The following is a 56,233-nucleotide window of genomic DNA, read 5'->3' as shown; positions in this document are numbered from 1 at the left end:
GCGATGGTGGCCGACTGGTCCGACGACGACATCTGGCGCCTGAACCGCGGCGGCCACGATCCGCACAAGATCTACGCCGCCTACAAGGCCGCCAGCGAGCACAAGGGCCAGCCCACGCTGATCCTGGCCAAGACCATCAAGGGCTATGGCATGGGCGACGCCGGCCAGGCCATGAACGTGGCCCACCAGCAGAAGAAGATGCCGGTGGACGCGATCCGCAAGTTCCGCGACCAGTTCAATCTTCCCGTTGCCGACGACCAGCTCGAAGAGGTGCCGTACATCACCTTCCCGGAAGGTTCGAAGGAACTGGAATACATGCGCCAGGCGCGGCAGAACCTGGGCGGCTACCTGCCGGCCCGCCGCCAGAAGGCCGAAGCGCTGCCGGTCCCGCAGCTGTCCGCGTTCGACGCGCTGCTCAAGGCCACCGGCGAAGGCCGCGAAGTGTCCACCACCATGGCCTTCGTGCGGATCCTGAACACGCTGCTGAAAGACAAGCAGATCGGCAAGCACGTGGTGCCCATCGTGCCGGACGAGTCGCGCACCTTCGGCATGGAAGGCCTGTTCCGCCAGGTCGGCATCTGGAACCAGGAAGGCCAGAAGTACGTGCCGGAAGACCATGACCAGCTGATGTTCTACAAGGAATCGCAGACTGGCCAGGTGCTGCAGGAGGGCATCAACGAAGCCGGCGCCATGTGCGACTGGATCGCGGCCGCCACGTCGTACTCGACGCACGGCGTGCAGATGATCCCGTTCTACATCTACTACTCGATGTTCGGCATCCAGCGTATCGGCGACCTGTGCTGGGCCGCTGCCGACATGCGCTCGCGCGGCTTCCTGCTGGGCGGCACCGCCGGCCGCACCACGCTGAACGGCGAAGGCCTGCAGCATGAAGACGGCCACTCGCACGTGTTCCACGCCGCGATCCCGAACTGCATCTCGTACGACCCGACCTTCCAGTACGAACTGGCGGTGGTCATGCAGGACGGCCTGCGCCGCATGTACGCCGAGCAGGAAGACGTCTACTACTACCTGACGGTGATGAACGAGAACTACGAGCATCCGGAAATGCCGGCTGGCGTGGAGCAGGACATCGTCAAGGGCATGTACCAGTTCCGCAAGGGTGTCGAGAACAGCAACGCGCCGCGCGTGCAGCTGCTGGGCTCGGGCACGATCTTCCGCGAGGTGATCGCCGCTGCCGACCTGCTCAAGAAGGACTGGGGCGTGGAGTCGGACCTGTGGGGCTGCCCGAGCTTCACCGAACTGGCCCGCGAAGGCCACGACGTCGAGCGCTTCAACCTGCTGCACCCGACCGAGACCCCGCGCGAATCGCACGTGGCCAAGAGCCTGAAGTCGGCCCGCGGCCCGGTGATCGCCTCCACCGACTACGTGCGTGCGTTTGCCGAGCAGATCCGTCCGTTCGTGCCGCGCCGCTACGTGGTGCTGGGCACCGACGGCTTCGGCCGCTCGGACACGCGCGAGAAGCTGCGCCACTTCTTTGAAGTGGACCGCTACTGGGTCACGCTGGCCGCGCTCAAGGCGCTGGCCGACGAGGGTGCGATCGGCCGCGACAAGGTTGCCGAGGCCATCAAGAAGTACAACCTCGACCCGAACAAGCCCAACCCGATGTCGGTCTGATCCGGCAGCCAGCACCAACCCCCGCAGTACGGCAACGCCGTGCCGCGGGCGCCCCGGCCAGAGCCCGGACGGCGCCTTGCGGCATGGCGGCGTGACAGAAGCGGGCGGCGAAGGTAATCTCGCCGCTTGCGGATGTCGCGCGTGCCGGCCTGCCCAGGAGACACTGAATGAGTCAAGCGATTGAAATCAAGGTGCCGGATATCGGCGACTATGACGCCGTTCCCGTCATCGAAGTGCATGTGAAACCCGGCGACAGCATCAACGCGGAAGACGCGCTGGTGACGCTGGAATCGGACAAGGCCACCATGGACGTGCCCTCGCCGCAGGCCGGCGTGGTCAAGGACGTCCGCATCAAGGTGGGCGACAACGTGTCCGAAGGCTCGGTGCTGGTGATGCTGGAGGCGGCCAACGAGCCCGCCGCCGCCGCACCTGCCCCTGCTGCCGCAGCACCGGCGCCGGCGCCGGCCGCCGCAGCCCCCGCACCGGCTCCTGCCCCCGCAGCAGCCCCAGCCGCGGCCCCGGCCGCTGGCGGTGGCGGCACCATCGAAGTCAAGGTGCCCGATATCGGCGACTACGACGCCGTGCCGGTCATCGAAGTCCACGTCAAGGCGGGCGACACCATCAACGCCGAAGACGCCGTGGTGACGCTGGAGTCCGACAAGGCCACCATGGACGTGCCGTCGCCGCAAGGCGGCGTGGTCAAGGAAGTCAAGGTCAAGGTCGGTGACAACGTCGCCGAAGGCACGCTGCTGCTGATCCTGGAAGGCGCCGCCGCAGCAGCCGCCCCGGCAGCTGCCGCCGCGGCACCGGCTCCGGCTGCCAGCGCGCCCGCACCGGCACCGGCACCGGCCCCCGCAGCCGCCGCCCCGGCACCGGCCGCAGCACCTGCTGCCGCGCCGGCCGCCGCTGGCGTAACCGGCAAGGCCGCCCACGCCAGCCCCTCGGTGCGCAAGTTCGCACGCGAGCTGGGCGTGGACGTGTCGCGCGTGCCGGGCACCGGCCCCAAGGGCCGTATCACCCAGGAAGACGTGCAGGGCTACGTCAAGGGCGTGATGAGCGGCCAGGCCGCCGCGCCCGCACAGGCCGCCGCGGCTGGCGCCGGTGGTGGCGAGCTCGGCCTGCTGCCGTGGCCGAAGGTCGATTTCACCCGCTTCGGCGAGGTCGAAAGCAAGGCCCTGTCGCGCATCAAGAAGATCTCGGGTGCCAACCTGCACCGCAACTGGGTCATGATCCCGCACGTCACCAACCATGACGAAGCGGACATCACCGAGCTGGAAGCCTTCCGCCTGCAGCTGAACAAGGAAAACGAGAAGTCCGGCATCAAGGTGACGATGCTGGCGTTCATGATCAAGGCCACGGTGGCGGCGCTGAAGAAGTTCCCGAACTTCAACGCGTCGCTCGATGGTGACAACCTGGTGCTGAAGAAGTACTTCAACATCGGTTTTGCCGCCGACACCCCGAACGGCCTGGTCGTGCCGGTGATCAAGGACGCCGACAAGAAGGGCGTGCTGGAGATCAGCCAGGAAATGACCGAGCTCGCCAAGCTGGCCCGCGACGGCAAGCTCAAGCCGGACCAGATGCAGGGCGGCTGCTTCTCGATCTCTTCGCTGGGCGGCCTCGGCGGCACATACTTCACGCCGATCATCAACGCGCCGGAAGTGGCCATCATGGGCGTGTGCAAGTCGTACCAGAAGCCGGTGTGGGACGGCAAGCAGTTCGCCCCGCGCCTGACGCTGCCGCTGTCGCTGTCGTGGGACCACCGCGTCATCGACGGTGCCGAAGCGGCGCGCTTCAACACGTACTTCGGGCAACTGCTGGCGGATTTCCGCCGCATCCTGCTGTAAGCGGGGTTGCGCCGGGCGGGCAGGCCGACGGCCTGGCCTGCCCGGCGCACCACGCGCAACCGGGAGCGAGCCATGACTACCTGCGTGGTCGTCAGGAAGGGCGCCGAGGTGGCCATCGCGGCAGACGCGCTGGTCACCTTTGGCGACACGCGCCTGTCGCGCGCCTACGAGCGCAACCAGAAGGTGTTCCCGGTAGGCGACGGCTTCATCGCGCTGGCCGGGACCACCGCGCACTTCCCGGTCATGCGCACGCTGCTGGCGGGGCTGGGCGAAGAGTGCCGGCTGGGCTCGCGTGATGACGTGTTCCGCACCTTCCTGAAGGTGCATGAGAAGCTGAAGTCGGACTACTTCGTCAACACCAAGGAAGACGAGGACGATCCCTACGAGTCGTCGCAGATCGTATGCCTGATCGCCAATCCGGCGGGCATCTTCGGCGTCTACTCGTACCGCGAGGTGTTTTCGTTCGACCGCTTCTGGGGTATCGGCTCGGGCCGCAACTACGCGCTGGGCGCGATGCATGCGGTCTATGACCGGCCGGACCTGGATGCGGGCGAGATCGCGCGCATCGGCGTCGATGCGGGCGTGGAGTTCGACAAGAGTTCGGCGGGGCCGATCGAGGTGCACACCGTGCGGCTGCACGAGGGTGACGCCGCACCGGCGCCGGCGGCTGGCGGTGCCTCGGGCGGCAATCCGGCAACCGGCAGTACGGCACCCGACAGCGCGGCAACCAACAACGACGGCGCGCCCTGAAGCCGAGAGGCGGGCGCGCATAGAGGAGCAAACATGAGTGTGATCGAAGTCAAGGTGCCGGATATCGGCGATTTCGACGCGGTGGAAGTGATCGAGGTGCTGGTCAAGGCCGGCGACACGGTCGAGGTGGAACAGTCCCTGATCGTGCTGGAATCCGACAAGGCCAGCATGGACGTGCCGTCGTCGGCCGCCGGCAAGGTGGTTGAGGTCAAGGTCAAGGTCGGCGACAAGGTCGGCCAGGGCGCGGTGATCTGCACCATCGAGGCCCAGCAGGCCGCGGCCGCCCCGGCGCCCGCGCAAGCTCCGGCACCGGCGCAAGCTCCGGCACCGGCGCAGGCTCCGGCACCCGCGGCGGCGGCTCCGGCACCGGCTCCTGCTGCCGCCAGCCACAGCGGTGGCGCCGATATCCAGTGCGAGATGCTGGTGCTGGGCGCCGGCCCCGGCGGCTACTCGGCCGCCTTCCGTGCCGCAGACCTGGGCATGAATACCGTGCTGGTGGAGCGCTACAGCACGCTTGGCGGCGTCTGCCTGAACGTGGGCTGCATCCCGTCCAAGGCGCTGCTGCACAACGCCGCCGTGATCGACGAAGCCAAGGCGCTGGCCGCCCACGGCATCCTGTTCGGCGAAGCCAAGATCGACCTGGACGGCCTGCGCCACTACAAGAACCAGGTGGTCGGCAAGCTCACCGGCGGCCTGGCCGGCATGGCCAAGGCGCGCAAGGTGCAGGTGGTGCGCGGCATCGGCAACTTCCTCGACCCGCATCACATGGAGGTCGAGCTGACCGAAGGCGAGGGCAAGCGCAGCACCGGCAAGAAGACCGTGATCCGCTTCGAGAAGGCCATCATCGCTGCCGGCAGCCAGGCGGTGAAACTGCCGTTCATCCCGGAAGATCCGCGCATCGTCGACTCGACCGGCGCGCTGGAGCTGCCCGAAGTGCCCAACAAGATGCTGGTCATCGGCGGCGGCATCATCGGCCTGGAAATGGCCACGGTGTACAGCACGCTGGGTGCCGACATCGATGTCGTGGAAATGCTCGACGGCCTGATGAACGGTGCTGACCGCGACCTGGTCAAGGTCTGGGAAAAGAAGAACAAGGACCGCTTCGGCAAGGTCATGCTGAAGACCAAAACCGTCGGCGTGGAAGCCAAACCGGACGGCATCTACGTCAAGTTCGAAGGCGAGGCCGCGCCGGCCGAGCCACAGCGCTACGACCTGGTGCTGGTGTCGGTGGGCCGCTCGCCCAACGGCAAGCGCATCAGCGCAGAGAAGGCCGGCGTGGCCGTGAGCGAGCGCGGCTTTATCAACGTCGACAAGCAGATGCGCACCAATGTGCCGCATATCTTTGCGATCGGCGATATCGTCGGCCAGCCGATGCTGGCGCACAAGGCGGTGCATGAAGCCCACGTTGCCGCTGAGGCCGCGCATGGCGAGAAGGCTTACTTCGATGCCAAGCAGATCCCGTCGGTGGCCTTCACCGATCCGGAAGTGGCCTGGGCCGGCCTGACCGAAGACGAGTGCAAGGAGAAGGGGATCAAGTACAGCAAGGGCGTGTTCCCCTGGGCGGCATCGGGCCGCGCCATTGCCAACGGCCGCGACGAAGGCTTCACCAAGCTGATCTTCGACGAGGAAACCCATCGCGTGATCGGCGGCGGCATCGTCGGCACGCATGCAGGCGACCTGATCAGCGAGGTCTGCCTGGCGATCGAGATGGGCGCCGATGCGGTGGATATCGGCAAGACCATCCATCCGCACCCGACGCTGGGTGAATCGATCGGCATGGCGGCGGAGATCTATGAAGGCACGTGTACTGACGTGCCGCCGCCGCGCAAGCGCTGAGCGCCGTTCGCTGCAAGCGAGAAAGCCCGCCCGCCCAGGCGGGCTTTTTTATTGCCAATTATGCAATTAACCGCCGGAATTTGCCGGCGTCCGCGAGGTCTGCCTGCCAGTACCGCTCGCGTCGGCAGCCAATGTGCAGATTGCGACAGGAGCGGTGCAAGACCTTCGCTGCCTATACTGAATTCAGCCGCCATGCACCCCAAGGCGACCGAGGCCGGCGCTGCATATTCGCGCGCGGGCGATCGCTGCCGGATGTCTGCTGGCGGGATCCGGTGGCCCCCGGTGGCTACCGTTCAGCTGACAAGGAGGCACGACGTGTTCAGGCATCTTCTTGTTGCGGTAGATGGCTCCGCTCTGGCCGAAGCGGCCTTTCGCAAGGCACTGGAGTTCGCGCAGGAGACGCAGGCCAGCATTACGGCGCTGCGCGCCTGCCCGGATTTCCACGTCACGACTTACCACACCGAAATGCTCACCGACACGCGAGAGCAGTTCGAAGAGGCTGTCCTCGAGGACGCATCGAAATACCTCGACGGCATCGCGCGAGAGGCCGCCGCGGCAGGCGTGCCCTGCGACACCAGCAGCGTGGTCGACGATCATCCCTACGATGCCATCATCAAGGCTGCAGAAGAAAACGATTGTGACCTGATTGTCATGGCGTCTCATGGGCGCCGGGGTGTGAAGGCGCTGTTGATCGGCAGCGAAACCCTGAAGGTACTGACCCACAGCAAGATTCCGGTGCTGGTCTATCGCTAGACGTCGCATGAATGGGGTCGCCGGCATTGATGACACCGGATACGTTCGTGATGCCACCATGGTTGCCTGTCATGGGCGCCATAAAGGATCTGCCATGAGCACTCGCCGCTATGTCGTGATGATCGACCAGCCCAGGGACGTTGCCGACGAGCAGATGGCAGAGTACATCAAGCATGCCATCGCCGGATGGGGCGCCGGATTGCCCCCGCCTCCGGCTGACAGCCCGTTCTTCGACCTGGATGTATTGTCGGTAACCGTGATCAGCAAGCCGCACAAGGACCACTCATGAAGGATGTGCCCGGTTCAGGGAGCTATGCCGGCCGCTACTGGCATTTCCTGGATGACGGCCGCATGCAATGCGACCTGTGCCCGCGCCACTGCCGCCTGCATGGCGAGCAGCGAGGCGCTTGCTTCGTGCGCCAGCGGGTCGGCGATCGGATGGTGCTGACCGCCTATGGCCGCTCGTCGGGCTTCTGCATCGACCCGATCGAAAAGAAGCCGCTCAACCACTTCTACCCGGGCTCTGCCGTCCTGTCGTTCGGCACAGCCGGCTGCAATCTGGCCTGCAAGTTCTGCCAGAACTGGGATATCAGTAAATCGCGCGAGATGGAGACCCTGGCCGATGCGGCCATGCCCGAAGCGATCGCCGCATCGGCGGCGGCGCACGGTTGCAAAAGCGTGGCCTTCACCTACAACGACCCGGTGATCTTCGCCGAGTACGCCATGGACGTAGCCGATGCCTGCCACCAACTGGGCATCAGGACGGTGGCGGTGACCGCAGGATATATGGGCGCCGAGGCGCGGCGTGATTTCTACGCCAGGATGGATGCGGCAAACGTCGACCTGAAAGGCTTCAGCGACGCGTTCTATGTTGCCTTCACCGGGGCGCACCTGCAGCCGGTACTGGAGACGCTCCAGTACCTGAAGCACGAAACCGATGTCTGGCTCGAGATCACGACGCTGCTCATTCCCGGCAAGAACGACAGCGATGACGAGATTCGCGCCGAGGCCCGGTGGATCGCCAGGGAGCTTGGTCCCGACGTGCCGCTGCACTTCACCGCATTCCATCCGGACTACAAGATGCGCGACGTGCCGCCGACACCATGTTCCACCCTTGCGCGCGCCCGCAAGCATGCGCTGGCGGAGGGACTGCATTACGTCTACACCGGCAACGTGCACGACACCGCCGGTGCCACCACCCATTGCCCCGCTTGCCGCGCGCAGCTCATCGTGCGCGACTGGCACGCGATCGAAAGCTATCGCCTGACTCCCACGGGAACTTGCCCGGACTGCTTTGCACAGATTGCGGGACGTTTCGGGAATTTTGAGCGTCAGTTCGGGCGGCGGCGAATTCCTGTGCGCATCGGAGAATAGGCCGGCATGCATGCTCGGGGCCCACGGCCGCTGTTCACCGGGACCAACCTGATGGAAAGGTGAAGAGCAAAAAAAACCACGCCGAGAGGAAGCATGGCGCTTCCCCGGGGCGTGGCAGCACGCAGCCTTTCAGTGGTTGTATTCGACGCTGTGGTTGAAAGACAGGTCGAAGGCGTCCGACCACGTCACGTTGACGAACGACGAGTCGTTTGTGCCGGTTGCCGCGGCAACGGAGGGGAAGGCCGTGCCCTGGTCGCCCCGCACGTCCAGCGTGACTGTCGTGCCCGGGGCCACCGGCCTGGCCTGTGCCGACCCGCTGACGAAGACCGTAGGCGTGGCGCCGACGGTGGAGCGGACCTGCACGTTGCTCCGCTTGACGAAGGGCACGCCCGAGGCGGAAGTCCAGCTGACCGGGAAGGTCGGGCCGCCCGTGAATGCGGTGGCGGAGGTCGGCGTGATCAAGTCGCGCACGCTCTGGCTGACCTGTTGCCACGCATACTGGCGCAGCGATTCCGGCGCCGGCGGCGGGGTGCGCAACCTGACCTGGTACGTGTACGCCGGCGTGGTGGTATTGCCGCCCTGGTAGATGTCAAAGGTGTAGACACTGAACGGCGTGATCGCGGCAATTTCCGCGCTGCTCAGTTGCGGGCTGGCCCAGGCCGCGTTGCCGACCGGCCAGGCGAGCTGCGCTTGCGCCGCCACGTCCTGTGCCACGCCCGTGAGCCGGTAGCTGCTGCGGCAGGAGGTCAGGCGGCCAAGCGATGCGGCCTGGGTCGGCGTCTGCGAGGCGCCGAGCTGTGCGCGGATGTTCAGCGTATCGCAGACCCCGCCTTGGGCCACCGGCTGCAGGAAGATGCCGTTGCGCAAGCCCGGCCCCTTCACGATGGCGAAATCGACCGGCACCCCTTGGTTGTCGACGTTGGCGACTTGCAGGCTCAGCGAACTCACAAAGGCGTTGGTGCCCGCGGTCGCCTTTGCCGGATTCAGCCAGTCCCATTTCTGGGCAAGGGCGCCGACGCGGGTCAGCACCTTGCGCTGGTTGCCGACCATGCGCCAGCCGTTGTCGTCGTTGGTGCGGGCGCTGTCTTGCAGCGCCACCTGCACGATCGCCTGGGTGCCGTCGCGCAGGCCGTCGGTGCGGGTCCACGACAGCTTGATCCAGAGCTTGTCTGTTGCCTGCACGCGGATGACTTCCGGCAGGCTGAAGGCGGCGCCGTTCATCATGTCGTCGGCGAAGATACCGGGCGCGCTGCCGCCCTGCGCGAACTCCCTCTCGGCACTCGCGCCGTTGTTCAGGTAGGCCGAGGGCACGCCGGCTTGCCGCACGCCGGAATCCACGTCATCGACGAAGATCTTGCCGCACGCGGCTACCTCGCCATTCAGGCGGGCGGTGGCCGTCGAGCTGCCACCGAAGCATTGGTTGAAGGCGGCTTGCAGCGCTGCCAGGTTGCTGGCCGCCGGGAGGGCGGATACGGGTACCGGTACCCCGCCGATGGTAGCGACGCTCGGCAGGCTCGCAGCATCGCTGGCTGTCGGCGCCACGCCGGGTGCCAGCTGGAGCAGGGCAGGCGTATCGCTGGAGGCGCCGGGCACCGATGAGAGCTGCACGGCACCGTCCGGCAGCACGTTGACCTTCAACTGGTCGAGCAGGCGGTCCAGGCCGGGCGCTCCCGCCGTCAGCGGGCCGGAGATGAGGTCCACGCCGGCGTTGCCGGTGGCGCTCAGCAGGTCGGCTAGCGCATCCGAGTAGGCTTTCACGGTGGTGCTGATCGCCGACGCGGTGATCTTCGACTGCAGCAGGCCGGTATCGGCAAGCAGCTTGGTCGGGTTGTCGCCGACGATGGTTGCCGCAATCGCGTTGGTCAGCGGCGTGATGTTGATGGTCTGTGTGCCCGCGGTGGCGCTCAGGCTGATCAGCGTGGCCTGCGAATCCGCGACATTGCCGGTGGCCGCCAGCACAAAGGGCGCGGCGAGTCCCGTCACATCACACTGGAACGAGCCGGTAGTGGCGTCCGCCGGGCAACTGACGGACTTGCCGGCGGCGTCGGTCAGGGTCACGGTGGCGCCCTGCATGGCTGCGCCGGTGGCCGCGACGCCAGTGACGGTCTGCTTGGTGGGTGTCGACGTGACAGGCGGCGTCGTGGTGGTAGCGGTGGTGCCGGCGCCGCTGTCGGACGAGTCGCCGCCGCCGCAAGCCGACAATGCGAACACGGCGATGCCGAGCGCAACAGGTGTGAGCTTCATGATTTCCCCGGTTATTGCTGTGATGGACTGCAAACCATCAGGCAGGTCGAAGACCGATGCCGCCTGATTGGCCAGGAAATTCAGGAAAAGCGCCCAATGCAATACAACAGTTGATTCCCGTTTATCCCCAAACCTCGGGCGAGCTTTCTTGTGCTGCGGGCCGATTTCAATTCGCCTGGCTGGCGGGATTTTCCGGAATCGCCCGGGCGCGCCGCATCATTCATTTAGATGAAACTTTGAAATACCCCCAATGCGAGGGGCACTCATTCGGTCGCGCTTTATGCAAAGCTGATGCCGGTCCGTAAGAGACTGTCGGCGCCGCAGAACATCAATTAAGCGCCTGATTAATAATGCCCTTGGGGAGCGGGTAATTGAAGACGGAAAAGGAACACCTTATCGGGGACCTCTATGAGGCTGCGCTGCGGCAGGAGGGCTTCCTGGACGTTTTTCAAAGCGTCGCCGAAAGCGTGGGCGCCAATGTATTCCACATGTTCAGCTGGGATGTATTGCGCAATGCGCCCCACCTTTCCATCTATACGCCCGATGTCGATTTGGATACGGTGGTGCAGCGCTACGACCAGTATTACGGCGCACTCGATCCGCGTCGCAGTTTTGTCGAAAAGGCCGGCATTGGCGAGTTGGTCTGCTGTCAGGATTACCTCAGTGAGCAGGATATTGCTCGCAGCGAGTTTTTCCAGGATTACCAGTTGCCATCGGGCTTGCGTTACCTGATGGGCCTGCGGCTGGCCCGGCCCGGCAGCGACGATATCCTGCTGGGGTTGATCAGGGCCAATGGCCGGCCGCCCTACACCATGCAGGAACGCGTCGCCGCGGCCGGCATGGCCGGACACCTGCAGCGTGCCATCAACCTCTGGCAGGACGCCCGGGTCCTGCATCGCGATGCCGCCGTGGGCACCGAACTGATGGCGCAACTCGGCCTGGCCGTGTTCGCGCTCGACCGGCGTGCGCGGGTGATGTTTGCCAACCACGCTGGCGAAGCCATATTGCGCGCCACCACTTGCCTGCGGCTCGAGCATGGCCGGCTCGCGGCTAGCAGCGCCGCGGAGAACGAAGGCATGAAAGCCGCCATGGCCCGCGTGGAAAAGACACGCAAGGCGGAGAGCCTGGCGCTGCGGACCACGGCGGGCGCGCCGCCCGAAATCTTCGTCTGTATCGCGTGCCTGCCGGGGCACGATACGCGCGCGGCATTTGGTGAGGCAACGCTGCTGCTGACTGCCAGGCGGCGTGGCTCGGCGCCGATGGTCGCCGCGAAGGCGCTGCAGCAGGCGTTCAGGCTGTCGGTTGCCGAGGCGGCAGTGGCCGAAGCGTTGATCAGCGGCAAAACCCCCGACGAGTACGCAGCCCTTGCCGGAGTTTCCCTGGCCACCGTGCGCACGCAGCTGCGGGCCATCTTCGACAAGACCTGCGCGCGATCCCAGGCCGAGGCCGTCGGAACCATGCTATGGGTCCTGTCGCAGCACGAGCGGGACCGCTAGCGTTTGCCGATGCCGCGCAAAGCGGCAAAAAGCCAAGGTGAAGAACAAAAAAAAGCCCGACCTGTAGAGGTCGGGTTTAACGATACCTTTGGACAAGGAGACCGCGGTACCGAGGAGACATCGGCGGACAAGGCAGCACCGATGCAACTCAGTCAGGGCACTACCTTCATCGTTGGCAAAACACACCGCAAACGCCAGGCGTCGATATGCTTTGCCAACGGACCGGCCGCAGCCGGTCCATCTTCAACGCAGGCAGCTATCAGGCAGCCGTCGTCTTCTTTGCCGTGGCCGTACGGGCCGTGGCGCTGGCTTGCTGGGCAGCCTTGGTGGCAGCCGTAGCCGCAGCCTGGAAGTTGGTTTCAGCGATTTCGACCGCTTGCTTGGTCGCCTTCTGCACCGACTCGTAGGCGTTGTTGGCAGCGGAGATCGCCGACTTCACGATGGCCACGGTCGATTCCGAACCGGCCGGGGCGTTCTTGGCGAGGTTCTCGACCAGCGCTTGCACGTTCTTCGAGCCTTCGGCCAGTTGAGCCTCGGCTACCTTGGTGAACTCGCTCTGGGTTTCCGAAGCGATTTCATACAGGTGGCGGGTGTAGGCCAGGGTCTTTTCGGCAACCGGCTGCACGGCTGCGGCCTGGATGGCCAGCAGTTCCTGTGCGTCCTTGGCCGACAGCGCCTTCTTGGCGTTGTCAACGCCTTCTGCGAACGAAGTCTTGACGACCTGCAGGTTCAGCTCGACGAGCTTTTCGACGCCTTCAAACGCCTTGGTGGTCAGGCCGAACAGCGTTTCGAGGTTGGCCTTTTGCGCTGCTGCAACTTGTTCCGGGGTGAGGATCATTGCTGGTCTCCAGTGGTGAACTTCAAGGTCTAGCAAATTAAGCCGCCTAGATGTCAGGGCCGTGACGGTGTTGTGCCCGATTCGGCCAGCCCAGGCGTGTGGGTGGGTCAAGGCGCATTTCTTATTTGGTGCGCCGCAACAATTCCTATTTTAGGGGCGCCAGATCCAATGTCAAGTGGATTTTGTGCAATGCACAAACAACGTTGCTGGCGATACACGGGAGCGGCTGTGACGCCACTCCGGGGCGCTCCGGCGAGGGCCATGCAGGGGTGCTACCATCGCGGATTGCCCGCGCCCGCACGGATGGCCGCGCCGGGAACCAACAAAGACGTGAACAGAACCGCCCAGGCCACTTCCATGCTCGCTTTCTATGCCGACCATTTTGTGCTGCCACTGCCACCCGGGCACCGTTTCCCGATGCGCAAGTACAGCATGCTGCGCGATGCCGTCGCGGCGCAGGTGCCGGGGCTGCGCCTGGTTGAGGCGCCGCGCGCGGGCGACGATGCCTTGTTGCTGGCGCACACACCCGGGTACGTGCAGGCCGCGTCAGCGGGCACGCTCGACGCGGCGCGCCAGCGCGAGATCGGCTTCCCGTGGTCCGAGGCCATGGTGGAACGCTCGCGGCGCTCCGCAGGCGCCACCATCGAGGCCTGCCGGACGGCGCTGCGCGAAGGCATTGCCGTGAACCTGGCGGGCGGCACCCACCATGCGTATGCCGACAAGGGCGGCGGCTTCTGCGTGTTCAACGATGCCGCGATTGCGGCGCGCGTGCTGCAGCGCGATGGCGCCGTGCGCCGCGTGGCCGTGGTCGACCTGGATGTGCACCAGGGCAACGGCACCGCGTCGATCCTGCAAGGCGATCCGTCCGTGTTCACGTTGTCGCTGCATGGCGAGAAGAACTATCCGTTCCGCAAAGAGGCCAGCGACCTGGACGTCGGCCTGCCGGACGGCTGCGACGACGATACCTATGCGCAGGCGCTGCAGGCGGCGCTGGACACGCTGTTCAGCCGCTTCGATCCCGAGCTGATCATCTACCTGGCCGGCGCCGATCCGCATGAGGGCGATCGCCTCGGGCGGCTCAGGCTGACCCTGGCGGGCCTGGCACGGCGCGACCGGCTGGTGTTCGATGCCGCGCATGCACGCCAGTTGCCGGTGGCGGTGGCGATGGCGGGCGGCTACGGCAACCAGATCGAGGACACGGTTGCGGTCCACGCGCAGACCGTAAGCCTGGCCGCACAATATCACGCGCGCCATGCACAGGCGCTGCTGGCCACATGAGCGGCGTGATGGAGCAAGGCGGCGCAGCAGCGTCAAGCGCCCGCGCCACGCTGTGGGTGGCGTCGATGCCGTGGCTGTTCGTTCTGATCTGGAGCACCGGCTTTATCGTTGCCAAATACGGCATGCCGTACGCGGAGCCGATGACCTTCCTGTTCCTGCGCTTTGCCGGCGTGGTGGTGCTGATGGTGCCATTCGTGCTGCTGGCGCGCGTGCCGCTGCCGCGCCTGCCGGGCAAGGCGCAAACGGACTGGTCCGCGGTCGGCCATATCGCCGTAGCGGGGCTGTTGCTGCAGACGGGCTACCTGGGTGGCGTCTGGGCTGCGATCAAGCTTGGCATGCCTGCCGGCGTATCGGCGCTGATCGTCGGCATGCAGCCGATCCTGACCGCGCTGATCGCCACGCGCATGGGTGAGCGCATCGGCGCGCGCGCGTGGCTGGGCCTGCTGTTCGGCATCGCCGGCGTGGCGCTGGTGGTGGCCAACAAGCTGGGTGCCAGCGGACTCACGCCGGCAAGCCTGGCACTGGCGGGTGGCGCCTTGCTCAGCATCACCGTCGGCACGGTCTACCAGAAGCACTTCTGCCCGGTGTTCGACCTGCGCATGGGCTCGGTGATCCAGTTCGCCGCGGCGGCACTTGCGTGCGTGCCGTTCATGTTCCTGTTCGAGACCCGCGCGGTGCAGTGGAGTGCCGCGATGCTTGGTGCCATGGCGTGGTCGGTGGTGGCGCTGTCGATCGGCGCCATCTCGCTGCTCTTCCTGCTGATCCGGCGGGGCGCGGCCACCAAGGTGTCGAGCCTGATGTACCTGACGCCGCCCACTACCGCGGTGATGGCGTGGCTGCTCTTCGGTGAGCGCTTTCCGCCGCTGGCCGCTGCCGGCATGGTGCTCGCGGCGCTTGGTGTCGCACTTGTCATCCGCCGGTAGTGTCGCGTATGCGGCTACTTCAGGAATATTCCTATCCCATCCTGTCCCGTCCACGTCTCATGAAACCGCAAGCCGAGTCGCGCAGTGCCTATCCGTACTTCCAGCCGATCACCACGCGTTGGATGGATAACGATGTCTATGGCCACGTTAACAACGTTGTCTACTACAGTTACTTTGATACCGTGGTGAATACCTACCTGATCCGGCAGGGCGTGCTCGATGTCACGTCGGGCGACACGATCGGGCTGGTGATCGAGACGCAGTGCAACTACTTCTCGTCGCTGAGCTTTCCCGAGACCGTGGTGGCCGGCCTGCGCGTGGCAAGACTGGGCACGTCGAGCGTGCGCTATGAGGTCGGGCTGTTCAGCGGCGACAACGAGACTGCCGCCGCGCAGGGGCATTTCATCCACGTCTATGTCGATCGCGCCACGCGCCGGCCGGTGCCGTTGCCGGAGCCGCTGCGCGAGGCGCTGCTGCCGTTGGTGATGGCCGACGCGGTGACGGGCGGGCAAGGGTAAGAACGGGGCAACAGGAGATGAACAAGATGTCCCACGAGGTGCAATTCGGTTCGCAGGATGCCGTGGACTGCGTGGATCGCGCGATCCTGACGCGGCGTTCGGTGCGGGCCTTTCTCGATACGCAGGTGCCGCGCCGGACCGTCGAGGAAATCCTGGCCGTAGCCAGCCGTGCGCCGTCGGGCACCAATACGCAGCCGTGGCGCGTCTATGTGCTGTCCGGCGAGGCGAAGGCCAAGCTGTGCGCCGATGTGCTGGGCGCCTACGAAGACCCCGAGCGCGACAGCAAGTACCTGGAAGAGTATCCGTACTACCCGCGCGAGTGGGCCGACCCCTACTTGTCGCGGCGGCGCAAGGTGGGCTGGGACCTGTACGGGCTGCTTGAGATCAGCCGCGAAGACAAGGCGCGCATGCATGAGCAGCACGCGCGCAATTTCCGTTTCTTCGATGCGCCGGTGGGGATGATCTTCACCATCGACCGCATCATGGAGCAGGGCAGCTGGCTGGACTACGGCATGTTCCTGCAAAGCATCATGGTCGCCGCCCGGGCGCGCGGGCTTGATACCTGTCCGCAGGCGGCGTTCACGCAGTTCCACAAGATTATTGGCAGCCACCTGCGGCTGCCACCGGAGGAAATGGTGGTATGCGGCATGTCACTGGGTTTTGCCGACCCGGAAGCGATCGAGAACCAGCTGACCACGGAACGTGAGCCGGTCAGCGGGTTCGCGCGTTTCCTCTCATAGCAAAGTTTGAGAAAAGTTTGTATCAATGTGTAACGATGAGTGCCGATATACAAGACGACGTCCGTGTATTGGCTGGGAGTGTTCCAAGGGGCAGCAAGGTGAACCCGGGTACGCCTGGGGCAAGCCAGAGGCGGTTCGCATGCAAACGTGACCTTTTGGTTGCTTTTTCCGCAATGTGGAAATGTTTGCAAATCGAACTTTAAGGAGCGTCTGTAAGTCTTTAATCTTGCTAACAATTTCTTTCTTTCCTACACTAGCGCCATTCCTATGCGCTGAACGAATCATGTTCCGGTCTGATTCCATTTTTTCCAGATTCTTCGGCTCCGCACCCCTGTCCGCTGTTGCCACCGCGGTCCTGGTATCGGTGTCGATGGTCGCGGCACCTGTGGCCGAAGCGGCCACCAAGCCCGCAACTACCCAAAAAACGTCGAAAAAGCAGGCAAAATCGGTTAACGCCGAGAAAAAGAGTGCTTCGAAGATTGTTGCCAAGAGCTCGCGTAGCGGCAAGGTCGCCAAGCGCGAAGCAAGCAGCACACGCAAAGTGGTGGTGCTGAAAAATGGCAAGCGCCATACCGTCGTAGCCCAGCGTGCCGCACCCGTGCGCGCCGCCTTCACCCCGGCCAAGCCGTCGCTGGGCGAAGCCATGGGCTTGCGTGACACTGACGACGCGCTGGCACTGCGCTCCAGCGTGGCACTGGTGATGGACCAGAATTCCAACGAGGTGCTGTTCCAGAAGAACGCCAGTGCGGTGCTGCCGATCGCTTCGATCACCAAGCTGATGACCGCGCTGGTGGTGATGGACGCCCGCCTGCCGATGGACGAAGTGCTGACCATCTCCGAGGAAGACCGCGACACCGAAAAGCACAGCGGCTCGCGCCTGCGCTTTGGTACGCAGCTGACGCGCCAGGAATTGCTGCTGCTGGCGCTGATGTCGTCCGAGAACCGCGCCGCGTCGGCGCTGGGCCGCAACTACCCGGGCGGCCTGCCGGCCTTTGTCCAGGCGATGAACCGCAAGGCCCGCGAGCTGGGCATGAACGACAGCCACTTCGTCGATTCCAGCGGGCTGTCGAGCAGCAATGTGTCGAGCGCGACGGACCTGGTGCGCATGGTCAACGCGGCGTATCGCAACCCGACCATCCGCGAGTTCTCGACGCAGACCGAGCATGAGGTCAACGTGCTGGGCCGCACCCAGCACTACGTCAGCACTAACCGCCTGGTGCGCGGCGGCAACTGGGAGATCGGCCTGCAGAAGACCGGCTTTATCTCCGAGGCCGGCCAGTGCCTGGTGATGCAGGCCAAGGTCCAGGGCCGCAACGTGGTGATGGTGTTCCTGGACTCGGCCGGCAAGCTGTCGCGCTTTGCCGATGCCAACCGCGTCAAGGACTGGCTGGAGCATGCGCCGTCGCCATCGTCGCCGCAGCGTGGTTTCCCGTCGTCGCCGAACCTGACGCAGGCTCCGGGCGGCGCGCACGCGATCCTGGCCTCGCAACAGTCGCGCGGCATCTGATACGGAACGCCTGACCGGGAAAAAACGCGCCGTGCCACGGCGCGTTTTTCGTTCTGGCGGCCGCGGCCGTCAGAGCAGCTTGCCTGGGTTCATGATCCCGGCCGGGTCGAACACGGCCTTGATCTCGCGCATCAGCCGCAGTTCCAGCGGGTCCTTCATGGTCAGGAAGGCATGGCGCTTGAGCTGGCCGATGCCATGCTCGGCGCTGATGCTGCCGCCGTAGCGCATCACTTCGTCCAGCACCGCGTCGGTCACCGCATCGCCTTGCGTGGCCGCCCAGTCCTTGGGCGCGCCGGCCGGGCGCGACAGGTTGTAGTGCAGGTTGCCGTCGCCGAAGTGCCCGAAGATAAAGGGCCGGATGGCGGGATCGAGCCCACGCAGCCGCGTTTCCATCGAGGTCATGAAGGCCGGAATCTGCTCGATCGGGAGCGAGATGTCATGCTTCAGGTGCGGGCCGTCGGCGCGCTGCGCCTCGGAGATTTCCTCGCGCAGTTTCCACAGCGCCTGCAATTGTGCGAGCGAGGCAGACACGGCTGCATCGAGGCACAGCTCGCGCTCCAGCGCTTCGCCGATAACGCGTTCGAGCAGCGCGTTCAGCGCATCTTCGTCCGTGGTGTCGGCCAGTTCCACCAATACGTAGGCGGGGTAGCGTTGCGCGAACGGCTCCTGCACGCCCTCTGCGTGCGTGAGCACCAAGTCCAGGCAATCGCCGGTAAAGAATTCGAACGCCTGCAGGCGCGCGCCGCATTGTTCAAACAGCAGTTCATAGAGTGCCAGCGACTGCGCCGGCGAGGCCACCGCCGCCAGCACCACACTGCGCGTGTCGGTACGCGGGAACAGCCGCAGCGCGGCCGCGGTGATTACGCCGAGCGTACCTTCGGAGCCGACCAGCAGCTGCTTCAGGTCATAGCCGGTATTGTCCTTGCGCAGCGTGCGCAGGCCATGGAAGACCTCGCCGTTGGGCAGCACCGCTTCCACGCCCAGCACCAGTTCGCGCGCCATGCCATAGCGCACCACGTTCACGCCGCCGGCATTGGTCGCAAGGTTGCCGCCGATCTGGCATGAGTCTTCGGCGGCCAGCGACAGCGGCAGCAGCCGGTTGGCGTCTTGCGCCGCGCGGCGCAGGTTGCCGAGGATGCAGCCGGCCTCTGCAACCATGGTGTTGGCGATGGTGTCGAGCGAGCGCACCGCGTTCATGCGGTCCAGGCTCAGCACCACGTTCTGCGCCTGCGCATCGGGCGTGGCGCCGCCGCACAGGCCGGTATTGCCGCCGCGCGGCACCACCGGCACCGCGGCCTGCTGGCACAGCGCCAGGGCGCGCGAGACTTCGTCCACGGTGCGCGGCCGCAGCACGGCCTGGGCCTGGCCGCGGTAGATGCCGCGCCAGTCGGACAGCCACGGGGCGATGTCGTCGGGGTTGGTCAGGACGATGTCGGCGCCGAGGGCCTCGGTGAGCCGCTGGGCGAATTGGCCGGTTTGCATGATGGTGGTGTCGTCTCAGGAAAGGGAAGGGGAGCTGGCTACGCGCGCTGTCGACGCTTCATCGGCGCGCGTGCGCAGCACCAAGCCAAGCCGGCGCGCCGCGCATTGCAGGTGCGTCACCGCGGCCGCGCGGGCTGCCGCGGCATCGCCACGGCGGATGGCATCGACGATCGCTTCATGCTCGGCATGCACGGTCTCGGCCAGGCCTGCCTGGCGCAGCGTATTGGCGCGCGCGGTGGCCACGGCCTGGTGCAGCTGCAGGTTCAGGTACTGCAGCAGCTGGCGGTAGTAGGGGTTGTGCGTGGCGGCGGCAATGCCGATATGGAAGGCGGCGTCGATATCGGCGGCCGGCTGCGGGTCATAGAGATGAGCGCGCAGCCGCTGCAGCAGTGCACTCAGTGCGGCCACGTCCTCATCGGTGCGGCGCACGGCGGCCAGCGCCGCGGCGGCGCCTTCCAGGTCGATGCGCAGGTCGTACAGGTCGGCCAGCCCGCTGGCGTCGATATCGGGTTCGCGCGGCAGCTGGAATCCCGCCGAGCCGGTACGCGAGCGCACCGTGCAGCCGACGCCCTGGCGTGACTCGACGAAGCCCTGCGAACGCAGGTGCTCGGTGACTTCGCGGATCACCGCGGCGCTGACGCCGTACTGCTCGGACAGCTGCCTGCCGGTCGGCAACCGGCTGCCGACCGGGTAGGCGCCGCTTTCGATATCGGCGCGCAGCTGGCGGGTGACCTGTTCGGTGAGGGTGACGGCACGGGTTCGCATGGGTGCCAATTATATGGTTTTCTGGTTATCTGAAAACTAAGGGTAAACCATGGGATTGAGACGACCGCAGTCCCAAAGCAAAACGCGCGGACTGCCATGATGGCAGCCCGCGCGTTGGCGGCGGCTGGCGATTCGGCCTTCAGGCGGCGGCTTCGGTCACGTAGCCCATGCCGCGCGAGATCTGCAGCGCCGTGTCCTTCAGGTTTTGCAGCCAGCTGTCCTGCAGCCGGTCGGCCGGTGCCGACAGCGACAGCCCGGCCACCAGCCGGCGCGAGTCGTCATAGATGCCGGCGGCAATGCAGCGCACGCCCAGTTCCAGCTCTTCGTTGTCGCGCGCATAGCCGTTGGAGCGCACCCAGCTGAGCTCCCGCTCGAGCTTGGTCAGGTCGGTGATCGAGGTGCGGGTATGTCCGGCCAGCCCGGTGCGGGTGGCGTAGTTGCGTACGCGCGCGGCTTCGTCCGCTGCCAGGAACAGCTTGCCGACCGAGGTCAGGTGCAGCGGCGCGCGGCCGCCGATGGCGCGCACCACCTGCATGCCCGAGCGCTCGCTGTAGGCGCGCTCGATGTAGACGATCTCGTCGCCCTGGCGCACCGACAGGTTCACGGTCTGGCCGGTGACGCGGTGCAGCGCGCGCATCGGCGCCAGCGCCGCGTCGCGCACGGACAGGCGTGCCTTGACCAGGTTGCCCAGTTCCAGCAGCCGCATGCCGAGCCGGTAGCTGCCGGGATCGGAACGGTCGACAAAGCGGCAGGCCACCATGTCGTTGAGGATGCGGTGGGCGGTGGAGGGATGCAGCCCCGTGGCCAGTGACAGCTCTTTCAGGCTGACCGGGTCAGCGTGCTGCGCGAGCGCGTCCAGCAGGGTCATCATGCGCTCGATGACCTGGATGGACGTCTTGCCGGGTGACTTGTCTGCGTCGGACATAGATGGAAAAAAGAGAAATGTTGCTTGCGGCATTTTTAAGCGTCTGCCCGATTCTATCTCGCATTGTGAAAATTTCAATAGGTGAAATGACATTACCGTAAGAAACGGCTGGTGATGTTGCTCACCGGAAGTGATGTGCATTGCACCGGATTCACGCCCTTGCTGAACGGTTTGTGCGCCACGCGCGACGCAAACGCGCATAATTGCGGGGTTTCGGGGTCTGGAGAAGTCGACAATGCGAGTTGGTCTGTTCGCCACCTGTCTGGTGGACCTGATGCGTCCGGAAATCGGGTTTTCGGTGCTCAAGCTGCTGGAAGCCGCCGGCTACGAGGTCATGGTGCCCGAGGCGCAGACCTGCTGCGGCCAGCCGGCCTACAACTCGGGCGAGCGCGCGGTGTCGCGCGACCTGGCGGAGAAATTCCTGCGCGAGTTCGAGATGTTCGACTACATCGTGGTGCCGTCGGGCAGCTGCGGCGGCATGATCCGCCAGCACTACGGCGACCTGCTGCACAACGATCCCGAACTCAACGGCCGCTACGAGCGCCTGCGCGAACGCGTGTTCGAGCTGACCGATTTCCTGGTCAACGTGGCCAGGGTGCAGACGCTGCCGTCGTCGTTCTCGGGCCATGTCACCTATCACGACTCCTGTTCCGGCCTGCGCGAGCTGGGCGTCAAGCAGCAGCCGCGCGAGCTGCTGTCGCGGCTGCCGGGCGTGCAGCTGACCGAAATGAAGGATTGCGAAGCCTGCTGCGGTTTTGGCGGCACCTTCTCGGTCAAGTACGGCAATATCTCGACCGCGATCGTCGACGAGAAGTGCGCCAACATCAAGGCCAGCGGCGCCGATACGGTGGTGCTGGGCGACCTGGGCTGCATCCTCAATATCGAAGGCCGCCTGCGCCGCACCGGCGACAGCAGCACGCGCGTGCTGCATATCGCCCAGGTGCTGGCGGGCGACGCCTGACATCCGCTGAAATCCGGGGAATCGCCACGATGCAAGTCCACAGCATGGAATTCAAGGCGCGCGCCGGCCAGAAGCTGGCCGACCAGCGCCTGCAGCAGAACCTGAAGAAGCTTTCGACCAAGTTCGTCACGGCCCGCGCCGACGCGATCCGCGATATCGACTTCGACGCCACGCGCGAGGCCCTGAAAGAGCGCCGCAACCGCGCGCTGGAAAACCTCGACGTCTGGCTCGCCACCTTCGAAGAGAACGCGCGCAAGCGCGGTGCGACCGTGCTGTTTGCCGAGACCACCGCCGACGCTGCACGCCTTGTCGCCGAGATCGCGCAGAAGCACGGCGTGAAGAAGGTCATCAAGAGCAAGTCCATGGTGACCGAGGAAATGCGCCTGAACCAGGTGCTGGGCGAGATGGGCGTGCAGAGCATCGAGACCGACCTGGGCGAATACATCCTGCAGATCAACGACTCGGAACCGCCGTCGCACATCATTGCGCCGGTGGTGCACAAGGACAAGGACGAGATCGCCGACCTGTTCGCCCGCGTCCACCACAAGCCGCGGCTGACCGAGATCCCGGAGATGACGCGCGAGGCGCGCGAAGTGCTGCGGCCCGAGTTCCTGAGCGCCGACATGGGCGTCACCGGCGGCAACTTCATCATTGCCGAGACCGGCTCGGTGGCGGTGGTCACCAATGAGGGCAACGAAGGCATGTGCACGGTGATGCCGCGCGTGCACGTGGCCGTGACCGGCATCGAAAAGGTGCTGCCGACGCTGGAAGACCTGGCCACCGTGATGCGCCTGCTGCCGCGCTCGGCCACCGGCCAGGCCATCTCGAACTACTTCTCGCTGCTGACCGGCCCGCGCGCCGAGGGCGAGCGCGACGGCCCCGAGCATATGTACTTCGTGCTGGTCGATGGCGGCCGCACCGGGCTGATCGGCGGCGACTTCCAGGAGATGCTGCGCTGCATCCGCTGCGGCGCCTGCATGAATCATTGCCCGGTGTACCAGAAGATCGGCGGCCATGCCTATGGCTGGGTCTATCCGGGCCCGATGGGCAGCGTGCTGACGCCCAGCTACGTCGGCCTGGCCAATGCGATCGACCTGCCGCAGGCGGCGACCATGTGCGGCGAGTGCAACCGCGTGTGCCCGGCATCGATCCCGCTGTCGGACCTGCTGCGCAAGCTGCGCGAGAAGCAGATGGAGCGCGGGCTGCGCCCATGGCAGGAGCGCTTCGCGCTGCAGGCGTGGGGCTACGTCGCCAAACGCCCGGAGCTGTATGCCTTTGCCACCCGCATCGGCGCCTGGCTGCTGGGCCGCATGGGTGGCAGCAACAAGCTGATTGCCAGCCTGCCGATGGCGGGCAAGGGCTGGACCGAAACCCGCGACATGCCGGCCCCGTCGGGCCGCACGTTCCGCGAACTGTACAAGGAAAGGAGGGCACGTTTATGAGCGCCACCAACAACGAAGCACTGGCGCGCATGCGTGCCGCACTGGACCAGCACCTGGCCGGATCGATGCCCGCTGGCGACCTGGTGCGCGCATGGCGCGAAGCCGGTACCGGGCTGGCGCTGCCGCCGGTCTACGGGCAGGCGATGGAAGAGCTGCTGCGCCGGCTCGAGATGTCGGCAGTGTTCGCGCAGGATAGCTGCTCGTTTTCGAGTTCGGCGGTGACGGACCAGCTGACGCGCTGGCTGGACAAGGCGGCAACGGTCTGAGGCTTCAGTAAAGAACCACTAGCCCTTCATCATCCCCGTCAGCGTATCCACGAATTCCAGCGACAGCCGCGACAGCGGTTCGGTCTGCACATGGAAGATCTGCACCGAGGCATTGACCTTGGTGCGTATCGGCACCGCAACGATATTGGGCCAGCTCTGGCCGAACACGGTCATGGCATCGACCAGCGCGATGCCGGCGCCGGCCTGCGCCAGCGCGCGCGCCACGTGCGCCTGCTCCACCTGCACCCGCATATCGGGCTGGTTGCCCTCGCTGCCGAACATCTCGCGGACCAGCAATCCGAACGGGACGTCCGGTCCGTAGCCGATCAGGTCTTCTCCGACCAGCTCGGCCGGGCGCACCCAAGTCCGCGTGGCCAGCCGGTGATCCACCGGCACCAGTGCCACGATCGCGTTCTTTACCAGCAGGCGCGCCTCCAGGTTGGGGTGCACCAGCGGCATGTTCGACACGGCCAGGTCCACCTGTCCCGACAGTAACGCGCGCAGCATATTGCCGGGGATCTGCGTTCGCACCACCACGCGCACCGCCGGGTGCGCGGCGCGAAAGCTCGCGATGGCGCGCGGCAGCACGGTCTGGCCCAGGTTGGGGCTGCATGTGAGGCGCAGGCTGCCGGTGCGGTTGGCCGCGAGGTCCTCGGCGATCTCGTTGACGCGCTCGATCCCTTCGTAGACCGCATTCACCTCGCCCAGCAGGCGCCGCGCTTCCGGCGTAGGGTAGAGGCGCCCCTTGGTGCGGCGGAATAACTCCAGGCCGAGGCGTTGCTCGGTGTGCGACATCAGCCGGCTGATGGCCGGCTGCGACACGTACAGCAGCTTGGACGCACCGCTGATCGAGCCGGTCAGCATGACCGCGCGGAACACCTCGATCTGGCGCAGGTTCATTTTCATGGCATTAACCTGATGTTAAGGCTGGCGGACATATAAGCATATGACAGTCAATGGCGCCATACCTACACTGAACTCCATCGACACACGCCGCGCGCCGCAGGGCACGCACCAGCGATGTGCAGGGTTTTCCATCCCGGAGGCAGGAGACTGTATGAGCGACATCCATCTCACCTACATCAACGGCAAGGACATCGCGCGCCTGGAAATGACCGACGCCGAGATCCTCGACGCGGTCGAGCAGGCGCTGGTGGCGCAGGGCAACGGCCAGACCGTGATCGAGCCACGCGTGCACCTGATTCCCGACCCCGCCTTCAACGGCCACTTCAACGTGTTGCGCGGCTATGTGGCGCCGCTGGGGCTGGCAGGCGTCAAGATCGTCGGCGACTTCGTCGACAACTACAAGCTCGGGCTGCCATCGGAAATGGCGATGCTCAATCTGTTCGATCCGCGCACCGGCATGCCGGTGGCGATGATCGATGCCACCTTCATTACCGATGCCCGCACCGGCGCGCTGACCGCGCTCGGCGCCAAGCATCTGGCGCGCCGCAACAGCAAGGTGCTGGGCCATATCGGCGCGCGCGGCACCTCCTACTGGAATGTGCGCCTGCTCGACAGCCTGTTCGACTTCGACGAGATCCGCGTGCACTCGCGCCGCCCCGAAAGCCGCAATGCCTTCGCCGCGAGGCTGGAGCGCGATCTCGGCAAGAAGATCGTCGTCACCGAAGACTGGGAGTCGTGCGTGCGCGGTGCCGATATCGTGATCGAGGCTTCGCGCCTGGAGCGGCCGACGCCGATGCTGAAGACCGAGTGGATCAAGCCCGGCGCCTTTGTCGTGCCGTACGGCACCATGAGCGCGGTCGAGCTGTCGCTGACCGACATCATGACCAGGATGGTGGTGGATGACTGGGGCCAGTGCAAGGGCGGCATGTTCGGCTCGCTGCGCGCGCATGTGGAAGCCGGCAAGCTGTCGGAACAGACGCTCTATGCCGAGCTGGGCGAGATCGTCGCCGGGCGCAAGCCGGGCCGCCAGAGCGACGACGAGACCAACCTGTTCTGGCACCGCGGCCTGTCGCTGAGCGATATCGCGCTGGGCCACGCCATCCTGAAGAAGGCCGAGAGCCGCGGCCTGGGCCAGAGGTTGCTCTACGCATGATCGCCAACGCCCGCATGTACTCGGTCAGCGCGCCGGTGGAGCAGGCGTGGCGAGCGCTGTTGGTGCACGTGGCCGACCGCGCAGGCGTGGACCTGCCGTATGTCGAACATCCCGCGCCGGCCCCGGTCAACGCGTTGTGGGCGCGGCCGGACTGCGGCTGCGTATTCATGTGCGGCTATCCCTATGCCAGCGCGCCGGTAACGCCGCAATTGCTGGCCGCGCCGGTGCCGGCGCTGGCGCGCTACGGCGGGCGCCCGGTCTACTTCAGCGAATTCATCGTGCGTGCTGACGCGCCGGTGCAGGCGCTGGCGCAGACCTTCGGCGCTCGGCTGGCATGCATGCTGCCTGAGTCCAACTCGGGCTACAACGCGCCGCGCCATCACCTGATGCGGCTGGCGCCGGCCGGCACCCGTGCGCTGTACCGGCCTGCCGCCGCACCCACGCCGACACCGCGCGAGGTCATTGACGCGGTCATCGGCGGGGACGCCGAGGCGGGAGTGGTCGATAGCTATGTGCTGGACCTGCTGCGCCGCTTCGAACCCGGGCTCGCGGGCCGGCTGAAAACGCTGGAGGTGACCCCGGCCGCGCCGATCCCGCCGCTGGTCGCCTCGGCGCAGGCCGACCCGCACGAGTGCGCGTACGTGCGTGCCGCGCTGCTGACGCTGCATGAGGGTGCAACGGGGACCGCGTTGCTGTCCATGCTGGGGCTGGCGCGCTTTGCGCCGGTGCAACCGGCCGACTATGCCGTTCTGCCTGAACTCGCACGCGAAGCGGACCAGGCGGGGTTTGCGCTGACCGATGCCGGACCGGGCACGGCCAAGCACGATAACTAGACTGCCGGCGCGGTGGGGGAGCCAAGCCTGATCACTGCCAAATAGGGGAAACCGTCATGAAGACCGCTGTGAAACCTGATGTGGAAGCTGCCGTGAAGCCCGCCGTAAAACCTGTCCTTCGACGCATGGCCATGCGCTGCATGCTTGCCTGCATCGCGGCCTGCGCCCCGTGGCTCGCTGCCGCACCCGCGCTGGCCCAGCCGCCTGGGTACCCCGCCAAGCCGGTGCGCATCGTGGTGCCGTTCGCCGCCGGCGGGCCCGCCGATGTGCTCGGCCGCGCGGTTGGCGAAGGCATCGCCAAGGCCACCGGCCAGAGCGTGCTGGTGGAGAACAAGGCCGGCGCTGCCGGCACCATCGGCGTCGACATGGTGGCCAAGGCCGCGCCCGACGGCTATACGCTGGCGCTGGTGCCGGTCGGCAATATCGCGGTGAACCCCACGCTGATGCCGAACCTGCCATACAAGCCGGCCGATCTGGCGCCGGTGGCGATGCTGGCCACCGCCGAGAACGTGCTGGTGGTCAATGCGGCCACGCCAGTCAAATCGCTGGCGGAACTGCTCAAGCTGGCCGGGCAGAAGCCGGGTGAGCTGAGCTTTGCTTCGCCCGGCGCCGGCAGCCAGGCGCACCTGGCCGGCGAACTGCTGCAGCTGGATGCCCATGTCAAGCTGAACCACGTGCCGTACAAGGGCATCAGCCCGGCCATGACCGATGTGGTCGGCGGCCAGGTGACGATGATGTTCGCGCAGATGTCGGCGGCGCTGCCCTATATCAAGGCCGGCAAGCTGCGCCCGCTGGGTGTGGCCAGCGCCAAGCGCTCGGCGGTGCTGCCCGATGTACCGACCATCGCCGAACAGGGCTTTCCGAAGTTCGAGGCGTTGTCGTGGTATGCGCTGATGGCCCCGGCCGGTACGCCCGCGGAGATCGTGCGCAAGCTCAGTCAGCATGTTGATGCAGTGCTGGCTGATGCGACGCTGAAGGAAAAGCTGGCAACGCTGGGGATGGAAGCGGCCGGCGGCACGCCGCAGCAGCTTGCCACCACCATCCAGAAGGAAAGCGCGCGCTGGGCCGGCGTGATTCGGCAGCGGCATATCACTATCGACTGAAGCGTCGCGCACTGGCATGAAAAAGGGGAGCCGCCTGGCTCCCCGTCTTCATTGCCCGCCGTCTTCAACCCAGCAAGAGCGCATCATCATCCAGCTGCTCGTGCCGCGTCTGCTCAAACATCTTCAGCAGGTCCGGCACATCCAGGCCCTTGCGCTTGTCGCCCGACACGTCCAGCACCACCTGCCCCTGGTGCAGCATCACCGTGCGCTGCCCATAGTCCAGCGCCTGGCGCATGCTGTGCGTCACCATCATCGTGGTCAGCTTGCTCTCCTCGACGATGCGCGCGGTCAGCTCCAGCACGAAGGCCGCGGTCTTCGGGTCCAGCGCGGCGGTGTGCTCGTCCAGCAGCAGGATGCGCGACGGCTGCAGCGAAGCCATCAGCAGGCTCACCGCCTGGCGCTGGCCGCCGGAGAGCAGGCCGATGCGGTCGGTCAGGCGGTTTTCCAGGCCCAGGTTGAGCAGGCGCAGCTTCTCGCGGAACAGCTCGCGCGAGGTGCGGTTCAGCGCCGGGCGGAAGCCGCGGCGGCTGCCGCGGGCCATGGCCAGGGCCATGTTCTCCTCGATCGTCAGCGCCTCGCAGGTGCCGGCCATCGGGTCCTGGAACACGCGGGCCACCAGGTGGGCGCGGTCCCATGCGGGCTGGCGCGTGACGTCGGTGTCATCGATGGTGATGCGGCCCGAGTCGACCATCTGGTCGCCGCTGATCGCGTTCAGGAAGGTCGATTTGCCGGCGCCGTTGGAGCCGATCACAGCCACGAACTGGCCGCTCGGGATCTCCAGGCTGAGGCCGCGCAAGGCGCGGGTCTCGATCGGGGTGCCCGGGTTGAAGGTGAGTTTCAGGTCTTGTGCGCGCAGCATCTCAGGCACCTCCGTTCTTGCGGGCGAACAGCTTCTTGCGGGTCGCCGGCAGCACCAGCGCGATCGTCACCAGCGCGGCGGTCACCAGGTTCAGGTCCTGCGCCTTGAGGCCGATGAAGTCGCTGTTCAGCGCCAGCGCGATGAAGAAGCGGTACAGGATGGCGCCCAGCACCACGGCCAGCGTGGTCCAGATCAGGCGGCGTGCCGGCAGGATGGTTTCGCCGATGATCACCGCGGCCAGGCCGATCACGATGGTGCCGATGCCCATGGAGATATCGGAGCCGCCCTGGGTCTGCGCGAACAGCGCGCCGGCCAGTGCCACCAGCGCATTGGACAGTGCCATGCCGGCCAGCGTGGCGCGGCCGGTGGGGATGCCCTGCGAGCGGGCCATGCGCGGGTTGGCGCCGGTGGCGCGCATCGCCAGACCCAGCTGCGAGCTGAAGAACCAGTCCAGGCCGACCTTGGCCACCACCACCACCACGAGCAGCACCAGCGGGCGCAGCACGTAGTCAGGCAGCCATTCGGGCTGCAGGATGGTGAACAGCGTGGGCTCGGTGATCAGCGGCACATTGGGGCGGCCCATGATGCGCAGGTTGATCGAGTACAGCGCGATCATCATCAGGATACTGGCGAGCAGGTCCATGATCTTCAGGCGCACATTGAGCCAGCCGGTGATGAAGCCTGCCAGCGCGCCGGCAGCGATCGCAACGGCAGTGGCCATGAACGGGTCCTGGCCGGCGGCGATCAGCGTCGCGGCGACGGCGCCGCCGAGCGGAAAGCTGCCATCAACGGTCAGGTCGGGAAAGTTGAGGATGCGGAAGGAGATCAGCACCCCGAGCGCCACCAGGCTGAAGATCAGGCCGATCTCCAGGGCGCCCAGAAGGGAAAAGAGGGACATGGGGGAATCCTGTTGCAGGGGCTGGCGGCTGCCTTGGCGCCGCCTTCGGGGCGGGTGGGCCGGCGCGCCTGTGTGGGGCTGCCGGCCGCCTCGCCCTGTTCTGTCCCGTCGGGCCGGATAGGCCCGACGGGGCACCCGCCGTCGTGTGGCGGCAGGGGGCAGTGCTTCGCTGTTGCTTACTTGATGACCGTCTTGGCTTCCTTGACCAGCTCCGGCGACAGCGTGACGCCTTGCTTGGCGGCGGCGCCCGTGTTGACGAAGAGCTCCAGGTTGTCGCTGGTCTGCGAGGCGATCGCGCCCGGCTTCTCGCCCTTCAGGATGCGCACCACGACCTTGCCGGTCTGGTGGCCGAGGTCGCCATAGTTGATGCCCAGTGCGGCCACGGCGCCACGCTTGACGCTGTCGGTATCGGCGGCCACCAGCGGGATCTTGGATTCGTTGGCGACCTTGACCAGGGACTCATACGCCGACACCACGTTGTTGTCGGTGTTGGTGTAGATCACGTCGACCTTGCCGATCAGGCTCTTGGCGGCCGGGCCGATGTCAACGGTACGCGGCGCGGCAGCTTCCTTGAGCGTCAGGCCGTCCTTGGCCAGCAGCTCCTTCAGTTCCTTGACCACGACCACCGAGTTGGCTTCGCCCGGGTTGTAGACCATGCCCACGGTCTTGGCCTTGGGCACCACGCGCTTGATCAGCGCGACCTGCTTGTCCAGCGGCAGCTTGTCTGACACGCCGGTAACGTTGGTGCCCGAGGCCGACCAGCTCTTGACCAGCTGCGCGGCGACCGGATCGGTCACGCCCGAGTACACCACCGGCACGCTCTTGGTGGCGGCAACCACGGCCTGGGCCGACGGGGTGGCGATGGCAACGATGGCGTTCGGGTTGTCGCCGACGAACTTGCGGGCGATCTGCGCCGCGGTGCCGGTGTTGCCCTGGGCGCTCTGGTATTCCCACTTCAGGCTCTTGTCGGCGTCATAGCCGGCGGCCTTCAGCTCGGCGCGCACGCCGTCGCGGATGGCGTCCAGCGCGGGATGGTCGACGATCGACAGCACCTTGACGGTCTGGGCCTGCACGGCGCCGCCGTACAGCAGTGCCAGCGCCACGGCGCCGCCCAGGATGGACTTGGTTGCTGCGAGACCCTTGATGGACTTCATTGTCTGTTCTCCCCCGAAACTCGGTTCTGGATTGGATACGGCCGCGGATGGTTCGGTCCGCCGTCCTGGCCCGCGCGCATGCTGGCGTACGGGGCCGGTCCGGGCGGGCGCGGCGGCTTCCTGCGGCTGGAGGGAGCGTGCGCGGGCGCGTCGGATGCGACAGCGATAAGCCTGCGAGGATACCATTTCTCGCGCACGATATGGACAGTCATCATGCGGAAGTGGGGCATCGGATGCTGCCAGACGCCCACTATCCGCCATCGAGGCGCATTTTATTGCGCGGGATTCATGATTTGCTTGTGGATTACCCCGATTGCGGCGACCAGGTCTTCATGCAATTGCGCGTTCCAGGCGTCGAGGTTTTCCTCGAGCTGGACCAGCGTGGTGGCGCCGACGATGGTGCTGGCGGCGAACCAGCGCGAGTAGCACCAGGCTAGCGCCAGCGTGGCAGGGGAGAGGCCGGCGCTTTTCGCCAGTTCGACATAGCGGGCCGAGGCCGCCATGGTCTCGGGGCGCATGTAGCGCGGGCTCCAGTCGGCGGGGAAGCGCGACAGCCGGCCCTTGGCCTCGGCATTGAAGACCGGGTTGGCCGCATCGCCCGCCAGGTATTTGCCGGTCAGTTGCCCGAACGCCAGCGGGCTGTACACCAGCAGGCTGACATCGGTACGGAAGCACGCTTCATCCAGTCCCTGCTCGAAGCTGCGGTTGACCAGGTTGTACGGGTTCTGGACGGTGGCGATGCGCGGCAGGCCGTGCTGCCCGGCAAGGCGCACGAATTCGGCCACGCCCCACGGGGTCTCGTTCGACACGCCCACGTAGCGGATCTTGCCGGCGCGCACCAGTTCGTCCATGACTTCGAGCTGGGCCTGGATCGAGGTGCACTCGCGCTCCTTGGCAGGATCGAAGCTGAGCTGCCCGAAGATCGGCGCATTCCGCGCCGGCCAGTGGATCTGGTACAGGTCGATATAGTCGGTCTGTAGCCGGCGCAGCGATTCGTCCACCGCGGCGCGGATGCCAGCCGGCGTCAGGTCGTCGCCATTGCGGATCCACGGCATGCGGCCCGGGCCGGCCACCTTCGTGGCGAGCACCACGCGGTCGCGCGGCTGGCGCCTGAGCCAGGTGCCGACAATGCGCTCGGTCTGGCCGTAGGTGCCGGCCCTCGGCTTGACCGGGTACATCTCGGCCGTGTCGATGAAATTGATGCCGCGCGCGAAGGCGTAGTCGAGCTGGCTGTGGCCTTCGGCCTCGGTGTTCTGCTCGCCGAAGGTCATGGTGCCCAGGCAGATGCGCGAGACCTGCAGGTCGCTGCGGCCGAGTCGGATGGTTTCCATGGCGGTTTGCGTGTCGTTGGCGCAGGAGGGACTCAGCCGCGCAGCGCCGCGGCGCACTCGCGCACCAGCGCCGGGCCGCGGTAGATCAGGCCGCTGTAGACCTGCACCAGCTTCGCGCCGGCGTCGATCTTGGCGCGCGCATCGGCGCCGCCGAAGATGCCGCCCACGCCGATGATCGGCACCGCGTCGCCGACCACGCCGTGCAGCGCGCGCACCACCCGGGTCGAGGCCTCGAACACCGGGCGGCCGGACAGGCCTCCGGCTTCCTCGGCATGCGGCAGGCCCTTGACCGCCTCGCGCGAGATGGTGGTGTTGGTGGCGATCACGCCGTCGATCTTGTGCCGCACCAGCGCGTCGCCGATATTGCCGATCTGGTCGGCATCCAGGTCCGGCGCGATCTTCAGCGCCAGCGGCACGTAGCGCTTGTGCTGGTCGGCCAGGCGCTGCTGCGCATCCTTCAGCGTCGACAGCAGGCTGTCCAGCTCGCTCGCGCCTTGCAGCTGGCGCAGGTTCTTGGTGTTGGGCGACGAGATATTGACCGTCACGTAGCTGGCGTGCGGGTAGACGCGTTCCAGGCAGTAGAGGTAGTCGTCGTTGGCGCGCTCGATCGGCGTATCGGCGTTCTTGCCGATGTTCAGCCCCAGCACGCCGCCCTCGGCCTTCCAGCGCGAGGCCCGCACATTGGCGACAAAGGCATCGACGCCGCCATTGTTGAAGCCCATGCGGTTGATCAGCGCATCCGCCTGCGGCAGCCGGAACATGCGCGGGCGCGGGTTGCCCGGCTGCGCGCGCGGCGTGACCGTGCCCACCTCGATAAAGCCGAAGCCGAACGCGGCCAGCCCGTCGATATAGGCGCCGTCCTTATCCAGCCCCGCGGCCAGGCCGACCGGGTTGGGGAACCGCACCCCCATGACCGTGCGCGGGTCGTCGGCAATCCTGTTGCCGATGCAGCCCGCCAGGCCCATGCGATGGGCGCGCAGCAGGTTGTTCAGCGTGAAATGGTGGGCGTCCTCGGCATCCATCGAGAACAGGGCGGGGCGAACCAGGGGGTAGAGCGCGTTGAGCACGGGGGGGGCAGGGCAGAGTGAATACCAGCCCCGCATTGTAGCGGCTGGGCCGCATACCCGGTCGGTGCGCGGCCGGATGCCGCGACCCGGCTAGTCCCGGTTGGATGCAGGCGCGGGGCTGGCCGCATCCCCGGCCTCGTCCTCGAACGCATGCCAGTGGTTGCCGGTCAGCACCTGCAGCGGCCGGAAGCGTGCCTTGTAGGCCATCTTGCGGCTGTCGGCGATCCAGTAGCCCAGGTAGAGGTGCGGCAGGCCCAGCTCGCGCGTCTGGCGGATCTGCCACAGGATGTTGTAGGTGCCGTAGCTGGCGTTGCGTTCGAGCGGATCGTAGAAGGTGTAGACCGACGACAGCCCGTCGTCGAGCACGTCGATCATGCTGACCATGCGCAGGCGCCCGGCCTCGGGCGAGCCCGGCGGTTCGCGGAATTCCACCAGGCGCGAGTTGACGCGGCTCTGCAGCAGGAACTGTTCGTACTGGTCGCGGCTGTCCTGGTCCATGCCGCCGCCGGCGTGGCGCATCGACTGGTACAGCAGGTACAGCGAATAATGCTCTTCGACATAGGTCAGCGGTGCCACCAGTGCCTGCAGGTGCTGGTGGCGGCTCCAGGCGCGGCGCTGCGAGCGGTCCGGCACGAACTGGTCCACCACCACGCGGCATGGCGTGCAGGCGTGGCATTCGTCGCAATACGGCCGGTAGGTGAAGATGCCGCTGCGGCGAAAGCCGGCGCGCACCAGGCGTGAATAGACGTCGGCATTGATCAGGTGCGCCGGGGTGGCGACCTGGGAGCGTGCCATGCGGCCGTCGAGATAGCTGCAAGCGTAGGGCGCCGTGGCATAGAACTGCAGCGCGGAGAGCGGAAGTTCCTTCAGCTTGCTCATGACTCAGGGGGCTCCGGGCGGGACGATGCGGCCGGACGCGCAGTCAGCGGGGCGTCCCGTGCCAGGTTTCAGCCGGCCGGCGCGGCTGGCGTCCCGGCCCAGCGCTCCAGCACCGATTTGTCGAACCGCCACGGACTGATCGCCGGCAGCGCCGTCGCCGCCCGCACATGGGCCACGAACTCTGCGCGGGGGATCGGGCGCGCACCCAGCGAGGCCAAGTGGTCGGTTTCCTGCTGGCAGTCTATCATCGCCACGCCGTGATTGCCGAGGAACGCGCACAGCGCCGCCAGTGCGATCTTTGAGGCATCGGTGCGGTGCGCGAACATCGATTCGCCGAAGAACATCCGCCCCAGCGCCACCCCATACAGGCCGCCCACGCGTTCGCCGCGGTACCAGCTTTCGACCGAATGGGCCATGCCGTTGCGGTGCAGCGTACCGTACGCGGCAATGATATCGTCGGTGATCCAGGTGCCGTCCTGGCCGTCGCGCGGGGTGGTCGCGCAGGCGCGCATCACCGCCAGGAAGTCGTCGTCGACGCGGATCTCCCAGTCAGCGTCGCGCAGCACGCGGCGCAGGGTCTTGCGCAGGTTGAGCGAGACGCGCAGCGCCGGCGGGGCCAGCACCATGCGCGGATCGGTGCTCCACCACAGCACCGGCTGGCCGCTCGAATACCACGGGAAGATGCCCTGGCGGTACGCCAGCAGCAGCCGCTGGGGCGACAGGTCGCGGCTGGCCGCCAGCAGGCCGGGGGCTTCGGAATCGGGCCCGAGCGCCTCGTCAACCGGCGGAAACGGGTCTTGCGGGTCCAGCCAGGCAATCATGCGGGCTGCGCCGTAGGGCGATGCGCGGCGGCCGCGCCGCTCAGGGCGTGACCGTGGCCCGGCTGGTCAGCGGGCGCATGGGCTTGTCGATATCCAGGCTGTGCAGCCGGAAGCTGCCGTCCTGCAGCCGGCCGGCGGCGCGGTCGGCAAAGAAGCAGCGCAGGGTGTGGATCACGGTGGGGAACGCCAGTTCATCCCAGGGCACATCGGCCTCTTCGACCAGCTTGACCTCCAGGCTTTCCTCGCCGGGGGCGATATCCAGGTCGTCCAGCGTGGCCAGGTAGAAAAGATGCACCTGGTGCACATGCGGCACGTTCAGGATCGAGAACAGTTCTCCGACCTGCACGCGCGCGCCGGCTTCTTCCAGCGTCTCGCGCGAGGCAGCCTGCGCGGTGGTTTCGCCAATCTCCATGAAGCCCGCAGGCAGGGTCCAGAAACCGTAGCGCGGCTCGATGGCGCGCTTGCACAGCAGGATCTTGTCTTCCCACACCGGAATCGTGCCAACGACGTTGCGTGGATTGACGTAGTGGATGGTGCCGCAGTTGTCGCAAACACTGCGCGGGCGGTTGTCGCCGTCAGGCACGCGCAACACGACCGCATGACCACAGTTCGAGCAGAATTTCATGAGGGGCGTCCGGGAGGAATGGCGAAAGTGTATCACCCTCGCAGAGGGGGCCGGCAGGCATGATTGGGGCGGTGGGGCACCATCGGTCAACGCAGTCTGGTGCTGCACGGAGGGCAGCATCGGGGTGCCAGTGCCGGAGCAGCAGAAAACAAAAAACCCGCCAGAGGCGGGTTTATCTGCTTTGACGGTGCCGCATGATACGCATCATGCGGTTGGTTGCGGGGGCAGGACTTGAACCTGCGACCTTCGGGTTATGAGCCCGACGAGCTGCCAACTGCTCCACCCCGCGTCCGTCGAAGAAAAGATTATATGGCATCTGGTTGCGCAATGCAACACCTGTTTAAAAATACCTTCCCGCGGTGCGCATCGCCGCCTGCCATAACGATTAGATCGTCGGCACGGGGCAGAGGTTCAGCCCGTGCCAGTGCTATCGGTTGTGCGCTGCCACAGCGCCGCCTCGAACTCGAAGCTGTCGCGTTGCTGCAGGTCGTCGCGCTGCCAGATCACGCGGTCGCGGCGCACCGTCAGCATCCAGGTGGTGGTGGCCAGCGGCGCCGGGTGGGAGAACGCGTGCGGGGTCAGCACCGCGCCGCAGGGGCCATGCCGGGGATCGCGCACGGAGGTGTAACGGATCATGCCTAGGCCGGCCTCGCGCGCGATGCGGCCGAAGGCCTGGCAGGGCTCGTGGTGGTCGGGATCGGTCCAGATGGCATGGTCCTGGTCGAACGGCGGTGTGTCCAGTGCCACGCCCCAGGTATCGACGCGCACTTCGAACAACGTCTGCGCGCGGGCGTCGATGCGCGGCAGCGCGGGGCTGTCGTTGAGGAAGCGCCAACGCCAGTAGCCGAGTTCGGCGCAGGCGGTGCGGATCTCGTTGGCGCCGTAGAACACGCCCGGATCCTGGCTGGCGCGAAAGCGCGAGCCCCAGGGCGAGGGCGGATAGCGGAACGGGGTGAACAGCAGGTAGTGCAGATGGCGTGCCTCGGCGGGCACTGCGGGTTTGCCGGCGTCGAGCACGGCTTCCAGCACAGCCTGTTCTTCCAGGCTGTCGACCAGCGGCATGGTGGATACGACGTGCTGGGCCTCCACCGCCCGCCACAGCGTGAGCGCCAACTGCCTGCGCTCAGATGCGACCGCGGGTGGCGTCCAGGTAGTGAACGACACGGACCAGACCTTCCGTTGTGCGGATCATTTCAAGGGGCTTGCCGCCCAGCGCCAGGTTTTCATTGGTCAGCCATAGCCGGGCCTGGTCGCCGTGGCCCAGGATGGCATCGAGCGATCGGAACAGGCGCACGAACAGCACGCCGAATTCCCACTCCTTGCGGTGCGCATCGAGCACATAGCCGCCAGATGCCATGCGCGATACCGATGCCGTGCTGATGCCCAGCACGCTTGCCACCACGGCCTGGCTGATGCCGAGGAAGCCGGCGGCGCGCATCACCGCCTTGGTCAGCGTGGTGCCGGGGTCGGGGCCGCCGGCGGGATCGGTTTCCGGAATCCGCCTGGATTGCATCGCCATCACTCCTGTTTCTTCAGAAATATTATAGGCGATGCCTTTCAGAAGGGAAGCGATTGCTGAAAAACCAGCAAACTACGGCGGCGTCAGTAGGTCTCGATATGAAGCCGGCCCTCCGCCTTCATTGCGGCCTCGATCTCGGGCCACGCGTGCCCGGAGCCGGCGCACACCGCTTCGAATGCCTCGAGCACGCCTGCCTCCATGCCCTTCAGTCCGCAGATATAGACATGGCCGTTGGGATCGGCCAGCAGCGCGGCGACGCTGTCAGCCGCTTCGCGGATCGCGTCCTGCACGTAGCGGCGCGGCGCGGCGGGATCGCGCGAGAAGGCGAAATGGATGTCGAGGAAATCCTTGGGCAGCTTCAGCAGTGGGCCGAAGTAGGGCAGTTCGTTGGCGTTGCGCGCACCGAAGAACAGCTGCCGGCGCCCGCCGAAGTGCGCCATGTTGCGGCGCATGCGCTCGGTCATGGCGCGCATCGGGGCTGAGCCCGTGCCGGTGCAGATCATCATGATGCTGGCCTCGGCATGGTTGGGCATCAGGAAGGTCGATCCGAACGGGCCCACCACGTGTACGCTGTCGCCCTTGGCCAGGTCGCACAGGTAGTTGGACGCGACGCCCCGCACCGGCTTGCCATCGTGGTCCTGGTCGACCCGTTTGACGGTCAGCGCCAGGTTGTTGTAGCCCGGGCGCTCGCCGTCGCGCGGGCTGGCCACCGAGTACATGCGAATGTAGTGCGGCTTGCCCGACGCATCCGTGCCGGGCGGCACGATGCCGATCGACTGGCCTTCCAGGATCGGGAAGAAGTGCGTGCCGAAATCCAGCACGATATGGTGGATGTCACTGGATGCGTCTTCTGCGGTCAGCCGGTAGTTGCCGGCCACGGTCGCCGTGACCGGCGCGCGCACGCCATGCAGGTTCACATAGGGATGGGCAGCCGACCACGGCGCACGCGGCGAGGTGTGGCGGCTGGTTTCCACGGACTGGATGGCGGCGTCGGGTGCGGCGCCGCTTGCCGTGCCGGTGCCGAGGGTTGCCTGCGGCGCCTCGCCCAGGTCGGCCAGTTCCGGCAGCGGCACCTCGGCCGGCAACTCGTCCCACAGCAGTTGCGCCTCGATCGGGTAGGCCTGGCCGCGCAGCATGGTGCGCCAGTTGTCGATGGCTCCGGTCGGACAGGGCGACAGGCAGGCGTTGCAGCCGTTGCACACGTCCGCCCTGACCACGTAGTTGCGGTCGTCGTGGGTGATGGCATCGATCGGACAGGTGTCCTCGCAGGTATTGCAGCGGATGCAGATTTCCGGATCGATCAGGTGCTGCTTGATGATGTCGGGGGCGCCCATGGCGTGTCTCCGGTGGCTCCTGGCCTGTCCTGTGCTTCTGGTTCAGTTGAAACGCACGTACTCGAAATCCATCGGCTGGCGGTTGATGCCCACCGCCGGAGGCGCGATCCAGTTGGCGTACTTGCCGGGCTCCACCACGCGGCCCATCAGCGAGGCAACAAAGGCGCGGTCTTCGTCGGTGGCCAGCCACTTGCGTTCGTTAGCCTGCCATTCCGCTTCGGAAATCAGCTGGCCCTCGGGCGAGACATGCACATTGGCCAGCGTGCCGATCTTGCGGTTGAAGGCCTTGTGCGGCACGGTCAGGCGGAATGCGATGCCGGCCTTTTCGATGACCTTGTTCCAGCGCGCCACGCCGCCCAAGCTGTCCTTGATGTAGTCGTCGCGCAGCACTTCATTGAGCGCATTGAGCATCGGCACCTCGCGCTCGCCCAGGTGCCCGTCGCGCACTTCCAGCACGCGGTAGACATCGCTCTTGAGCACGTGGTCGTCGGCGCGCTTGCCTTCCTCGAAGCGGCCCTTCAGGCCGGCGCTGTAGAAGGTGGCGGCGTTGGACGACTGGTCGGCGCCGAACAGGTCGATGGTGACGCTGTAGTGGAAGTTCAGGTACCGCTGGATGGTCTCCAGGTCGATCACCCCGGCGGCGCGCACTTCGGCGGGGTCTTCGATGCCGCGTTCGCGCATCACCTCGCAGGTGCGCTGGAGCACGCGCGACACGCCCGATTCACCCACGAACATGTGGTGCGCTTCCTCGGTCAGCATGAAGCGCGTGGTGCGCGCCAGCGGATCGAAGCCGGATTCGGCCAGCGCGCACAGCTGGAACTTGCCGTCGCGGTCGGTGAAGTAGGTGAACATGAAGAACGCCAGCCAGTCCGGCGTGCGCTCGTTGAAGGCGCCGAGGATGCGCGGGTTGTCCTGGTCGCCGGAGCGGCGCTCCAGCAGCGCCTCGGCTTCCTCGCGGCCGTCGCGGCCGAAATAGCGGTGCAGCAGGTACACCATCGCCCACAGGTGGCGGCCTTCCTCCACATTGACCTGGAACAGGTTGCGCAGGTCATACAGGCTCGGCGCGGTCAGGCCCAGGTGGCGCTGCTGCTCGACCGAGGCGGGCTCGGTGTCGCCCTGCGTCACGATGATGCGGCGCAGGTTGGCGCGGTGCTCGCCCGGCACGTCTTGCCAGGCGGCTTCGCCCTTGTGCTCGCCGAAGTGGATCCTGCGCTCGGGGTCGGCCGGCTGCAGGAAGATGCCCCAGCGGTAGTCCGGCATCTTGACGTGGTCGAAGTGCGCCCAGCCCGATGGATCGACCGACACCGCGGTGCGCAGGTAGACATCGAAGTTGTGCGAGCCGTCCGGCCCCATGTCGCGCCACCAGTCGAGGAACGCCGGTTGCCAGTGTTCCAGCGCGCGCTGCAGCGCACGGTCGTCGGACAGGTTGACGTTGTTGGGGATCTTCTGGCTGTAGTCGATGCTCACGTGCTGTCTCCTTGTTGTCTTACACCCGGTCCCAGTCGAAGCGTGCCTTGTTGCCGGTGCCGAAGACCTTCAGCGCGCCGTTCTCGCCGACGGCGTTGGGGCGCTGGAAGATCCAGTTCTGCCACGCGGTCAGGCGGCCGAAGATGCGCGTTTCCATGGTCTCGGCGCCGCCGAAGCGCAAATTGGCTTCCATCCCGGTCAGTGCATCCGGCGACAGGCTGGCGCGTTCTTCCAGGGCGATGCGGATTTCGTCCTCCCAGTCGATATCGTCGGGCGCGGCGGTGATCAGCCCGAGCGAATCGGCGCTGAGCGCATCCAGCGGCGCACCGATGTGCTCGCGCACCGCCGTGAGCGAGGCCTCGTCGCCATAGAAGCGCGCCGCCAGCCGGGTTTGCCCGTTGGGCATGGGATAGTGGCCGAAGTTGAGCGCGGAGACGAACACGCGCGGTGCGTCGTCCGGGGCGTCGGGCAGGTGCAGCATGTAGCTGCGGTCGGCGGCGAGCGCCAGTTCCAGCAGCGTGCCGGCAAAGCAGGAATCCGGCTCGATCAGCGCGATCAGGCTGCGCGATGACACGTCAAGCCGCGCCAGCGTACGGCGCAGCATGCCAATGGTCTCGCGCACGAACCAGTGGCTGGCGTGTGCCTGCAGCAGGGCATCGGCCGCCAGCACCGCGGCGGGGTCGCCATCGGTCTTGAGCACCCAGATGCCGATATCCAGATGGTTGGCGCGCAGCGTCAGGATGGCGTCGTCAAGCTCGCGCGCCATCTTCAGCGGCCACCATTGCGCGCCGGCCGCGACCACGCCGGCGAGATCCGCGGGCTGGTGCTTGTCGGGCCCGAATACGGTCAGCGTGGCCTTGCGCGCCGCGGCATCGACATGCACGCGCACGGTCTCGTAGCGGTAGCCGTCGGGCTCGATGGTGCGCGACAGCGGTGTCAGCGTGATGCCGTGGTGGCCCTGCGGCCGGTCACTGGTGGCCGCCAGCGCCGCCGCGCGCTCGGCGATATGCTCGGCAAAGCGCGCCGGCTTGACCACTTCGTCAACCAGCTTCCAGTCCTTGGCGCGCTGGCCGCGCACGCCTTCCGTGGTGGTGCAGAAGATATCCGCGTGGTCGCGGCGCACGTGGCGCTTGTCGGTCACGCGGGTCAGGCCACCGGTGCCGGGCAGCACGCCCAGCAGCGGCACCTCGGGCAGGCTTACCGCGGACGAGCGGTCATCGACCAGCACGATCTCGTCGCACGCCAGCGCCAGTTCATAGCCGCCGCCGGCGGTGGTGCCGTTGCAGGCGGCAATGAACTTCAGCCCTGAGTGCCGGCTGGCATCCTCGATGGCATTGCGGGTCTCGTTGGTGAACTTGCAGAAGTTGACCTTCCACGCATGCGACGACAGCCCCAGCATGAAGATATTGGCGCCCGAGCAGAAGATGCGGTCGCGCGCGCTGGTCAGCACCACGGTGCGCACTTCGGGGTGCTCGAAGCGGATGCGCTGAAGCGCGTCGTGCAGTTCGATATCGACGCCAAGGTCGTAGGAATTGAGTTTCAGCGCGTAGCCGGGGCGCAGTCCGCCTTCCTCGTCGACGTCCATCGCCAGCGTGGCGACGGGGCCGTCGAAACTCAGTTTCCAGTGGCGGTACTGGTCGGGATGACGCTCGAAGGTGATGGGTGCGTCTGACGGGGCGGCTGACTGGTCAGGACGCAGTGGGGCGGTTGCCGGCGCGGACATGGCTGTCTCCTGAGTGCACTATAGTGCCTTGCGGCTTTTGATGAAATATAGTGCATGGAGACGGCTGGCGCAATGTCTTTGTCACCCGCGCGCGGCCGGCGGGGTAGTCACGCGCCGGCGGCCTGGAGCTGGGCGCGCAATTGTTGCAGCGAGGCGGCGGCGTCCTGGCCGCTGGTGTCGATCGAGATATCGGCGCGGTCATAGAGCGGCGCGCGTGCCTGCAGGATGCGGCGCAGGTCGGCCATGGCCTCGCGGTTGCCTTCCATCGGCCGCATGTCGCCCTGGGCCACCACGCGCGCCATGTGTTCCTCCGGCGAGGTGCGCACCCAGATGGTGTAGCACTGCGACAGCAGCAGGTTGAAGGTGGCGGGTTCAGAGACCAGGCTGCCCGGCGTGGCCAGCACCAGGCGGTCGTGCTCGCGCAGGGTGCGTTCCAGCGCGCGCATTTCGTAGCGGCGGTAGGCCGCCTGGCCGTAGAGCGAATGGATTTCCGACAGGCTGGCGCCGGCCTCCTGCTCGATCACGGTGTTCAGTTCGACAAAGGGCACGTCCCTGGCCGCTGCCAGCGCGCGGCCCAGGGTCGACTTGCCGGCGCCGCGCAGGCCGATCAGCGCGATGCGGCGGTGGCGCGCATCGCCGGACTCTGCGGGGGCCAGTGCATGGCGGCAGGCTTCACGCACGCGCGCCAGGTCGCCCGCGGGCAACTGCGCCAGCCATTGCACCATCTGCGCAAACTCGGTGGCCTGCTCGCCGTTCAGGCCGTCCACTTCGGCCAGCACCACCGGCAGCGGCACGTCGAGCGCGCGCGCCACCTGGCGCAGCAGCAGCACCGACGCATTGCCGGTGCCGGTTTCCAGGTTGGCCAGGTAGCGCTCGGACACGCCGGCGCCGCGCGCCAGGTCCTTGCGCGACATGCCGCGCGAGGCCCGCAGCGAACGGATGCGCTCGCCCAGCAGCGTCAGGTAGGGGTCGCGCTCGGCGTTGGCGGCTGCGGGCGCATCCCCGGCGGGGCGCGTGTCGGCTTCGGTCTCGTTGGCGGGCAGCGGGGCGGGATCGCGGCGCATGGTGGTGGTTTCGGGTTGACCGGCAGAAAAAGCAAGGGCGCATTATACGAGCAGCCTTGGTGAGCCAAGTGGCGCGGCAGGCAGTCGCTTCGATAAAGCCTGTCCTATAGTGCATCCCCTCGCTTGCATAATAGTTGATATGAAATAAAATGCATCAACAAGCGGATGCCGGCATGCACGTTGGCGGACATCGGCAAGCAGAACAGCGACTGGACTGACGCTGGCGCGGCGCCCATGGCCCGCGGCGCGACCCCAAGGAGTGGAGACAATGACGCCCCCCAATACCGCCGCCGGCATGCCAGCGGCAGCATCGCCCGTGCCGCCGGCTGTTCCACCCGCTACCGATGCCGTGGCGGCACTGCCCACCTGCTACAACGCCGCCGAGGACCTGCTGTCGCGCAATCTCGCGGCCGGGCGCGGGGCCAGGACAGCCTACATCGACGACACCGCCTCGCTGACTTACGCCGAGCTCGATGCCCGTGCCCGCCGCTTTGCCGGCGCGCTGCGCGATGCGGGCTTGCGCCAGGAAGAGCGGCTGCTGCTGTGCGCGCTCGATACCATTGATTTCCCCACGGTATTTCTCGGCTGCCTGCTGGCGGGCGTGGTGCCGGTGGCGGTCAATACCCTGCTGACCGCGGACGATTACGCCTACATGCTTGGCCACAGCGGCGCGCGCGCCGTGGTGGTGTCGGAGCCGCTGCTGCCGGTGATGAAGGCCGCCATCGACAAGAGCGGGCTGGCGCCGATGGTGATCCAGGCGGCGCCGCATGCCGACGGCGCGCCGGCGTGCAGCGTGGGCGCGATGCTGGCGCGCACGCGTTCTCCCGCGCAGACCGTGCGCAGCGGCCCGGACGACATGGCGTTCTGGCTGTATTCGTCGGGCTCGACCGGACGGCCCAAGGGCACCGTGCACACGCATGGCAACCTGTTCCATACGGCTGACCTGTATGCCCGCCAGGTGCTGGGCATCCGCGAGGACGACGTAGTGTTCTCGGCCGCCAAGCTGTTCTTTGCCTACGGGCTGGGCAATGCGCTGACCTTTCCGATGTCGGTCGGCGCCACCACCGTGCTGATGGCCGAACGGCCCACGCCGGCGGCCGTGTTCAGGCGGCTGCGCGAGCAGCGGCCCACGGTGTTCTGCGGCGTGCCCACGCTGTTTGCGGGCATGCTGGCGGCGCCTGAGCTGCCGCCGCGCGCCGAGGTGGCGTTGCGCGTATGCACCTCTGCCGGCGAGGCCCTGCCGCGCGATATCGGCGAACGCTTCCTGGCGCATTTCGGCTGCGACATCCTGGATGGCATCGGCTCCACCGAGATGCTGCATATCTTCCTGTCGAACCGGCCGGGCGAGGTGCGCTACGGCACCACCGGCAAGCCGGTGCCAGGCTACGCGCTGAAGCTGCTGGACGAGCGCGGCGAGCCGTGCGCGCCCGGCGAGATCGGCGACCTCTATATCAAGGGCCCCAGTGCCGCACTGATGTACTGGTGCAACCGCGACAAGAGCCGCGATACCTTTGTCGGGGAGTGGACGCGCAGCGGCGACAAGTACCTGTGCGATGCCGATGGCTACTACACCTATGCCGGCCGCAGCGACGACATGCTCAAGGTCGGCGGCATCTACGTGTCGCCGTTCGAGGTCGAGGCCGCGCTGGCGCAGCACCCGGCCGTGCTGGAGGCGGCGGTGATCGGCGTCACGGATGCCGACGAACTGGTCAAGCCCAAGGCCTTTGTCGTGCTGCGGCCCGGCCAGCAATGGCATGACGGCATGGCGGCGGAACTGCAGGCCTTTATCAAGTCGCGCCTCGCGCCGTACAAGTACCCGCGCCAGATCGAATGCGTGCCCGAACTGCCCAAGACCGCGACCGGCAAGATCCAGCGCTTCCGCCTGCGCCAGCGCGAGCAGGCCGCGCGGGAGGCGGCGCAATGAAGCGCCCGTAACCGCCGGATATCCCTTCTGAACCGATGCAAGACAACAACGTGCCCATGCAAAGCAGCCTGGTGGAAATTCCCTTCGACAACCGCCGTATCCGGATCGAGTACCAGTGGCTGCGGCCTGAACGCGCGCGGCGCCCGCTGGTGGTGTTCCTGCATGAGGGGCTGGGCTCGGTCAGCATGTGGCGCGATTTTCCGCGCGAATTTTGCGAAGCCGGCGACTATCGCGGCCTGGTGTTCTCGCGCTATGGCTACGGACGTTCGACGCCGCGGCCGCACGAGGAAAAATGGCGTCCCGACTTCATGCATCGCCAGGCACGCGAGGCGATGCCCGCATTGTTCGACGCACTCGACGTCGGTCCCCGCCGCGCGCATGGCATGCCCTGGCTGCTGGGCCACAGCGACGGCGGCTCGATCGCGCTGATCCACGCCGCCAGCTTTCCGCAGGCGGTTGCCGGCATCATTGTGCTGGCGCCGCATATCGTGGTGGAAGACCTGTCGGTGCGCAGCATCGCGGGCACGCGCCAGGCTTACCTGGAAACCGACTTGCGCCAGCGGCTGGCGCGCCATCATGACGACGTCGATTCGGCCTTCTGGGGCTGGAACGATATCTGGCTCGACCCCGAATTCCGTCAGTGGGACCTGCGTCCGCTGCTGTCCGGGCTGCGCTGCCCGGTACTGGCGGTGCAGGGCGAGGACGACGAATACGGCACCATGGCGCAGATCGAGGGTATCCATCGATATGCCCCCCAGACCACCTTGCTTAAACTCGCGCGATGTGGACATTCGCCACATCGCGACCAAAAAGATCCGTTGACGTTGGCCGCGGTTCGGCATATAAACGCATATACTTCAAACCTAAAATAATTCGGCTTCCCGCCTGTTGCGAAGGGTCCTCACGGTGCATGCGCCGGCGCGGGACACGGCAAGGGCAGGGGTGACCGGCAACGGTCCAGCGAGCCACCGGCTTGACCACCAGGAGACACCATGCGTCGCTTCACCTCGCGCAGGCTTGCGCCTGCCTGCCTTGCCGTCGCCACCGTCTTTGCCATGGCCGGCGCGTCCGCGCAGCCGGCGGCCCCCGCACCCGCTGCGCCGGGGGGCAAGATCAAGGTCGGCTTCATGCTGCCGTACACCGGCACCTACGCGGCCCTGGGTACGGCCATCGAAAACGGCTTCCGCATGTACGTGCAGCAGCAGGGCGGCAAGCTCGGCGGACGCGACATCGAGTACTTCAAGGTCGACGATGAATCCGATCCGGCCAAGGCGCCGGAGAACGCCACCAAGCTGGTCAAGCGCGACCAGGTCGACGTGGTGGTCGGCACGGTGCATTCGGGCGTGCAGATGGGCATCGTCAAGGTGGCCAAGGAGAACAACACGCTGCTGATCATTCCTAATGCCGGCGTGGACGAGGCCACCGGTCCGCTGTGCGGCCCCAATATCTTCCGCACTTCGTTCTCGAACTGGCAGCCGGGTTACGCCATGGGCCAGGTGCTGGGCGAGCGCGGCCTGAAGAAGGTGGTGACGCTGACCTGGAAGTACGCCGCAGGCGAACAGTCGGTGAAGGGCTTCAAGGAGGCGTTCGAGGCCAAGGGCGGCAAGGTGGTGAAGGAACTGAACCTGCCGTTCCCCAATGTCGAGTTCCAGGCGCTGATCACCGAAGTGGCGTCGCTCAAGCCTGACGCCGTGTTCGTGTTCTTTGCCGGCGGCGGCGCGGTCAAGTTCGTCAAGGACTGGGCGGCGGCCGGGCTCAAGGACAAGATCCCGCTGTACGGCTCGGGCTTCCTGACCGACGGCACGCTCGAAGCACAGGGCACTGCCGCGCAGGGCCTGGAAACCACGCTGCATTACGCCGATGGCCTGACCAACCCGCGCGACAAGAATTTCCGCCTGGACTACGCCAAGACCTACAAGCTGCAGCCCGACGTGTACGCAGTGCAGGGCTACGATGCCGCCCAGCTGCTGGCGGCCGGCGCCACGGCGGTGAAGGGCGACATGACGCGCAAGGCCGACCTGTACAAGGCCATGGGCGCCGCCAGGATCGACAGCCCGCGCGGCGCCTTCACGCTGTCCAAGGCGCATAACCCGGTGCAGGACTTCTACCTGCGCAAGGTCGACGGACGCGAGAACAAGGTCAGCTCGGTGGCGGTGAAGGCGCTGGCTGATCCTGCGCGCGGTTGCCGGCTGTAAGGCCATCCCGGCCAGTCGGTTTGCTCCCCTCTCCCGCCTGCGGGAGAGGGCGGGGGAGAGGGCAGGAGTCCCCACGAAGTGAAGGCCTTCGCATCCCGCAAGCCCGGCCCTCTCCCCAACCCCTCTCCCGCGCGCGGGAGAGGGGGGCCTGCCACCGGCATGTGTGGCGCTGTAGGTAATTTGATGCATTACCCCGCATGGATATCGTCTCCTTCCTGATCCAGTGCCTGAACAGCGTCCAGTACGGCCTGCTGCTGTTCCTGGTGGCCAGCGGCCTGACGCTGATCTTCGGCATCATGGGCGTGATCAATCTCGCCCACGGCAGCTTCTACATGCTGGGCGCCTACCTGGCCTTCACGCTCGCCGGCCTGACCGGCAACCTGTTTATCGCCATCCCGCTCGGCATCGTGCTGGCGGTGGCATTCGGCTACGTGCTGGAATGGGCCTTCTTCAGCTACCTGTATGAACGCGACCACCTGCAGCAGGTGCTGATGACCTACGGGCTGATCCTGGTGTTCGAGGAGTTGCGCAGCATCCTGGTCGGCGATGACGTGCACGGCGTGCAGGTGCCTGCGCTGCTGGACGGAGCGTTGGCGATCGGCAACGACATGACCTATCCGGTGTACCGCCTCTTTATCTCCGCGGTATGCCTGGTGGTGGCGCTGGCGATGTACTACGTGATCCGGCGCACCCGGCTGGGCATGATGATCCGCGCCGGCGCCACCAACCGCGAGATGGTGCAGTCGCTGGGCATCAACATCACGGTGCTGTACCGCTTCGTGTTCGCGCTGGGCGTGGCGCTGGCGGTGCTGGCCGGCATGATCGCCGCGCCGGTGTCGTCGGTCTATCCGGGCATGGGGGCGCAGGTGCTGATCGTCTGCTTCGTGGTGGTGGTGATCGGCGGCATCGGCTCGGTCAAGGGCGCGCTGGTGGCGTCGCTGCTGCTGGGCTTCGTCGATACCTTCGGCAAGGTGTTCTGGCAGGAGGCGGCCGGCGTGCTGATCTACCTGCTGATGGCGGTGATCCTGCTGTGGAAGCCGCAGGGACTGTTCAAGGCAGGATGACATGACTCCGACGACATTGCCGGCGCGCCGGCACTCCTCGCGCAACGCCACGCTGGCCACCGGGCTGGGCTGGCTGGTGGCGTTCGCGGTGCTGGCGGCACTGCCGCTGCTGCTGACCGCGGACAGCAACAAGTTCTACATCGAGCTGCTCAGCAAGGTGATGATCATGGCGATCTTCGCGCTGTCGCTGCAGCTGCTGATCGGCTACACCGGGTTGGTCAGCCTGGGCCATGCCGCGTACTTCGCCATGGCGGCGTATGCCACCGCAATCCTGGCGCCGCAGGCCGGCCCGGGCAACGGCTGGCTGCTGCTGGCTGGTGCGCTGACGGCATCGGCGCTGCTGGCGCTGGTGGTGGGGGCGCTGGTGCTGCGCACCCGCGGCGTGTATTTCATCATGGTGACGCTGGCGTTCGCGCAGATGGTGTATTTCGTCTTCCACGACACCAAGATCGCGGGCGGCAGCGATGGCACCTATATCTACTTCCGGCCGGAATTCCCGGTGCCCGGCGAGCACCTGCTGACGGTCAACGATCCCACGCATTTCTACTGGCTGGTATGGCTCGGGCTGGTGCTGACGGTGGCGGTGCTGGCGCTGGTGCTGCGCTCGCGCTTCGGGCACGCGCTGGTCGGCATCCGCCACAACGAACAGCGCATGCGCGCGGCGGGCTATGCCACTTACCGCTACCAGCTTGGCGCCTTTGTCGCGGGCGGGATGCTGGCGGGACTGGCTGGGTTTCTGTATGCGATCCAGTTTGGCTTCGTCAATCCGGAGATCGCGTCGTGGCACCAGTCCGGCAACGCCATGCTGATGGTGATCCTGGGCGGCGTGGGCAGCCTGGCCGGCGCGGTGCTGGGCGCGTTCTCGTTCGTGCTGCTGGCCGAGTGGTTCAGTACGCTGACCAAGCACTGGCAGCTGCTGATGGGCGGCTTCATCATCGTCGCCGTGGCGCTGCTGCCGCGCGGGCTGGTCAGCCTGCCGTCGGTGTTGCGGCACGGCCGCCGCGGGCGCCGCAATGGCGATGCCGGCACCGGCACGGATGAGGCCGCGGTCACTGCGGACAGCCGCAGCGAAGGACGCCGCAATACGGAGGCCGCATGATATCGCAAGGAACGCCGATCCTGCAGGCGCAGCAACTGACCCGGCGCTTCGGCGGCCTGACCGCCGTGGCGGGCGTCGACCTGTCGCTGTCACTGCATGAGATCCATGCCGTGATCGGCACCAACGGCGCGGGCAAGTCCACGCTGATCAATATGTTGTCCGGCGAATTGGCGCCGTCGTCCGGCCGCCTGTACCTGAAGGGCGAGGACGTGACCGGCTGGTCGCAGCCGCGGCTGGCGCGCCATGGGGTGGGGCGCAGCTACCAGCGCAACAATATCTTCCTGCCTCTGACGGTGCGCGAAAACTGCCGGCTGGCCGCGCAATCGCGCGCGCAGCGGGCGTGGCGGCTGTGGGAAAGCGCCCAGGGCTGCCGCACCAGCGCCACGCTGGCCGACGAGGCGCTGGAGCGGGCCGGCCTGGCGCCGCTGGCGGACCGGCTTGCCAGCGACCTGGCCCATGGCCAGAAGCGGCAGCTGGAGGTGGCAATGTGCCTGGCCACGCAGCCGGTCGCGCTGCTGCTGGACGAGCCGCTGGCCGGCATGGGCGCGGAAGAGTCGGCGCGGATGCTGGCGCTGCTGCGCGGCCTGCGCGAGGGCCACGCCATCCTGCTGGTCGAGCATGACATGGACGCGGTGTTCTCGGTTGCCGACCGCATCACCGTGATGGTCAACGGCGCCGTGATTGCCACGGGCAGCCCCGAGGCGATCCGGACCAACCACGAGGTCCAGGTCGCCTACCTGGGCGAGGAAGAGAGCGAGGCCGCATGAACGCACCGATCAATTCACCGATGATCGAGGCCACCGGCATCAACGCCTGGTATGGCTCAAGCCACGTGCTGCGCGACGTCGACTTTACCGTGGGCGTGGGCGAAACGGTCGGGCTGCTGGGCCGCAACGGCATGGGCAAGAGCACGCTGCTGCGCACGCTGCTGGGACATGTGCGCCAGCGCCAGGGGCAGATCCGCGTGGCCGGCCGCGACGTCTCGCGCGCGCAGCCGTTCGAGGTGGCGCGCCTGGGCGTGGCCTACGTGCCGGAGGGCCGCGGCATCTTCCCCAGCCTGTCGGTGCGCGAAAACCTGCTGATGGCCGCGCGCAAGGGCTGCAGTGGCCGCAACGACTGGGACGAGGCGCGCGTGCTCGACCTGTTCCCGCGGCTCAAGGAACGCCTGTCCCATGGCGGCCAGCAGCTGTCCGGCGGCGAACAGCAGATGCTGTCCATCGGCCGCGCGCTGATGACCAATCCCGACTGCCTGGTGCTGGACGAAGCCACCGAAGGGCTGGCCCCGCGCATCGTGCGCGAGATCTGGGAGGTCATCGCCACCGTGCGTGGCACCGGCATCGCCTCGGTCGTGGTCGACCGCAATTTCCGCTCGGTGCTGGCGCATGCCGACCGTGCCGTGGTGCTGGAGAAGGGCCGGGTGGTGATGGCCGGCCCCGCGTCGGACCTTGCCGGCAAGCCCGAAGCCCTGGACCGCTACCTGGGCGTTTGAGATGAAAAGCGCCGCATAAGGCACTCATGTTGTCCTGCCGCAACGCCGCTTGCGGGCGCAAGGACACTCTGTTTTGCTCTTCCAGGGCTTGACCATCCGCCGCTTCCCTCCCATCCTTGCGAAGTCACGAAAGCGGCATCCCTGTTTGCCGCAGTGGTCGATAGTCGACAGTTCATCTAGAATTGCGCGCGTTTGTGCAATGCAATAAGAACCGCAAGCAGAACCGGAAACGGGCGCAGCAAGCTGTTGCGCTGGATGGGACCGGGCCGCGGCAGAGCCAACAAACCTGCCGGCGACCTGGTCGTGCAGACCCAATTTCATGACCCAATCCACAACCAGCCATTATTTTGTCGAGAGCCCGAGCACGCGCGCCCTGGTGCTCGGCGCGGTAGGCGTCGTCTTCGGCGACATCGGCACCAGCCCGCTGTATGCCCTCAAGGAGTGCTTCAGCAAGGAGCACGGCATCATGTTCAGCCCGGAGGCCGTGCTGGGCGTCATCTCGATGCTGTTCTGGGCCATGATCATCGTGGTCTCGATCAAGTACGTGGTCTTCGTGATGCGGGCCGACAACGACGGCGAAGGCGGCGTGCTGGCGCTGATGGCGCTGGTGCTGCGCACCGTGGCGCCACGCTCGGGCAGGGCCAGGGTGCTGATGATGCTGGGCATCTTCGGCGCCTGCATGTTCTACGGCGACGCGGTCATCACGCCGGCGATCTCGGTGCTGTCGGCGGTGGAAGGGCTGGAGATCGCCGCGCCGCAGCTGTCGCAGTTCGTGATACCGATCACGCTGATGATCCTGGCGGCGCTGTTCCTGATCCAGCGCCATGGCACTGCGACCATGGGCAAGCTGTTCGGGCCGATCATGACCGCCTGGTTCCTGGCGCTGGGGGGGTTGGGGATTCTCCACCTGGTGCAGGCGCCGGAGATCCTGAAGGCGATCAACCCGTACTACGCCATCACCTTCCTGGTGGAGCACGCGCTGCAGGCCTTTATCGTGCTGGGCTCGGTATTCCTGGTGCTGACCGGTGCCGAGGCGCTGTACGTCGATATGGGCCACTTCGGCGCGCGCCCGATCCGCATCGGCTGGTTCGTGCTGGTGATGCCCTGCCTGATGCTGAACTACTTCGGCCAGGGCGCGATGCTGCTGCACAACCCGGCCGGCGCCGAGAACCCGTTCTATCTGATGGTGCCTGATCTGCTGCAGATCCCGATGGTGCTGCTGGCCACCTGCGCCACCGTGATCGCCTCGCAGGCGGTGATCTCCGGCGCGTTTTCGCTGACCAGCCAGGCGATCCAGCTGGGCTTCCTGCCGCGCATGCGCGTGCGCTACACCTCGGCCGCAGAGATCGGCCAGATCTACCTGCCGGTGATCAACTGGCTGCTGCTGGTGCTGGTGATCGGCGTGGTGATCTCGTTCAAGAAGTCAGAGAACCTGGCCGCTGCCTACGGCATCGCCGTGACCACCACCATGGTCATCACCACCATCCTGGCCGCGGTGTGCATGCGCAGCGTCTGGAAGTGGAACCCCGCGCTGGTTGCCGTGGTCGGGCTGGCCTTCATCGTGGTGGACCTGTCGTTCTTTGCCGCCAACCTGCTCAAGGTTGCCGAAGGCGGCTGGTTCCCGCTGCTGCTGGGCAGCGCCGCGTTCTTCCTGCTGATGACCTGGTACAGCGGCCGCAAGCTGCTGCGCGCGCGCAGCCTGGAAGACGGCATCCCGCTCGAGCCCTTTATCGCCGGGCTGCTGGCGCATCCGCCGCACCGGGTTGAGGGCACCGCGGTGTTCCTGACCGGCAATACCGAGTCCGTGCCGGTGTCGCTGCTGCATAACCTGAAGCACAACCGCGTGCTGCATGAGCGCGTGGTGTTCCTGACCTTCGTCACGCGCGACATCCCCTACGTTGACGACGACCATCGCCTGAGCTGCAAGGACGTGGGCGGCGGCGTCTTTATCCTGAAGTCCGAATACGGCTTCAAGGAAACGCCCGATGTGCAGAGGGTGCTGGACCTGGCCGACCGCAAGCTTGGCATGCACTTCGAGCTGATGGAGACCTCATTCTTCATCGCGCGCGAATCGGTGATTCCGTCCAAGCTGCCTGGCATGCCGATGTGGCGCGAGAGCCTGTTCGCCTGGATGCACCAGAACGGCGCCAAGCCGTCGGACTTCTTCCAGATCCCGGCCAACCGGGTGGTGGAGCTGGGCACCAAGGTCGAGATCTGAACGCGCGGGCCCCGGCGCCCGCTTCCGTCGAGCCTCAGCAACCCCCGGACGCGCCGCCAGGCGATCCGGGGGTTTTGCTTTTGCCCGGCTTGCGCCGCCTGCCTGCCATGCGCCACCCGCAGCCCGCCCCTCGGGGCGCTTGTCCCGGGAAGTCGTGCATTGCTGACGCTGACCCGGGACACCGGCCTCATGCGTACGCACCGCCCCTCGCCACACAATGCAACCCTCAGCTTGTCACTGACCGCCTTCATGGCGGTCCCTTCCAGAAGGAGCCTGTGCCATGTGCGCGTTGCAGCAGTGGTCTCGCCAGTCCAGCCGGCATGCCGACGGTACCCGTCGCATCCGTCGGCTGCGACGGGCGCTGCCGCCGTGGCTGCCATCGCTGCTGCCGGCGCTCCTGCTGCTCTACGTCCTCTGTCATTCACATGCGAACTGGGAATCGTGCCTCGCCTCACTGCGTGAGCTGAATCACGATCACGGCACGCCGGCGCGCGAGCTGGGACGCGCGTTGTCGCTGGCGCGCTCCCTGCGCGGACGCCAGGCAACGGATCCGGTTGCCTGGCACGCCGCGGTGCTGCTGGCCGCCGACCGCGGGTCGGGGTGCCTGGCGGCACTCGGGCGCAGTCCGGCGCGGCTGCTGCCGTCGCTGGCACCGCTGTTCGCGATGCTCGCATGGCTGCACTGAGGCAGGGCGGCCGCTTCCCCGCATCCGCATACCACTGATCCAGGAGTCAGGCGCTGCGCCGCAGCCCCATGATGGGATGGCAGCGGCTTGCGCCAGGCAACGGCTGGCACGGTCGAGGCGATCCCGTGCGGCCCGTGCCGTTTCGTAGCCGATCGCCTGCATGAGGAGTGCCGTCGCGGCAATGCCGCCGGCATCCCTGTTGGAGATAGCAATGCATAAGAATCTTGCCAAGACCCTGCTTGCCACTGCCGCACTCGCCACCGGCTTCAGTCATGCCGCCCACGCGGGTGCCTATGGCGAAGCACTGGCCGCTGCCGCGCCGCGCCACAACGCGCAGCGCGACGCCTTCACGGAGGGCGCGCGCAGTCCCGCCGCCGAGGCCGCGATGCGGCCCGTGGTGGCGCGCGGCAGCATGTCAGTGTGCGTGGTCCGTGGCTTTGATCCGAACCGGGATGCGATGCGCAAGCCTGATCCTTACACGGATGGCGCGCGCATGGGACGCTTTGATACCTTTGCCGAGGGGGCGCGAACCAGTTCCCGCGATGGTTTCAGCGGCGGCGCGCGCAGCGATGCACGCGGCAGCGGGGAATGCCTGTCCTGAGCGATCGACGGCGCTTTTGCGCCGCCCATCCTTTGCCTAAGCTAGGGAAGTCACGCGGTGCGCCCGCATGGCGGCCGCGGCCCGCGGCTGCCGGCCGGCCGTCCCAGTGCCGCGCGGCCCCGACATGCCGATGTTCAAGCAGCAGCTCCGCCTGTGCACCAGCCGTGATGGCGTTCGCCTTGCGTACGCCATCACGGGCTGCGGTGCGCCGCTGGTCAAGGCGGCCAACTGGATGAGCCACCTGGAGTTCGACGTGGGCAGCCCGGTGTGGAGCCACATGATCACGGCGCTGTCCGCCACGCATACGCTGATCCGCTATGACGAACGCGGCTACGGGCTCTCTGACCGGGAGATCGAGGACCTGTCCTTCGATGCCTGGCTGCGCGACCTGGAGACCATCGTCGACGCCACCGGGGTCAACCATTTTCCGCTGCTCGGTATCTCGCAGGGCGCATCGATTGCCGTCGCCTACGCGGTCGCGCATCCCGAACGGGTCAGCCACCTGGTGCTGCACGGCGGTTACGCGCGCGGGCGCCTGAAGCGCGACAACCTGAGCCAGCGCCTGCTGGAAGAGGCCGAGCTGATGAACAAGCTCGCCGAGCTTGGCTGGGGCCAGGAGAATCCGGCCTTCCGCCAGTTCTTTACCACCCAGTTCATCCCCGGCGGCACGGCCGAGCAGCATGCATGGTTCAACGAGCTTGAGCGGGTCTCTACCTCGCCGCTGAATGCCGCACGCTTCATGCGCGTCTTCAATGAGATCGACGTGGTGAAGCTGCTGCCGCGGGTATCGTGCCCGACACTGGTGCTGCACGCGGTGCGCGATGCGCGTGTGCCGTTCGACGAAGGACGCCTGATCGCCAGCGAGATTCCCGGCGCGCGCTTCGTGCCGCTGGAAAGCGGCAATCACCTGTTGCTGGAAACCGAGCCCGCATGGCTGCGCTGGCTGGACGAGGTGCGCGCCTTCCTGCCGGCCACGGAGCCGGTGCGAGATCCCGCCTTCAGTGCACTGACCCGGCGCGAGCGCGATATCGTCGAACTGATCGCGCAGGGCCGCGACAACGCCCAGATCGCCGCGCACCTGGACCTGTGCGAGAAGACCGTGCGCAACCACATCACCAGCATCTTCGCCAAGCTGGAAGTGGAAAACCGCGCGCAGGCGATCGTGCTGGCGCGCAAGGCCGGCTTCGACCGCGCTGGCGCCTGAAATCCCGGACCGATGGCCGTGACGCGGCCGATACCTGCCAGCGTCCGATTTTCCCGCTATCCGCCCCCCTTGAAATCCGCGCGGGACAGCACTAATTATGGATTGCCCAGTCGTCGCGGCAACGCGGCACTGCGTGTTTTCCGTTGGTTTGCAGCGGCCTGGCAGGAGACCAGGTGCACTACATCAGGGTCCTGCGCCTCCCCGCTGCATAGAAGGAGGATCTAACCATGAGTGACTTCTTTTTCGGGACCGACCCGTTCAGTGAATTCGACCGGATGCAACGGCAGATGGCGAATCTCTTCGGCGGGTTTCCAACCAGCCTGCGCTCCGGGCGTTTCGGGGGGTTCCCTCCGCTGAATATCGGCACGACCGATGACTCGATCGAGATCGTGGTATTCGCACCCGGCATCAAGACGGACCAGCTCGAGGTATCGATCGACAAGGGCCTGCTGACCATCAGCGGCGAGCGTGCCCAGGTGCAGCCGGAAGGCGCAGCCGAGGTGCGGCCCTATGCGCAGGAGCGCTTCTTCGGCAGCTTCCGCCGCGTGATCGAATTGCCGCAGTCGGCTGATCCCGACAAGGTGCAGGCACGCTATACCAACGGCTGCCTGTCGATCAGCGTAGGCAAGCGCGAAGCGTCGCGTCCGCGCGCGATCACCGTCAGCTAACGTGAGGAGAAAGCCATGAGCGATTCGAACCAGGTCGTCCAGCGCGACCAGAACACAAGCGGCCAGGGTGACCAGGGCGCTGTCGCGCAACGCCGCGCGGAAACCCAGGCCATGACGCTGGTGCCCGCGGTCGATATCTACGAGACTCCCGCCGGGGTCACGCTGTGGGCGGATTTGCCCGGCGTGCCGCGCGAGAACCTCGAGGTCAACGTGCACGACAGCAGCCTGCGCATCGAAGGCGAAGCCGTCGTGCCGACGCCCGCGAGCCTGCGCGTGCAGCTTGCCGAGATTCGGCAGCCTCGCTATGCGCGTACATTTACGCTCAGCCCGGATCTCGACGCTTCGCGTATCGAAGCCAACCTGCAGGACGGCGTGCTGAAGCTTACGATCCCGCGCAGGGAAGAAGCGAGGCCGCGGCGGATCGAGGTGTCGGCCGGCTGAGGCTGCGCGCGTGCCTGGTGCTTGGGCACGCTGCGTGAGTGCTCCCTCTCCCGCTTGCGGGAGAGGGAGCACTCACGGTCAGGCAAGTGCCTCGGGCCTGCGACACGTGTCGAAACTCATCCCTGGTTCACCAACGTCCTTGCCTCCGTCACGTGCGTGCGATACGCCTCGAAGATCCGCCGCAGCGACGCCTCCATCCCTATCCTCGGTTCCCACCCCAGCTCGTCGACGGTGTTGCCGATCTTCGGCACGCGGTGCTGCACGTCCTGGTAGCCCTTGCCGTAGAAGTCGCCCGAGGAGGTCTCGATGATCTGCGTCTTGCGCGCTTCCTC

At 66.5% G+C, this 56,233-nt stretch carries 52 protein-coding genes, 1 tRNA gene and 1 pseudogene (1 of these 54 cut by a window edge); 32 read left to right on the top strand and 22 right to left on the bottom strand.

Features of this window, described 5'->3' with window-relative positions:
• The 7 genes from aceE to amrS form a co-directional block, all read left to right on the top strand.
• Window positions 1–1,635 carry the 3' portion of a pyruvate dehydrogenase (acetyl-transferring), homodimeric type gene (gene aceE, locus AC1Q6V_RS14700; RefSeq protein ID WP_011615027.1) on the top strand. The gene continues 1,053 nt to the left of window position 1, outside the view, so the window shows 1,635 of its 2,688 coding nt (coding positions 1,054–2,688); the start codon falls outside the window, past its left edge; it ends in the stop codon at window positions 1,633–1,635.
• 167 nt (window positions 1,636–1,802) lie between these two features.
• Window positions 1,803–3,479, top strand: coding sequence for a dihydrolipoyllysine-residue acetyltransferase (gene aceF / locus AC1Q6V_RS14695; RefSeq protein ID WP_492316414.1), 1,677 nt, complete (start codon window positions 1,803–1,805; stop codon window positions 3,477–3,479).
• Window positions 3,480–3,551: 72 nt separating this feature from the next.
• Window positions 3,552–4,229: an Ntn hydrolase family protein gene (locus AC1Q6V_RS14690; RefSeq protein WP_058696845.1), complete on the top strand. Its 678-nt coding sequence runs from the start codon at window positions 3,552–3,554 to the stop codon at window positions 4,227–4,229.
• Between the two features lie 33 nt (window positions 4,230–4,262).
• Window positions 4,263–6,065, top strand: coding sequence for a dihydrolipoyl dehydrogenase (lpdA, locus tag AC1Q6V_RS14685; protein WP_454751247.1), 1,803 nt, complete (start codon window positions 4,263–4,265; stop codon window positions 6,063–6,065).
• A 315-nt stretch (window positions 6,066–6,380) separates the two neighbouring features.
• Window positions 6,381–6,818, top strand: coding sequence for a universal stress protein (locus tag AC1Q6V_RS14680; protein ID WP_011615031.1), 438 nt, complete (start codon window positions 6,381–6,383; stop codon window positions 6,816–6,818).
• Between the two features lie 94 nt (window positions 6,819–6,912).
• Entirely contained in the window at window positions 6,913–7,107 is a 195-nt protein-coding gene (locus tag AC1Q6V_RS14675) for a hypothetical protein (RefSeq protein WP_011615032.1), read from the top strand.
• Complete coding sequence (amrS, locus tag AC1Q6V_RS14670; RefSeq protein ID WP_058696844.1) at window positions 7,104–8,192, top strand: AmmeMemoRadiSam system radical SAM enzyme; 1,089 nt, start codon at window positions 7,104–7,106, stop codon at window positions 8,190–8,192. Before AC1Q6V_RS14675 ends, amrS begins: the two co-directional genes overlap by 4 nt.
• Window positions 8,193–8,321: 129 nt before the next feature.
• Here amrS and AC1Q6V_RS14665 read toward each other — a convergent pair whose 3' ends face one another.
• Window positions 8,322–10,436 (bottom strand): hypothetical protein, encoded by a 2,115-nt coding sequence (locus AC1Q6V_RS14665; RefSeq protein WP_454751246.1) that lies wholly within the window; start codon window positions 10,434–10,436, stop codon window positions 8,322–8,324.
• A gap of 371 nt (window positions 10,437–10,807) precedes the next feature.
• On the opposite strand from AC1Q6V_RS14665, the gene AC1Q6V_RS14660 reads away from it, so the two are divergent.
• On the top strand, window positions 10,808–11,932 hold the full coding sequence (locus tag AC1Q6V_RS14660; protein ID WP_454751245.1) for a helix-turn-helix transcriptional regulator: 1,125 nt from the start codon (window positions 10,808–10,810) through the stop codon (window positions 11,930–11,932).
• Between the two features lie 259 nt (window positions 11,933–12,191).
• Here AC1Q6V_RS14660 and phaP1 read toward each other — a convergent pair whose 3' ends face one another.
• The gene (gene phaP1, locus AC1Q6V_RS14655) at window positions 12,192–12,770 is read right to left on the bottom strand and encodes a TIGR01841 family phasin PhaP1 (protein ID WP_011615034.1); all 579 of its coding nucleotides are present in this window, start codon (window positions 12,768–12,770) and stop codon (window positions 12,192–12,194) included.
• Window positions 12,771–13,127: 357 nt separating this feature from the next.
• Between phaP1 and AC1Q6V_RS14650 the strand changes: the two genes are divergently transcribed.
• The 5 genes from AC1Q6V_RS14650 to pbpG all read left to right on the top strand — a co-directional run bounded on the left by AC1Q6V_RS14650 (window position 13,128) and on the right by pbpG (window position 17,736).
• Complete coding sequence (locus tag AC1Q6V_RS14650; RefSeq protein WP_041687266.1) at window positions 13,128–14,048, top strand: histone deacetylase family protein; 921 nt, start codon at window positions 13,128–13,130, stop codon at window positions 14,046–14,048.
• Window positions 14,045–14,971, top strand: a complete 927-nt coding sequence (locus AC1Q6V_RS14645) for a DMT family transporter (protein ID WP_454751244.1) — start codon at window positions 14,045–14,047, stop codon at window positions 14,969–14,971. Before AC1Q6V_RS14650 ends, AC1Q6V_RS14645 begins: the two co-directional genes overlap by 4 nt.
• A gap of 59 nt (window positions 14,972–15,030) precedes the next feature.
• On the top strand, window positions 15,031–15,489 hold the full coding sequence (locus AC1Q6V_RS14640; RefSeq protein ID WP_011615037.1) for an acyl-CoA thioesterase: 459 nt from the start codon (window positions 15,031–15,033) through the stop codon (window positions 15,487–15,489).
• Between the two features lie 17 nt (window positions 15,490–15,506).
• Window positions 15,507–16,229: a nitroreductase gene (locus AC1Q6V_RS14635; RefSeq protein ID WP_081050391.1), complete on the top strand. Its 723-nt coding sequence runs from the start codon at window positions 15,507–15,509 to the stop codon at window positions 16,227–16,229.
• Between the two features lie 283 nt (window positions 16,230–16,512).
• Entirely contained in the window at window positions 16,513–17,736 is a 1,224-nt protein-coding gene (pbpG, locus tag AC1Q6V_RS14630; protein ID WP_143010774.1) for a D-alanyl-D-alanine endopeptidase, read from the top strand.
• Window positions 17,737–17,805: 69 nt separating this feature from the next.
• Here the strand turns inward: pbpG and AC1Q6V_RS14625 are convergent, their stop codons facing one another.
• The 3 genes from AC1Q6V_RS14625 to AC1Q6V_RS14615 form a co-directional block, all read right to left on the bottom strand.
• On the bottom strand, window positions 17,806–19,218 hold the full coding sequence (locus AC1Q6V_RS14625; protein WP_454751243.1) for an FAD-binding oxidoreductase: 1,413 nt from the start codon (window positions 19,216–19,218) through the stop codon (window positions 17,806–17,808).
• A 15-nt stretch (window positions 19,219–19,233) separates the two neighbouring features.
• On the bottom strand, window positions 19,234–19,983 hold the full coding sequence (locus AC1Q6V_RS14620; protein WP_011615041.1) for a FadR/GntR family transcriptional regulator: 750 nt from the start codon (window positions 19,981–19,983) through the stop codon (window positions 19,234–19,236).
• Window positions 19,984–20,122: 139 nt separating this feature from the next.
• Window positions 20,123–20,908 (bottom strand): IclR family transcriptional regulator, encoded by a 786-nt coding sequence (locus tag AC1Q6V_RS14615; RefSeq protein ID WP_013956405.1) that lies wholly within the window; start codon window positions 20,906–20,908, stop codon window positions 20,123–20,125.
• Between the two features lie 235 nt (window positions 20,909–21,143).
• On the opposite strand from AC1Q6V_RS14615, the gene AC1Q6V_RS14610 reads away from it, so the two are divergent.
• The 3 genes from AC1Q6V_RS14610 to AC1Q6V_RS14600 are packed head-to-tail and all read left to right on the top strand — an operon-like array spanning window position 21,144 to window position 23,577.
• Window positions 21,144–21,869 carry a (Fe-S)-binding protein gene (locus AC1Q6V_RS14610; RefSeq protein WP_011615043.1) on the top strand — a complete coding sequence of 242 codons (726 nt, stop codon included), beginning with the start codon at window positions 21,144–21,146 and terminating at the stop codon, window positions 21,867–21,869.
• 29 nt (window positions 21,870–21,898) lie between these two features.
• A complete protein-coding gene (locus AC1Q6V_RS14605) occupies window positions 21,899–23,311 on the top strand; it encodes a LutB/LldF family L-lactate oxidation iron-sulfur protein (RefSeq protein WP_454751242.1) in 1,413 nt (470 codons plus the stop codon).
• On the top strand, window positions 23,308–23,577 hold the full coding sequence (locus AC1Q6V_RS14600) for a hypothetical protein (protein WP_058698886.1): 270 nt from the start codon (window positions 23,308–23,310) through the stop codon (window positions 23,575–23,577). The genes AC1Q6V_RS14605 and AC1Q6V_RS14600 overlap by 4 nt, the downstream gene beginning before the upstream one ends.
• 18 nt (window positions 23,578–23,595) lie before the next feature.
• Here the strand turns inward: AC1Q6V_RS14600 and AC1Q6V_RS14595 are convergent, their stop codons facing one another.
• Window positions 23,596–24,483 (bottom strand): LysR substrate-binding domain-containing protein, encoded by an 888-nt coding sequence (locus AC1Q6V_RS14595; RefSeq protein WP_011615046.1) that lies wholly within the window; start codon window positions 24,481–24,483, stop codon window positions 23,596–23,598.
• 151 nt (window positions 24,484–24,634) lie between these two features.
• On the opposite strand from AC1Q6V_RS14595, the gene AC1Q6V_RS14590 reads away from it, so the two are divergent.
• From AC1Q6V_RS14590 to AC1Q6V_RS14580, 3 genes are read left to right on the top strand one after another with little or no spacing between them, the layout of a single operon-like run.
• Window positions 24,635–25,636, top strand: a complete 1,002-nt coding sequence (locus AC1Q6V_RS14590; protein WP_011615047.1) for an ornithine cyclodeaminase family protein — start codon at window positions 24,635–24,637, stop codon at window positions 25,634–25,636.
• The gene (locus tag AC1Q6V_RS14585; RefSeq protein WP_011615048.1) at window positions 25,633–26,469 is read left to right on the top strand and encodes a phosphate/phosphite/phosphonate ABC transporter substrate-binding protein; all 837 of its coding nucleotides are present in this window, start codon (window positions 25,633–25,635) and stop codon (window positions 26,467–26,469) included. Before AC1Q6V_RS14590 ends, AC1Q6V_RS14585 begins: the two co-directional genes overlap by 4 nt.
• 56 nt (window positions 26,470–26,525) lie before the next feature.
• Window positions 26,526–27,572 carry a tripartite tricarboxylate transporter substrate binding protein gene (locus tag AC1Q6V_RS14580; RefSeq protein WP_011615049.1) on the top strand — a complete coding sequence of 349 codons (1,047 nt, stop codon included), beginning with the start codon at window positions 26,526–26,528 and terminating at the stop codon, window positions 27,570–27,572.
• A gap of 64 nt (window positions 27,573–27,636) precedes the next feature.
• Here the strand turns inward: AC1Q6V_RS14580 and AC1Q6V_RS14575 are convergent, their stop codons facing one another.
• The 15 genes from AC1Q6V_RS14575 to AC1Q6V_RS14505 form a co-directional block, all read right to left on the bottom strand.
• Window positions 27,637–28,431 carry an ABC transporter ATP-binding protein gene (locus tag AC1Q6V_RS14575; protein ID WP_011615050.1) on the bottom strand — a complete coding sequence of 265 codons (795 nt, stop codon included), beginning with the start codon at window positions 28,429–28,431 and terminating at the stop codon, window positions 27,637–27,639.
• A 1-nt stretch (window position 28,432) separates the two neighbouring features.
• Window positions 28,433–29,329 carry an ABC transporter permease gene (locus AC1Q6V_RS14570; protein WP_011615051.1) on the bottom strand — a complete coding sequence of 299 codons (897 nt, stop codon included), beginning with the start codon at window positions 29,327–29,329 and terminating at the stop codon, window positions 28,433–28,435.
• Between the two features lie 176 nt (window positions 29,330–29,505).
• On the bottom strand, window positions 29,506–30,483 hold the full coding sequence (locus AC1Q6V_RS14565) for an ABC transporter substrate-binding protein (RefSeq protein WP_035815710.1): 978 nt from the start codon (window positions 30,481–30,483) through the stop codon (window positions 29,506–29,508).
• 272 nt (window positions 30,484–30,755) lie between these two features.
• Complete coding sequence (locus AC1Q6V_RS14560; protein WP_011615053.1) at window positions 30,756–31,814, bottom strand: aldo/keto reductase; 1,059 nt, start codon at window positions 31,812–31,814, stop codon at window positions 30,756–30,758.
• A gap of 32 nt (window positions 31,815–31,846) precedes the next feature.
• The gene (locus AC1Q6V_RS14555; RefSeq protein ID WP_011615054.1) at window positions 31,847–32,881 is read right to left on the bottom strand and encodes a quinone-dependent dihydroorotate dehydrogenase; all 1,035 of its coding nucleotides are present in this window, start codon (window positions 32,879–32,881) and stop codon (window positions 31,847–31,849) included.
• A 90-nt stretch (window positions 32,882–32,971) separates the two neighbouring features.
• Complete coding sequence (locus AC1Q6V_RS14550; protein WP_011615055.1) at window positions 32,972–33,760, bottom strand: arginyltransferase; 789 nt, start codon at window positions 33,758–33,760, stop codon at window positions 32,972–32,974.
• Window positions 33,761–33,828: 68 nt separating this feature from the next.
• A complete protein-coding gene (aat, locus tag AC1Q6V_RS14545; RefSeq protein WP_011615056.1) occupies window positions 33,829–34,581 on the bottom strand; it encodes a leucyl/phenylalanyl-tRNA--protein transferase in 753 nt (250 codons plus the stop codon).
• Window positions 34,582–34,621: 40 nt separating this feature from the next.
• A complete protein-coding gene (locus AC1Q6V_RS14540) occupies window positions 34,622–35,206 on the bottom strand; it encodes an NUDIX hydrolase (protein ID WP_011615057.1) in 585 nt (194 codons plus the stop codon).
• A gap of 213 nt (window positions 35,207–35,419) precedes the next feature.
• Window positions 35,420–35,495 (bottom strand) — tRNA-Met (locus tag AC1Q6V_RS14535).
• Between the two features lie 122 nt (window positions 35,496–35,617).
• Window positions 35,618–36,370 carry an RES family NAD+ phosphorylase gene (locus AC1Q6V_RS14530; protein WP_454749956.1) on the bottom strand — a complete coding sequence of 251 codons (753 nt, stop codon included), beginning with the start codon at window positions 36,368–36,370 and terminating at the stop codon, window positions 35,618–35,620.
• Entirely contained in the window at window positions 36,330–36,719 is a 390-nt protein-coding gene (locus AC1Q6V_RS14525; protein WP_035815700.1) for an MbcA/ParS/Xre antitoxin family protein, read from the bottom strand. The genes AC1Q6V_RS14530 and AC1Q6V_RS14525 overlap by 41 nt, the downstream gene beginning before the upstream one ends.
• An 89-nt stretch (window positions 36,720–36,808) precedes the next feature.
• Window positions 36,809–38,059, bottom strand: coding sequence for a benzoyl-CoA 2,3-epoxidase subunit BoxA (boxA, locus tag AC1Q6V_RS14520; protein ID WP_011615060.1), 1,251 nt, complete (start codon window positions 38,057–38,059; stop codon window positions 36,809–36,811).
• A gap of 42 nt (window positions 38,060–38,101) precedes the next feature.
• Window positions 38,102–39,526: a benzoyl-CoA 2,3-epoxidase subunit BoxB gene (gene boxB / locus AC1Q6V_RS14515; protein ID WP_058698887.1), complete on the bottom strand. Its 1,425-nt coding sequence runs from the start codon at window positions 39,524–39,526 to the stop codon at window positions 38,102–38,104.
• A gap of 19 nt (window positions 39,527–39,545) precedes the next feature.
• Entirely contained in the window at window positions 39,546–41,249 is a 1,704-nt protein-coding gene (boxC, locus tag AC1Q6V_RS14510; RefSeq protein WP_454749955.1) for a 2,3-epoxybenzoyl-CoA dihydrolase, read from the bottom strand.
• A 107-nt stretch (window positions 41,250–41,356) separates the two neighbouring features.
• A complete protein-coding gene (locus AC1Q6V_RS14505; RefSeq protein ID WP_439671580.1) occupies window positions 41,357–42,313 on the bottom strand; it encodes a helix-turn-helix transcriptional regulator in 957 nt (318 codons plus the stop codon).
• Window positions 42,314–42,581: 268 nt separating this feature from the next.
• On the opposite strand from AC1Q6V_RS14505, the gene AC1Q6V_RS14500 reads away from it, so the two are divergent.
• The 13 genes from AC1Q6V_RS14500 (at window position 42,582) to AC1Q6V_RS14440 (ending at window position 55,901) form a co-directional block, all read left to right on the top strand.
• A complete protein-coding gene (locus AC1Q6V_RS14500) occupies window positions 42,582–44,237 on the top strand; it encodes a benzoate-CoA ligase family protein (protein WP_058698890.1) in 1,656 nt (551 codons plus the stop codon).
• Window positions 44,238–44,272: 35 nt separating this feature from the next.
• Entirely contained in the window at window positions 44,273–45,109 is an 837-nt protein-coding gene (locus AC1Q6V_RS14495) for an alpha/beta fold hydrolase (RefSeq protein WP_454749954.1), read from the top strand.
• A gap of 120 nt (window positions 45,110–45,229) precedes the next feature.
• Window positions 45,230–46,432 carry an ABC transporter substrate-binding protein gene (locus AC1Q6V_RS14490; RefSeq protein ID WP_011615066.1) on the top strand — a complete coding sequence of 401 codons (1,203 nt, stop codon included), beginning with the start codon at window positions 45,230–45,232 and terminating at the stop codon, window positions 46,430–46,432.
• A gap of 197 nt (window positions 46,433–46,629) precedes the next feature.
• Window positions 46,630–47,496, top strand: a complete 867-nt coding sequence (locus AC1Q6V_RS14485) for a branched-chain amino acid ABC transporter permease (RefSeq protein WP_011615067.1) — start codon at window positions 46,630–46,632, stop codon at window positions 47,494–47,496.
• Window position 47,497: 1 nt separating this feature from the next.
• Window positions 47,498–48,595 (top strand): branched-chain amino acid ABC transporter permease, encoded by a 1,098-nt coding sequence (locus AC1Q6V_RS14480; protein ID WP_454749953.1) that lies wholly within the window; start codon window positions 47,498–47,500, stop codon window positions 48,593–48,595.
• Complete coding sequence (locus tag AC1Q6V_RS14475) at window positions 48,592–49,362, top strand: ABC transporter ATP-binding protein (RefSeq protein ID WP_058698893.1); 771 nt, start codon at window positions 48,592–48,594, stop codon at window positions 49,360–49,362. The genes AC1Q6V_RS14480 and AC1Q6V_RS14475 overlap by 4 nt, the downstream gene beginning before the upstream one ends.
• The gene (locus AC1Q6V_RS14470; protein ID WP_011615070.1) at window positions 49,359–50,084 is read left to right on the top strand and encodes an ABC transporter ATP-binding protein; all 726 of its coding nucleotides are present in this window, start codon (window positions 49,359–49,361) and stop codon (window positions 50,082–50,084) included. Before AC1Q6V_RS14475 ends, AC1Q6V_RS14470 begins: the two co-directional genes overlap by 4 nt.
• A gap of 319 nt (window positions 50,085–50,403) precedes the next feature.
• Entirely contained in the window at window positions 50,404–52,302 is a 1,899-nt protein-coding gene (locus tag AC1Q6V_RS14465; protein ID WP_011615071.1) for a potassium transporter Kup, read from the top strand.
• Between the two features lie 280 nt (window positions 52,303–52,582).
• Complete coding sequence (locus AC1Q6V_RS14460) at window positions 52,583–52,987, top strand: hypothetical protein (protein WP_454749952.1); 405 nt, start codon at window positions 52,583–52,585, stop codon at window positions 52,985–52,987.
• A 211-nt stretch (window positions 52,988–53,198) separates the two neighbouring features.
• Complete coding sequence (locus AC1Q6V_RS14455; RefSeq protein ID WP_454749951.1) at window positions 53,199–53,588, top strand: hypothetical protein; 390 nt, start codon at window positions 53,199–53,201, stop codon at window positions 53,586–53,588.
• Between the two features lie 67 nt (window positions 53,589–53,655).
• A complete protein-coding gene (locus AC1Q6V_RS14450; RefSeq protein WP_454749950.1) occupies window positions 53,656–54,792 on the top strand; it encodes an alpha/beta fold hydrolase in 1,137 nt (378 codons plus the stop codon).
• A 227-nt stretch (window positions 54,793–55,019) separates the two neighbouring features.
• Window positions 55,020–55,460, top strand: coding sequence for an Hsp20/alpha crystallin family protein (locus tag AC1Q6V_RS14445; protein WP_011615075.1), 441 nt, complete (start codon window positions 55,020–55,022; stop codon window positions 55,458–55,460).
• Between the two features lie 15 nt (window positions 55,461–55,475).
• A complete protein-coding gene (locus AC1Q6V_RS14440; RefSeq protein WP_011615076.1) occupies window positions 55,476–55,901 on the top strand; it encodes an Hsp20/alpha crystallin family protein in 426 nt (141 codons plus the stop codon).
• A gap of 116 nt (window positions 55,902–56,017) precedes the next feature.
• Here the strand turns inward: AC1Q6V_RS14440 and AC1Q6V_RS14435 are convergent.
• Window positions 56,018–56,233, bottom strand: a pseudogene (locus AC1Q6V_RS14435) (bifunctional UDP-4-keto-pentose/UDP-xylose synthase); the annotation flags it as partial.

The organism is Cupriavidus sp. GW823-FHT07B10, assembly GCF_058794355.1.
This window is presented reverse-complemented; position numbering and strand designations above follow the sequence as displayed.

Bases quoted from the DNA above. Each gene is read 5' to 3' on its own strand.
- AC1Q6V_RS14565 (WP_035815710.1), bottom strand. From the start codon at position 30,483: ATGAAGTCCATCAAGGGTCTCGCAGCAACCAAGTCCATCCTGGGCGGC.
- AC1Q6V_RS14575 (WP_011615050.1), bottom strand. From the start codon at position 28,431: ATGCTGCGCGCACAAGACCTGAAACTCACCTTCAACCCGGGCACCCCG.
- aat (WP_011615056.1), bottom strand. From the start codon at position 34,581: ATGATTGCCTGGCTGGACCCGCAAGACCCGTTTCCGCCGGTTGACGAG.
- AC1Q6V_RS14550 (WP_011615055.1), bottom strand. From the start codon at position 33,760: ATGAGCAAGCTGAAGGAACTTCCGCTCTCCGCGCTGCAGTTCTATGCC.
- AC1Q6V_RS14495 (WP_454749954.1), top strand. From the start codon at position 44,273: ATGCAAGACAACAACGTGCCCATGCAAAGCAGCCTGGTGGAAATTCCC.
- AC1Q6V_RS14625 (WP_454751243.1), bottom strand. From the start codon at position 19,218: ATGCAAACCGGCCAATTCGCCCAGCGGCTCACCGAGGCCCTCGGCGCC.
- AC1Q6V_RS14605 (WP_454751242.1), top strand. From the start codon at position 21,899: ATGCAAGTCCACAGCATGGAATTCAAGGCGCGCGCCGGCCAGAAGCTG.
- AC1Q6V_RS14460 (WP_454749952.1), top strand. From the start codon at position 52,583: ATGTGCGCGTTGCAGCAGTGGTCTCGCCAGTCCAGCCGGCATGCCGAC.
- AC1Q6V_RS14645 (WP_454751244.1), top strand. From the start codon at position 14,045: ATGAGCGGCGTGATGGAGCAAGGCGGCGCAGCAGCGTCAAGCGCCCGC.
- AC1Q6V_RS14595 (WP_011615046.1), bottom strand. From the start codon at position 24,483: ATGAAAATGAACCTGCGCCAGATCGAGGTGTTCCGCGCGGTCATGCTG.
- AC1Q6V_RS14585 (WP_011615048.1), top strand. From the start codon at position 25,633: ATGATCGCCAACGCCCGCATGTACTCGGTCAGCGCGCCGGTGGAGCAG.
- AC1Q6V_RS14525 (WP_035815700.1), bottom strand. From the start codon at position 36,719: ATGCAATCCAGGCGGATTCCGGAAACCGATCCCGCCGGCGGCCCCGAC.
- AC1Q6V_RS14580 (WP_011615049.1), top strand. From the start codon at position 26,526: ATGAAGACCGCTGTGAAACCTGATGTGGAAGCTGCCGTGAAGCCCGCC.
- AC1Q6V_RS14540 (WP_011615057.1), bottom strand. From the start codon at position 35,206: ATGAAATTCTGCTCGAACTGTGGTCATGCGGTCGTGTTGCGCGTGCCT.
- AC1Q6V_RS14675 (WP_011615032.1), top strand. From the start codon at position 6,913: ATGAGCACTCGCCGCTATGTCGTGATGATCGACCAGCCCAGGGACGTT.
- AC1Q6V_RS14590 (WP_011615047.1), top strand. From the start codon at position 24,635: ATGAGCGACATCCATCTCACCTACATCAACGGCAAGGACATCGCGCGC.
- AC1Q6V_RS14500 (WP_058698890.1), top strand. From the start codon at position 42,582: ATGACGCCCCCCAATACCGCCGCCGGCATGCCAGCGGCAGCATCGCCC.
- AC1Q6V_RS14600 (WP_058698886.1), top strand. From the start codon at position 23,308: ATGAGCGCCACCAACAACGAAGCACTGGCGCGCATGCGTGCCGCACTG.
- AC1Q6V_RS14490 (WP_011615066.1), top strand. From the start codon at position 45,230: ATGCGTCGCTTCACCTCGCGCAGGCTTGCGCCTGCCTGCCTTGCCGTC.
- phaP1 (WP_011615034.1), bottom strand. From the start codon at position 12,770: ATGATCCTCACCCCGGAACAAGTTGCAGCAGCGCAAAAGGCCAACCTC.
- boxC (WP_454749955.1), bottom strand. From the start codon at position 41,249: ATGTCCGCGCCGGCAACCGCCCCACTGCGTCCTGACCAGTCAGCCGCC.
- boxA (WP_011615060.1), bottom strand. From the start codon at position 38,059: ATGGGCGCCCCCGACATCATCAAGCAGCACCTGATCGATCCGGAAATC.
- AC1Q6V_RS14485 (WP_011615067.1), top strand. From the start codon at position 46,630: ATGGATATCGTCTCCTTCCTGATCCAGTGCCTGAACAGCGTCCAGTAC.
- AC1Q6V_RS14450 (WP_454749950.1), top strand. From the start codon at position 53,656: ATGGCGGCCGCGGCCCGCGGCTGCCGGCCGGCCGTCCCAGTGCCGCGC.
- lpdA (WP_454751247.1), top strand. From the start codon at position 4,263: ATGAGTGTGATCGAAGTCAAGGTGCCGGATATCGGCGATTTCGACGCG.
- AC1Q6V_RS14620 (WP_011615041.1), bottom strand. From the start codon at position 19,983: ATGCGAACCCGTGCCGTCACCCTCACCGAACAGGTCACCCGCCAGCTG.
- AC1Q6V_RS14665 (WP_454751246.1), bottom strand. From the start codon at position 10,436: ATGAAGCTCACACCTGTTGCGCTCGGCATCGCCGTGTTCGCATTGTCG.
- AC1Q6V_RS14560 (WP_011615053.1), bottom strand. From the start codon at position 31,814: ATGGAAACCATCCGACTCGGCCGCAGCGACCTGCAGGTCTCGCGCATC.
- AC1Q6V_RS14690 (WP_058696845.1), top strand. From the start codon at position 3,552: ATGACTACCTGCGTGGTCGTCAGGAAGGGCGCCGAGGTGGCCATCGCG.
- aceF (WP_492316414.1), top strand. From the start codon at position 1,803: ATGAGTCAAGCGATTGAAATCAAGGTGCCGGATATCGGCGACTATGAC.
- AC1Q6V_RS14445 (WP_011615075.1), top strand. From the start codon at position 55,020: ATGAGTGACTTCTTTTTCGGGACCGACCCGTTCAGTGAATTCGACCGG.
- amrS (WP_058696844.1), top strand. From the start codon at position 7,104: ATGAAGGATGTGCCCGGTTCAGGGAGCTATGCCGGCCGCTACTGGCAT.
- AC1Q6V_RS14475 (WP_058698893.1), top strand. From the start codon at position 48,592: ATGATATCGCAAGGAACGCCGATCCTGCAGGCGCAGCAACTGACCCGG.
- AC1Q6V_RS14470 (WP_011615070.1), top strand. From the start codon at position 49,359: ATGAACGCACCGATCAATTCACCGATGATCGAGGCCACCGGCATCAAC.
- AC1Q6V_RS14480 (WP_454749953.1), top strand. From the start codon at position 47,498: ATGACTCCGACGACATTGCCGGCGCGCCGGCACTCCTCGCGCAACGCC.
- AC1Q6V_RS14505 (WP_439671580.1), bottom strand. From the start codon at position 42,313: ATGCGCCGCGATCCCGCCCCGCTGCCCGCCAACGAGACCGAAGCCGAC.
- AC1Q6V_RS14570 (WP_011615051.1), bottom strand. From the start codon at position 29,329: ATGTCCCTCTTTTCCCTTCTGGGCGCCCTGGAGATCGGCCTGATCTTC.
- AC1Q6V_RS14640 (WP_011615037.1), top strand. From the start codon at position 15,031: ATGAAACCGCAAGCCGAGTCGCGCAGTGCCTATCCGTACTTCCAGCCG.
- AC1Q6V_RS14650 (WP_041687266.1), top strand. From the start codon at position 13,128: ATGCTCGCTTTCTATGCCGACCATTTTGTGCTGCCACTGCCACCCGGG.
- AC1Q6V_RS14615 (WP_013956405.1), bottom strand. From the start codon at position 20,908: ATGTCCGACGCAGACAAGTCACCCGGCAAGACGTCCATCCAGGTCATC.
- AC1Q6V_RS14610 (WP_011615043.1), top strand. From the start codon at position 21,144: ATGCGAGTTGGTCTGTTCGCCACCTGTCTGGTGGACCTGATGCGTCCG.
- AC1Q6V_RS14440 (WP_011615076.1), top strand. From the start codon at position 55,476: ATGAGCGATTCGAACCAGGTCGTCCAGCGCGACCAGAACACAAGCGGC.
- AC1Q6V_RS14455 (WP_454749951.1), top strand. From the start codon at position 53,199: ATGCATAAGAATCTTGCCAAGACCCTGCTTGCCACTGCCGCACTCGCC.
- AC1Q6V_RS14635 (WP_081050391.1), top strand. From the start codon at position 15,507: ATGAACAAGATGTCCCACGAGGTGCAATTCGGTTCGCAGGATGCCGTG.
- pbpG (WP_143010774.1), top strand. From the start codon at position 16,513: ATGTTCCGGTCTGATTCCATTTTTTCCAGATTCTTCGGCTCCGCACCC.
- AC1Q6V_RS14465 (WP_011615071.1), top strand. From the start codon at position 50,404: ATGACCCAATCCACAACCAGCCATTATTTTGTCGAGAGCCCGAGCACG.